Annotated in this window: 53 protein-coding genes and 1 tRNA gene (2 of these 54 cut by a window edge); 19 read left to right on the forward strand and 35 right to left on the reverse strand. The window is 70.2% G+C overall.

Annotation, left to right across the window (positions count from 1 at the left end):
• The 4 genes from WMF28_RS33450 to WMF28_RS33465 form a co-directional block, all read left to right on the forward strand.
• Positions 1 to 3, forward strand: partial view of a protein kinase domain-containing protein gene (locus WMF28_RS33450; protein ID WP_437597528.1) — the final stretch only. 1,383 nt of this gene lie to the left of the window's left edge; only the last 3 of its 1,386 coding nucleotides appear in the window; the start codon falls outside the window, past its left edge; the stop codon is at positions 1 to 3.
• Positions 4 to 1,009: 1,006 nt separating this feature from the next.
• Positions 1,010 to 1,112, forward strand: a tRNA-OTHER gene (locus WMF28_RS33455).
• 330 nt (positions 1,113 to 1,442) lie between these two features.
• The gene (locus WMF28_RS33460) at positions 1,443 to 2,522 is read left to right on the forward strand and encodes an HNH endonuclease (protein WP_437597529.1); all 1,080 of its coding nucleotides are present in this window, start codon (positions 1,443 to 1,445) and stop codon (positions 2,520 to 2,522) included.
• A 158-nt stretch (positions 2,523 to 2,680) separates the two neighbouring features.
• Positions 2,681 to 3,457, forward strand: coding sequence for a hypothetical protein (locus tag WMF28_RS33465; RefSeq protein ID WP_437597530.1), 777 nt, complete (start codon positions 2,681 to 2,683; stop codon positions 3,455 to 3,457).
• A gap of 194 nt (positions 3,458 to 3,651) precedes the next feature.
• Here the strand turns inward: WMF28_RS33465 and WMF28_RS33470 are convergent, their stop codons facing one another.
• From WMF28_RS33470 to WMF28_RS33505, 8 genes are all read right to left on the reverse strand, one after another.
• Positions 3,652 to 3,912 carry a hypothetical protein gene (locus tag WMF28_RS33470; protein WP_437597531.1) on the reverse strand — a complete coding sequence of 87 codons (261 nt, stop codon included), beginning with the start codon at positions 3,910 to 3,912 and terminating at the stop codon, positions 3,652 to 3,654.
• Positions 3,913 to 4,335: 423 nt separating this feature from the next.
• Positions 4,336 to 4,803: a hypothetical protein gene (locus WMF28_RS33475; protein WP_437597533.1), complete on the reverse strand. Its 468-nt coding sequence runs from the start codon at positions 4,801 to 4,803 to the stop codon at positions 4,336 to 4,338.
• Positions 4,804 to 5,245: 442 nt separating this feature from the next.
• A complete protein-coding gene (tnpC, locus tag WMF28_RS33480; RefSeq protein ID WP_437596409.1) occupies positions 5,246 to 6,850 on the reverse strand; it encodes an IS66 family transposase in 1,605 nt (534 codons plus the stop codon).
• A gap of 120 nt (positions 6,851 to 6,970) precedes the next feature.
• Positions 6,971 to 7,342 (reverse strand): IS66 family insertion sequence element accessory protein TnpB, encoded by a 372-nt coding sequence (tnpB, locus tag WMF28_RS33485; protein WP_437596410.1) that lies wholly within the window; start codon positions 7,340 to 7,342, stop codon positions 6,971 to 6,973.
• Positions 7,339 to 7,680, reverse strand: coding sequence for an IS66 family insertion sequence element accessory protein TnpA (gene tnpA / locus WMF28_RS33490; RefSeq protein WP_437596411.1), 342 nt, complete (start codon positions 7,678 to 7,680; stop codon positions 7,339 to 7,341). Before tnpA ends, tnpB begins: the two co-directional genes overlap by 4 nt.
• On the reverse strand, positions 7,677 to 8,057 hold the full coding sequence (locus WMF28_RS33495; protein ID WP_437597534.1) for a hypothetical protein: 381 nt from the start codon (positions 8,055 to 8,057) through the stop codon (positions 7,677 to 7,679). Before WMF28_RS33495 ends, tnpA begins: the two co-directional genes overlap by 4 nt.
• Positions 8,054 to 8,329: a hypothetical protein gene (locus WMF28_RS33500; RefSeq protein WP_437597536.1), complete on the reverse strand. Its 276-nt coding sequence runs from the start codon at positions 8,327 to 8,329 to the stop codon at positions 8,054 to 8,056. Before WMF28_RS33500 ends, WMF28_RS33495 begins: the two co-directional genes overlap by 4 nt.
• Positions 8,330 to 8,695: 366 nt before the next feature.
• Entirely contained in the window at positions 8,696 to 9,367 is a 672-nt protein-coding gene (locus tag WMF28_RS33505) for a hypothetical protein (protein ID WP_437597537.1), read from the reverse strand.
• A gap of 162 nt (positions 9,368 to 9,529) precedes the next feature.
• Here WMF28_RS33505 and WMF28_RS33510 point away from each other — a divergent pair, with 162 nt between their 5' ends.
• A complete protein-coding gene (locus tag WMF28_RS33510; RefSeq protein WP_437597538.1) occupies positions 9,530 to 10,651 on the forward strand; it encodes a multiheme c-type cytochrome in 1,122 nt (373 codons plus the stop codon).
• Positions 10,652 to 10,669: 18 nt separating this feature from the next.
• Positions 10,670 to 12,280 (forward strand): hypothetical protein, encoded by a 1,611-nt coding sequence (locus tag WMF28_RS33515; protein WP_437597539.1) that lies wholly within the window; start codon positions 10,670 to 10,672, stop codon positions 12,278 to 12,280.
• A 491-nt stretch (positions 12,281 to 12,771) separates the two neighbouring features.
• Here WMF28_RS33515 and WMF28_RS33520 read toward each other — a convergent pair whose 3' ends face one another.
• Positions 12,772 to 13,584, reverse strand: coding sequence for a glycerophosphodiester phosphodiesterase family protein (locus tag WMF28_RS33520; protein WP_437597540.1), 813 nt, complete (start codon positions 13,582 to 13,584; stop codon positions 12,772 to 12,774).
• Positions 13,585 to 13,682: 98 nt separating this feature from the next.
• Between WMF28_RS33520 and WMF28_RS33525 the strand changes: the two genes are divergently transcribed.
• The gene (locus WMF28_RS33525) at positions 13,683 to 14,282 is read left to right on the forward strand and encodes a Crp/Fnr family transcriptional regulator (RefSeq protein ID WP_437597541.1); all 600 of its coding nucleotides are present in this window, start codon (positions 13,683 to 13,685) and stop codon (positions 14,280 to 14,282) included.
• Positions 14,283 to 14,833: 551 nt separating this feature from the next.
• A complete protein-coding gene (locus WMF28_RS33530) occupies positions 14,834 to 18,733 on the forward strand; it encodes a tetratricopeptide repeat protein (protein ID WP_437597542.1) in 3,900 nt (1,299 codons plus the stop codon).
• 419 nt (positions 18,734 to 19,152) lie between these two features.
• Here WMF28_RS33530 and WMF28_RS33535 read toward each other — a convergent pair whose 3' ends face one another.
• Positions 19,153 to 19,935: a DUF1287 domain-containing protein gene (locus WMF28_RS33535; RefSeq protein ID WP_437597543.1), complete on the reverse strand. Its 783-nt coding sequence runs from the start codon at positions 19,933 to 19,935 to the stop codon at positions 19,153 to 19,155.
• Positions 19,936 to 20,041: 106 nt separating this feature from the next.
• Here WMF28_RS33535 and WMF28_RS33540 point away from each other — a divergent pair, with 106 nt between their 5' ends.
• Complete coding sequence (locus WMF28_RS33540; protein WP_437597545.1) at positions 20,042 to 20,806, forward strand: zinc-dependent peptidase; 765 nt, start codon at positions 20,042 to 20,044, stop codon at positions 20,804 to 20,806.
• A gap of 85 nt (positions 20,807 to 20,891) precedes the next feature.
• Positions 20,892 to 21,632: a hypothetical protein gene (locus WMF28_RS33545; RefSeq protein WP_437597546.1), complete on the forward strand. Its 741-nt coding sequence runs from the start codon at positions 20,892 to 20,894 to the stop codon at positions 21,630 to 21,632.
• A 103-nt stretch (positions 21,633 to 21,735) separates the two neighbouring features.
• Here the strand turns inward: WMF28_RS33545 and WMF28_RS33550 are convergent, their stop codons facing one another.
• Complete coding sequence (locus WMF28_RS33550; RefSeq protein WP_437597547.1) at positions 21,736 to 22,539, reverse strand: SDR family NAD(P)-dependent oxidoreductase; 804 nt, start codon at positions 22,537 to 22,539, stop codon at positions 21,736 to 21,738.
• A 65-nt stretch (positions 22,540 to 22,604) separates the two neighbouring features.
• Between WMF28_RS33550 and WMF28_RS33555 the strand changes: the two genes are divergently transcribed.
• Positions 22,605 to 23,489 (forward strand): LysR family transcriptional regulator, encoded by an 885-nt coding sequence (locus WMF28_RS33555; RefSeq protein ID WP_437597548.1) that lies wholly within the window; start codon positions 22,605 to 22,607, stop codon positions 23,487 to 23,489.
• Between the two features lie 33 nt (positions 23,490 to 23,522).
• Here the strand turns inward: WMF28_RS33555 and WMF28_RS33560 are convergent, their stop codons facing one another.
• The 4 genes from WMF28_RS33560 to WMF28_RS33575 form a co-directional block, all read right to left on the reverse strand.
• The gene (locus tag WMF28_RS33560; protein ID WP_437597549.1) at positions 23,523 to 24,074 is read right to left on the reverse strand and encodes a DUF1993 domain-containing protein; all 552 of its coding nucleotides are present in this window, start codon (positions 24,072 to 24,074) and stop codon (positions 23,523 to 23,525) included.
• A gap of 233 nt (positions 24,075 to 24,307) precedes the next feature.
• Positions 24,308 to 25,315 (reverse strand): cupin-like domain-containing protein, encoded by a 1,008-nt coding sequence (locus WMF28_RS33565; RefSeq protein ID WP_437597550.1) that lies wholly within the window; start codon positions 25,313 to 25,315, stop codon positions 24,308 to 24,310.
• Between the two features lie 49 nt (positions 25,316 to 25,364).
• Positions 25,365 to 25,601: a hypothetical protein gene (locus tag WMF28_RS33570; RefSeq protein ID WP_437597551.1), complete on the reverse strand. Its 237-nt coding sequence runs from the start codon at positions 25,599 to 25,601 to the stop codon at positions 25,365 to 25,367.
• A gap of 372 nt (positions 25,602 to 25,973) precedes the next feature.
• Complete coding sequence (locus WMF28_RS33575; RefSeq protein ID WP_437597552.1) at positions 25,974 to 27,221, reverse strand: hypothetical protein; 1,248 nt, start codon at positions 27,219 to 27,221, stop codon at positions 25,974 to 25,976.
• 310 nt (positions 27,222 to 27,531) lie between these two features.
• On the opposite strand from WMF28_RS33575, the gene WMF28_RS33580 reads away from it, so the two are divergent.
• Positions 27,532 to 28,422, forward strand: a complete 891-nt coding sequence (locus WMF28_RS33580) for a hypothetical protein (RefSeq protein WP_437597553.1) — start codon at positions 27,532 to 27,534, stop codon at positions 28,420 to 28,422.
• Between the two features lie 56 nt (positions 28,423 to 28,478).
• Here the strand turns inward: WMF28_RS33580 and WMF28_RS33585 are convergent, their stop codons facing one another.
• Positions 28,479 to 29,099, reverse strand: a complete 621-nt coding sequence (locus tag WMF28_RS33585) for a TetR/AcrR family transcriptional regulator (protein ID WP_437597554.1) — start codon at positions 29,097 to 29,099, stop codon at positions 28,479 to 28,481.
• Between the two features lie 214 nt (positions 29,100 to 29,313).
• Here WMF28_RS33585 and WMF28_RS33590 point away from each other — a divergent pair, with 214 nt between their 5' ends.
• Together WMF28_RS33590 and WMF28_RS33595 are read left to right on the forward strand one after the other, a co-directional pair.
• A complete protein-coding gene (locus tag WMF28_RS33590) occupies positions 29,314 to 29,985 on the forward strand; it encodes a TVP38/TMEM64 family protein (RefSeq protein ID WP_437597555.1) in 672 nt (223 codons plus the stop codon).
• 403 nt (positions 29,986 to 30,388) lie between these two features.
• The gene (locus WMF28_RS33595; protein WP_437597557.1) at positions 30,389 to 32,482 is read left to right on the forward strand and encodes a substrate-binding domain-containing protein; all 2,094 of its coding nucleotides are present in this window, start codon (positions 30,389 to 30,391) and stop codon (positions 32,480 to 32,482) included.
• Between the two features lie 76 nt (positions 32,483 to 32,558).
• On the opposite strand, the gene WMF28_RS33600 is transcribed toward WMF28_RS33595, so the two are convergent.
• Both WMF28_RS33600 and WMF28_RS33605 read right to left on the reverse strand, forming a co-directional pair.
• Entirely contained in the window at positions 32,559 to 33,380 is an 822-nt protein-coding gene (locus tag WMF28_RS33600; protein ID WP_437597558.1) for a hypothetical protein, read from the reverse strand.
• 396 nt (positions 33,381 to 33,776) lie between these two features.
• Entirely contained in the window at positions 33,777 to 35,072 is a 1,296-nt protein-coding gene (locus WMF28_RS33605; RefSeq protein WP_437597559.1) for a serine hydrolase domain-containing protein, read from the reverse strand.
• A 320-nt stretch (positions 35,073 to 35,392) separates the two neighbouring features.
• On the opposite strand from WMF28_RS33605, the gene WMF28_RS33610 reads away from it, so the two are divergent.
• Positions 35,393 to 37,021: a sigma 54-interacting transcriptional regulator gene (locus WMF28_RS33610; protein WP_437597560.1), complete on the forward strand. Its 1,629-nt coding sequence runs from the start codon at positions 35,393 to 35,395 to the stop codon at positions 37,019 to 37,021.
• Between the two features lie 427 nt (positions 37,022 to 37,448).
• Here WMF28_RS33610 and WMF28_RS33615 read toward each other — a convergent pair whose 3' ends face one another.
• From WMF28_RS33615 to WMF28_RS33630, 4 genes are all read right to left on the reverse strand, one after another.
• Positions 37,449 to 37,613, reverse strand: coding sequence for a hypothetical protein (locus WMF28_RS33615; RefSeq protein WP_437597562.1), 165 nt, complete (start codon positions 37,611 to 37,613; stop codon positions 37,449 to 37,451).
• A gap of 138 nt (positions 37,614 to 37,751) precedes the next feature.
• On the reverse strand, positions 37,752 to 38,255 hold the full coding sequence (locus WMF28_RS33620; RefSeq protein ID WP_437597563.1) for a hypothetical protein: 504 nt from the start codon (positions 38,253 to 38,255) through the stop codon (positions 37,752 to 37,754).
• 290 nt (positions 38,256 to 38,545) lie between these two features.
• Positions 38,546 to 41,383, reverse strand: a complete 2,838-nt coding sequence (locus tag WMF28_RS33625) for a serine/threonine-protein kinase (protein ID WP_437597564.1) — start codon at positions 41,381 to 41,383, stop codon at positions 38,546 to 38,548.
• Between the two features lie 83 nt (positions 41,384 to 41,466).
• Positions 41,467 to 42,468, reverse strand: coding sequence for a DUF6268 family outer membrane beta-barrel protein (locus WMF28_RS33630; protein WP_437597566.1), 1,002 nt, complete (start codon positions 42,466 to 42,468; stop codon positions 41,467 to 41,469).
• 136 nt (positions 42,469 to 42,604) lie between these two features.
• Here WMF28_RS33630 and WMF28_RS33635 point away from each other — a divergent pair, with 136 nt between their 5' ends.
• A complete protein-coding gene (locus tag WMF28_RS33635; protein ID WP_437597568.1) occupies positions 42,605 to 43,249 on the forward strand; it encodes a TetR/AcrR family transcriptional regulator in 645 nt (214 codons plus the stop codon).
• On the opposite strand, the gene WMF28_RS33640 is transcribed toward WMF28_RS33635, so the two are convergent.
• The 3 genes from WMF28_RS33640 to WMF28_RS33650 form a co-directional block, all read right to left on the reverse strand.
• Positions 43,212 to 43,946 carry a ferritin-like domain-containing protein gene (locus WMF28_RS33640; protein ID WP_437597570.1) on the reverse strand — a complete coding sequence of 245 codons (735 nt, stop codon included), beginning with the start codon at positions 43,944 to 43,946 and terminating at the stop codon, positions 43,212 to 43,214. The genes WMF28_RS33635 and WMF28_RS33640 overlap by 38 nt on opposite strands.
• Positions 43,943 to 44,530: a hypothetical protein gene (locus tag WMF28_RS33645; protein ID WP_437597572.1), complete on the reverse strand. Its 588-nt coding sequence runs from the start codon at positions 44,528 to 44,530 to the stop codon at positions 43,943 to 43,945. Before WMF28_RS33645 ends, WMF28_RS33640 begins: the two co-directional genes overlap by 4 nt.
• A gap of 235 nt (positions 44,531 to 44,765) precedes the next feature.
• Positions 44,766 to 45,698, reverse strand: a complete 933-nt coding sequence (locus WMF28_RS33650; protein ID WP_437597573.1) for an AraC family transcriptional regulator — start codon at positions 45,696 to 45,698, stop codon at positions 44,766 to 44,768.
• A gap of 92 nt (positions 45,699 to 45,790) precedes the next feature.
• Between WMF28_RS33650 and WMF28_RS33655 the strand changes: the two genes are divergently transcribed.
• Positions 45,791 to 46,672, forward strand: a complete 882-nt coding sequence (locus WMF28_RS33655) for an NAD-dependent epimerase/dehydratase family protein (protein WP_437597574.1) — start codon at positions 45,791 to 45,793, stop codon at positions 46,670 to 46,672.
• A 37-nt stretch (positions 46,673 to 46,709) separates the two neighbouring features.
• On the opposite strand, the gene WMF28_RS33660 is transcribed toward WMF28_RS33655, so the two are convergent.
• The 10 genes from WMF28_RS33660 to WMF28_RS33705 all read right to left on the reverse strand — a co-directional run bounded on the left by WMF28_RS33660 (position 46,710) and on the right by WMF28_RS33705 (position 55,119).
• Positions 46,710 to 47,096: a VOC family protein gene (locus tag WMF28_RS33660; RefSeq protein WP_437597575.1), complete on the reverse strand. Its 387-nt coding sequence runs from the start codon at positions 47,094 to 47,096 to the stop codon at positions 46,710 to 46,712.
• Between the two features lie 53 nt (positions 47,097 to 47,149).
• On the reverse strand, positions 47,150 to 47,593 hold the full coding sequence (locus WMF28_RS33665; protein ID WP_437597577.1) for a helix-turn-helix transcriptional regulator: 444 nt from the start codon (positions 47,591 to 47,593) through the stop codon (positions 47,150 to 47,152).
• A 48-nt stretch (positions 47,594 to 47,641) separates the two neighbouring features.
• On the reverse strand, positions 47,642 to 47,839 hold the full coding sequence (locus WMF28_RS33670) for a ferredoxin (protein ID WP_437597578.1): 198 nt from the start codon (positions 47,837 to 47,839) through the stop codon (positions 47,642 to 47,644).
• Positions 47,766 to 48,533, reverse strand: a complete 768-nt coding sequence (locus WMF28_RS33675; protein ID WP_437597579.1) for a TetR/AcrR family transcriptional regulator — start codon at positions 48,531 to 48,533, stop codon at positions 47,766 to 47,768. Before WMF28_RS33675 ends, WMF28_RS33670 begins: the two co-directional genes overlap by 74 nt.
• Before the next feature lie 2 nt (positions 48,534 to 48,535).
• Positions 48,536 to 49,750, reverse strand: a complete 1,215-nt coding sequence (locus WMF28_RS33680; RefSeq protein WP_437597580.1) for a cytochrome P450 — start codon at positions 49,748 to 49,750, stop codon at positions 48,536 to 48,538.
• Positions 49,751 to 49,842: 92 nt separating this feature from the next.
• Complete coding sequence (locus WMF28_RS33685; RefSeq protein ID WP_437597582.1) at positions 49,843 to 50,730, reverse strand: putative glycoside hydrolase; 888 nt, start codon at positions 50,728 to 50,730, stop codon at positions 49,843 to 49,845.
• 80 nt (positions 50,731 to 50,810) lie between these two features.
• Positions 50,811 to 51,977 (reverse strand): ABC transporter permease, encoded by a 1,167-nt coding sequence (locus tag WMF28_RS33690; protein WP_437597584.1) that lies wholly within the window; start codon positions 51,975 to 51,977, stop codon positions 50,811 to 50,813.
• Positions 51,978 to 52,031: 54 nt separating this feature from the next.
• Entirely contained in the window at positions 52,032 to 53,198 is a 1,167-nt protein-coding gene (locus tag WMF28_RS33695; RefSeq protein ID WP_437597586.1) for an ABC transporter permease, read from the reverse strand.
• Positions 53,195 to 53,893: an ABC transporter ATP-binding protein gene (locus tag WMF28_RS33700; RefSeq protein ID WP_437597587.1), complete on the reverse strand. Its 699-nt coding sequence runs from the start codon at positions 53,891 to 53,893 to the stop codon at positions 53,195 to 53,197. The genes WMF28_RS33695 and WMF28_RS33700 overlap by 4 nt, the downstream gene beginning before the upstream one ends.
• Positions 53,890 to 55,119, reverse strand: coding sequence for an efflux RND transporter periplasmic adaptor subunit (locus WMF28_RS33705; RefSeq protein WP_437597588.1), 1,230 nt, complete (start codon positions 55,117 to 55,119; stop codon positions 53,890 to 53,892). The genes WMF28_RS33700 and WMF28_RS33705 overlap by 4 nt, the downstream gene beginning before the upstream one ends.
• A 221-nt stretch (positions 55,120 to 55,340) precedes the next feature.
• Between WMF28_RS33705 and WMF28_RS33710 the strand changes: the two genes are divergently transcribed.
• Both WMF28_RS33710 and WMF28_RS33715 read left to right on the forward strand, forming a co-directional pair.
• Entirely contained in the window at positions 55,341 to 55,655 is a 315-nt protein-coding gene (locus WMF28_RS33710) for a hypothetical protein (RefSeq protein WP_437597590.1), read from the forward strand.
• A gap of 248 nt (positions 55,656 to 55,903) precedes the next feature.
• A protein-coding gene (locus WMF28_RS33715; protein WP_437597591.1) for a transcriptional regulator crosses the window boundary here: on the forward strand, positions 55,904 to 55,995 show its 5' end (the start). It continues 145 nt past the right edge of the window; 92 of the gene's 237 nt are visible here — the first part of the coding sequence; its start codon is at positions 55,904 to 55,906; its stop codon lies beyond the right edge, outside the window.

The raw sequence follows: 55,995 nt of genomic DNA on the forward strand, positions 1-55,995 counted from the left end.
TGAGCAGCATGGCCATCACTCATCACCCGAGCGGCCACGTGCCACGCCTCGGAACAATGCGTGCCCCGCGGCTGGATTGCGCGCCCCGATTGCGATGGCTTTCGAACTTTGAATTGCTACTGACACACCCCTGCACTGCGCAGGGGCGCGCAGCAGAATTCAGCCTTGGTCGCACAAGAAAGAGCCTTCTCAGGTGGTTCTAATGACAGACGACTCGCCCCCCCAGAAAGTCTTCCGCCCCGAGTATCGCCCGCCTTCGTACCAGCTACTCAACCTGCTACTTGGACAAGCGGATGCGGGCATCGAGTGGCTTGAAGTTGGTTTCCGTCATCTCGCGGCAGAATCCAGCGCTGGCGGTAGTGAGCGTGTCCAAAGCCTCGCCGACACCTATGGCGTCAAGGTTAACACCTTTGATCCCGCGTCCCTGCGCAAACAGTGGGCACACTTGCAAATTGTCTCAGTGTGGCAGTACACAGAGCTATTCATGGACAGCTTTCGACGCGAGTTTCCGCGTCAATTCAGGAGCCGCAAGAGCAAGGAGAGCCCGGTTCATTACCTACTTGACATTCTCGGTGTCGCGGAGCGCAAAGCTGGTTCCATCGAGGTCGGAGTGCTGGAGTACTACCGGTTAGTGCGAAACCGGTTTCTTCACGAGCCGGATACAGAGGAGCCCAGGAAGATTTCATCGCGCCGTGACAGTCTTCGTGCTGCTCTCATCGGTTCTCTCTATCAACGCCTAAATGCTCCGAACGAAGTAGAGAACATCGGGTTCGACGACTTCATCCTCTTCACGCGCGCCCTCAAGAATTTTGCTCGCAACCTCTGTGCGCATGCGCAACCGACGGCAGAAGAAATATGTGTATTGGTGAAGGCAGACAAGAGCTTCCTTCGAAAGGTCCATTCGTGGCAGGAAAGCCCCAGGATTCACGCCATCGTTACCGGATACTTGCGCCAGCGCTTCGGACCTTTCGCAGCACCCACAAGCCATGCTACGCTCGTCTCCGTCCCTGACCTGCTAGCTCAACTGGTAGAGCTCCCCCTCCAGGAGCCGGCTGAAACCCAGCCGGTTGCTGAAGGGGGAGGACGAGGTTCGAGTCCTCGGCAGGTCTCCAAGAAAGGGCGTGGCTCGTGACGACACCGTGGGCCAAGGTCCGACGAGCGCGTACATTCGTGCCGAAGCGGCACCGGCTACCACCAAAGGAGGGCGGAACAAGGAATTCCCCCTCAAGATATTCGCTCAGATCATCCGGGGCCAAGGAGAGGGTTCATCCTCAAACCATCTTGCGAGGAGTGGCGGTTAACATGCGCTTGCACCCCGACGAGCGACGGAGGGGCACCTGCGGCGCCCCTCCGTCGCTCACGGGTGAAGCGCGCGTTAGCAGGACGATGACGCAGTCGCAGACCGGTCGAAGCGAACCTCATGACAGGTCAAGGAAGTCCTTATGAACGTGAACGAAGTTGCGTCTATCCTGGGCGTTTCTAAGGAACAGGCGATTCTCGCGATCGAGGAAGGTGTCGAGACTCCTCGAACGCGAACGCGCGTTCGTCTCCCCGCGGTCGAGCTCCCTCACGGATTCGATATCGCCCAAGAGCACCTTGAGGCTTTCATTGCGACCTTTGAACAAGAAGAGCCCGGCCGTCACCCGCCCATCGGGGTCAGGCGCGCACTTTTGCTGGAATCAGGCTACAAGTGTGCTGTATGTCTTGATAGTGCCCCATTGGAGTTTCACCACATCCTTGAGTGGGCGAAGCTCCAGCACCACGATCCCGAGCACATGCTCACCGTTTGTGCAAACTGCCACAGCAAGATCACCCGCTACAGCTCGCCTGACGTGGTCGCACAGAAGCAGATAAAGGGGAAGCTTCGGGCACGACGTGAGGGCGAGGCGTCCCTTATTGTCGTGCAGTCGACCCCCGCAACGTCGACGCCGCTTAATGCGACATCCAAGGATCCCGAGCCAAGGACCGACACCGCTGCGTGGTCGGACTTCTCGTTCGACGACGCTCCTGAGCCGGAGCTGGTTCAAGCCGTCGCCATTACGCCAAACGCGGCTTCCCCTCAGTTTGAACCACTTATGCGCCAGATCTTCTCTCGTGAGATAACTTATTCTGGCCCGAACTCGGAAGAGCTTGAATGGCTCGGTGCCCTCCTCTTCGCCAAGATTCCACGAGTCGATGTATCCGAACATTGCATCACGCTTCTGAGGGTCGTGCGCACCATAACCCAGATACAGCACATACTTTATCCCGAAGCCCACGGGACGGACTGGATAGACGTCGACCGCCTGAAGGAAGCCACAGCGAATGTTCTTGCAGAGGGGGACGCTGACCTCAGCAGGCTGAGCGACTTCACCGACTCAGCAATTTCTGCTGTGAGAAGTCGAATGTTTCTCCAGTTCAGGGATGTCGATCGATGGCATCCTGGGATGGCGAGCGGATCGGGGTGGGTTGAAGAAGCCGCATTGTCGTTGATTGGAAGCAAGATACTGAAGAAGACAGACCCTCCGGAATCGAAGACGTGAAGCGTGAAGAACGAGCCTGCTAACGTGCAGTTGCATTCGATGGACGCCATCGCAGCGCACGGCGCTCTCCGGTCGCCGTGCTTGCTCAGGACGCCAACGGTTGCACTGCACGTTAGACCGCTCTGTATGTGCCGGCCTGATGCATGGGTGGAGCGGGTATGACTAGCACGTCACGCGCGACCGGAACGCCTGAAGAGCACGCTGTCTTCGCTGAATTTTGCGACGCTACGGATCTTGTGCAAAGTGACTTCCGCTTCCTCGATGCACCAGATTTTGTACGCCCGGACATGTCCCTGGGAGTTGAACTTGTCTCGTATCATCGCGATCTTCACGAGAGTTCCTCCCGCTCGAGTGGCTCGGCACGTCGCGCTCGAGAGGCGCGACTTGACCAGCTGCTGTCGCAGGCGAAGGACTGCATCAGCGCCCGAGGTCTGCCTCGCGTTGATGTGTACGTCTTTCCGGACCGCGGCGACTCCGGCCGCATTCCGCAGGGACTTGTTGGTGACCTGGTGGATCTTGTGGCGCGGGGGGCAGCCGAGACGCCAGCGGATAACCTTCCCGGATCCCTGCGCGATGTGCTCAGCCACGTCATGGTCGCGCCGACGCCAGATTACCAAACGGAATCCATCTGGCAAGCTGTCGTGGCCGACTACCTTGAGGTCGAAGAGTCCGCGGTCCAGGCAATTCTTGACGCCAAGGAGCTCCTACTGCCTGCGTATCGCGCTCGCGTCCGGAGTATTTGGCTTCTAGTCCATGGTTCTCGAAGACCTTCCGTCGGTCTGCCAGGACATGGTCGATGGTCAACCCACGGCCAGCTGACCAGGGCCGTTCTCGAGCATCCCTTCCGCAGCTCGTTTGATGGTGTTTACTATCTCGATCGAGACTTGGGTCGATGCGATCGTCTCCGGATCATCCGCAACACGCAGGCGGTCTAACTCCGGTTCGCAGCAGACGCGGCCCTCGCGTTTGCTCGGCCGGCGCAGCTGAACCTGGTAGCCAGCGCGATGCGCCGGAGCTCCGCGTGTGGCCGGCGTCGTGCGTGGGGCGCGTCAATTAGTTCGAGCAGGCGGACGGCCGAGATTGGGGTCGAGCAGGCGAGCCTTGTCCCGTGCCTGATGCGTGCTCGGCGTTACCTTCGAGTGAACCGACCCCGCTCGTGGGAGAGGACTGGCATCGGTGCGGGCTCGCCCCCGTCGCCGGACGCCGCGGGCACGGCGAGCAGCCGGCCGATCGCCTCGTGGACGACACCAGCCGCAACGTGATCCCCGAGGACGACGGCGCGGCTGAGGGCGCTGGCGAGCGAGGCGACCACGGCAGCGCGCGGCGACGGGTCGGTCGGCGCGAGCTCTCCGATCCCGAGGCTCGCGAGCTGGGCCCACGTTGGGTCCATGCCTTCCGAACGGGTGCGATCCGTCGTCACCCCCCTCCCAAATCCCGGGGGATCCAACAGATCGCGACGGTTCACCACCGCAAATTCGTCCTTGGGCGACGTCGCTGGTGCAGAGGAGTGGACGACGGAAGGTGCAACGATCTCAACAGTTTCATGGGACAGGGACGTCTGGGTCCTCATTCCGTTGTGGCCCAGCGCGGGCCCAACCGGCCGCCTTCGGATGCTTCAGCGTCCACCTCGGCGAGGGCGGCAGCGTCGCCCCGGGCCAGCGCCTGGCGGGGCGACCCGGAGGCGAGGGTAAGAGCGAAGCGCGGTTCTCCGGCACACTCACGTACAAGCTGCTGAGATGAGGCGCGCGACCCGGGCCGGGTCGCGACTCCCCAGGTAGCTGAGCCCAGGCAGTGTCAGTGTCGCGCGGCCGGCTCAGTCCAGCGGATCTCCGTCCTCGTCCATCGCGACGGCGAAGGGCCCCTCGTTCGGCCCGGCCGGCATCACCCACCGGCCGGCCACGGCGTCGGGCGGGACGCCGGCGAGCTCCGCGATGCGCTCCTGCCAGTGCTCGGACGCCTCGGTCGCGCAGCGAATCACGGTGGACGCCGTCTTTCCCGCCGCCGGCTCGGCCTCCAGCGCCACGGCGACCTCTGCCGCGAGCGCCGCGTCCGCCTCGACGATCACGGCGTCCGGATCGGACCGGCGGATCAGATCCGCGACGCGCGCGGCCTCCGACGAGCCGAGCACGTACGTCCCCACCTGCGCGCGCTGCGCTTCCACGAGCCGGCCCAGCGCGTCCTTGCCCCCCTCGCCCAGCGAGGCCAGATCGAGCGGCACCGCCCGCGTGCGGGCCGAGAGCCCCGCCTCGGCGAGCGCTTCGGCGACGGCGCGCTCGTCCACGATCTCGCCTCCAAGCACGGCGACATCGCCGAAGCGGTGCCGACGGACCACCTCCCTCGCGGCCAGCGAGGCGCCCTGTATGCGTCCTGTAGACCCCATCCTCGCGTGGTGCGCGCCGTCGCCGTAGATTCGCGACGCGATGCGAGAGCAAGAGCGGTCTGCGACGAAGGGTGGCTGGGCCCAGCAGCGAGCGGAGGAAACGGCGGTCGACGCCGAGGTCGCCGCCCGCGTGCACGTCGCCCGCAGGCGCGCGGCGGCGAAGCCGCGTGCCGCCGATGCCGCTGCCGGGCCCGAGTCGTCGACGAGGCGCCGGAAGCCATGCGTCGACCGCGCGAGCATCGAAGAGGCGGCACCAGCACCCCAAAGCCGGCGAGCGACGCGCCCGGCGGGCGGCAAGGCGGCGTCCATGCCCGCGGCAGTGGACGGCGACGCAGAGCAGCGATCAGCTGGGCGTCGCGGCTGGCGCCCGGGGCCACGGACTGGCCGCGAGCCGCTGCCGAGCGTCGGCGTTCTCGAGGGTCTGCTTCCAGGACTTGGGAGCGAGCTCGATGACCCGCTCGGGGGGCCAGGTTGGCAACAGGATCAACACGTCGCGCAAGTAGGCCCACGGCTCGATGCCGTGCAGCGCACAGGAGGCGATGAGCGACACGATGGTGGCGTTCCACTCGGCGCCGTCCTTGCTGCCCACGAAGAGCCAGTTCTTCCTGCCCACGGCTTCACGACGGAGCTCAAGCTCGCTCCGATTGTTATCCAAGCGAAGCCGCCCATCCTCGAGGAAGCGAGTGAGTGCGGTCCATTGGTTGAGCGCGTAGCCGATGGCCCCGGCGATGGGGCTCCGCGGCAGGACGAGCAGATCCTCTGTCTCAAGCCAGACGCGGAAGGCCACGAGCACGGGCTCGGCATCGATCCGGCGCTGCTCGGTTCGACGGCTCGGAGGCAGCTCCTTGGTCTCCTTGTCGATCGCGTAGAGCTTGCGAATGAAGCCGATGGCTACCGTCGCGCGGTCCCGGTCGGAGGTCATCGCTTCGAAGAACTTCCGCCGGCAATGGGCCCAGCAACCGACCTCGGTCACCTGCTCGGTGCGGTAGAGCTGCTCGTAGACATTCGAGGCGTCGGCCTGGACATAGCCCTTGTAGCCGCGAAGGAACGCCTTCGGGCCATCCTGGTTGTGATGGGGCGTGAATCGGAACAGGACGTGCTCTCGGTCCGCCACCAGGACCCAGAAGTGGCCCCGCCGGCACTTGTCCTTTGCTTGCACGAGCACGCCGGTGGCATCGATGGCGATGCAGTGCGCGTTCAGGGCATCGTTGGTCATCGCCCCGACGAGGATCGCGAGCTTATTGGCGCACGATTCGACCCAGCCGCACAGCGTCGAGCGCGAGAGGTGAAGGCCCCAGCGCTCGAAGATCTTCTCCAGCCGGTGGAGCGGCAAGTGATCCGCGTACTTGCTCACCAGCACGTGCGCGAGCAAACCCGGACCGGCGAGACAGCGCGGGATCGGGCTGTCGGGGACGTCGGCGATCGTGATGCCCTGCTCGGGCTCCCCTTTGACCGCGAACTTCGGCCTCACGATCTGCAGCCGCACGAAGCTCGCGGGCCGCCACTCCAGCGTCTCCGATATCTCCTCGCCGACGCGGACAAGCGCGGTCGCGCGCTCATCGTGCGCCTCCGGCGGCAACAGCTCGATCCGCTCGACAGGCAGATGCTCGGGCAGGCGTTGCCGTCCGTGCGGGCGGACCTGGCGCCCCTTGTCCCCGCCTCCGGAGGAGCCGTTCGGCGCCGCGCCATCGCGGCCGTCCGGCGAGCTGGTCGCGCCCGCGTCCGGCTGCGCACCGGCGCCCGCGAGCAGCTGCACGATCGCGTCGAAGGCGAGCTGCATCTGCCCGGGGTCGACGTGCTCGGCCTTCTGGCCGAAGATGTGCCGGCGAAGCCGCTCCAGCTCGATGCTGGCGAGCTCGTAGAGCTTGCGGTACTCGTCCCGCTCGTGGGCAGCGCGCGCGAGCTTGTCCTTGAGCTCACGAATCTGCTCCTCGATCGGCTTGCTCACGGCGCGGTAAGTACTCGTGAGCTCCTGCTTTTTGAAGGGGTTTGTTGAGAAAAATTACTGCCTCTCACGGGAATGCATCCATGGGTGCTACCCGCGAGAAGGCAGAGCTATCAGGTAGGATCAGGGGGCTGGAGGCGAGGCAGTCTCGGCGAGCCGGACCTCTCGCCGCAACTTCGAAGGCGAAAGCGCGATGCCTTCAAGGATCTTCGCGAGCTCGGCGGCGTCGATGAGGACGCTTGTGGCTCCCGGAGTGACGGCACGCGGGGCTCGGAATGCCCCGCGCTCAAGCCTTTTGTAAAGTAGACAGTACCCGCTGCGGTCCCACCAAAGGGCCTTGCAGCGGTCGGCTGCCCGGTTGAAGAAGAGAAACAGCGCTCCGGAGAGCGGGTCTTGTCGTAGCACCTCGCGCACAACGGCAGCGAGACCATCGAACGAGCGGCGCAAGTCGAGCGGCTCGGTGGCAACGTAGATCGAGACGCGGCCAGGGATCATCGCGCCCCCCCGAGCGCACGAACAACGCGCGCTAGCATCACCTCATCGAACGACGGCGGGACGCGGACGACCGCTCCGTCCGGCAAGACGATCTCCAGCGGTGCGCTCGAGGAGGGCGCCGTCGCCTCCGGGGAGGCTACCACCACCGGGAGGAATGAAGGCAGCTTCGCCGCGTCCGAGCGGTGCCGGTACTCGCTCCGCTTCATCCCCAGTCGGCGGCTCCAGGAGTAGAGCGTACCTGGGTTGACCCCCTCCTTCTCCGCGAACACGCGGGCTGAGTGCCCGCTCTTATGCCAGCGCGCCACTCGGTCGCGCCAGGTGCGTGTGCTCTCGTTCATCGACACCTCCGGCTCGGGGTTTTACGCAGCGCCGGTGCTCCAGGACAGCATGGTGGTCGCCGAACGGATACGGCGCCCTCATGGAGCGCGATCCCCGCCCGCGCGCACCCGATCCGCACGACCGGGAGCGCCGCGCGCGACGCCGCCGCGCTGGCCAGGAGCACCGCGGAGATGCCGTATCCCCGTACCAGGTCGAGGCACAGGAGCACGAGGCGGGCCGCCGACACCCGCGACAGCGTGGCGTAGGGGGCGTGGCGCGTGTCGGAGAGGTGGATGATCCGGTGCCCCTGCACGAGCGACGCGATCTGCGACGGAAGGCGCGCGGCGGCGCCGCGCTCGTCGAGAATAACGAGGGTTCGCTGGCTGGATGAGCTCATGATTGGCGGGGGGCGAAATTTAGCAGGTGGAGCAGACCGTTCGGAAGGCGGCCGATCGAGTAGGTGGCACGATTCACGCACGCGCGCTGGGCTGGCTGCCCTGACTTGGACTCCAGCCCTTCGAGCGTCTCCCTGGGCGTGTAGGAGCCCGAGTGCACCTGTCCCGGCGCGAGGGAGCGGAGGGCCGCGTCGTCGCGGGTCATGATGTCCCGCAGCGACCGCAGCGCCTGGTTGCGCGAACGGAAGACCCGCTCGTGGGGGAGGGCTGCCATCGGTGCGGGCTCGCCCCCGTCGCCGGACGCCGCGGGCACGACGAGCAGCCGGCCGATCGCCTCGTGGACGATACGAGCCGCGACGTGATCCTCGAGGGCGACGGCGCGGCTGAGGGCGCTGGCGAGCGAGGCGACTACGGCGGCGCGCGCCGGCCGACCCGTCGTCTCGGGCCGCCGTGGTCGCCTCGCTCTCCGAGACGCTTGCCAGGGCCGCGGCCTCTGCCGTCGAAGCTGGGTAGAAGGTTGTAGCTACCCCCGCCATCCCAACCTGGGTGGGCACGCTCAACCTGGGTCGGCACGCTCAACCTGGGTCGCTCAACCTGGGTCGGCGCGCTCAACCTGCGCGCTCAACCTGGGTCAGGTCACTCAGGGCCGGGCTCCACCGCAGTCGCCCGGGCAATTGCAGTCGTTCTCACCCGCGCCGCAGGCGCCGTCGCCGCACCTCGCGCAGAGGTGCGCGTCGGGCGCCGTGGTCACGCACGCACCGTCGACGCGCTCCATGCGCGCGATGGGCGTCAGATCCGGGCAGCAGGTCGTGAACGACTTGCCCGACGCCATCCCTCCCTCGCCCGAGCAGCGCGACGCAAGCGCCGCGCACGAGCCGTCGGCTTGCTGGACATACCCGGGCAAGCAGTCGCACTGCGGCCGCCGGGGGCGCAGCACCGGCACCGTGCCGGCCGGACCTCTCGGCCCGAGCTGAACGGCGGTCGCCGCCGAAGACCGCGCCGGCGCGGCGCCGTCCGGGCTCGCCGGCGGCGGGGGATTGGCCCCCTCCGGGCCCGTCGGCCCCGCGGGAGGCGTGGCGATCTTGCCGTCGGGCGTCTGGGACTCGACCGGGATCCAGTCGACGATCTGGCCGTCCGGCGTGACCGTGGTGGCCACGACGTGCTGGCGGGGAGGCCGCGGCGTTCCCCCCGGCGCGCAGGGGTTGTCCGCGCCCGGGCGAGGGGGCCCCGCCGGCTCGGGCTCCCCAGCGGCGCAGCCCGTGGCGAGGAGCAGCAGGGGGCACAGGACCAGAGCAAGCTCTTTCATGGACATGGAAACACGGTAGCCCGCGGGATCTTACGGCGCCGCGCCGCCTGCACCGACGGACACCGTGGCGGAGCGGCCGGCGCCGCGCGGGTGCCTCGGAGGTGACGCAGCGGCGGGGGTGTTGTAGCCGCAACGATCGCTGTGCCGCGCTGTGGACCTGGCCTTGGCTTGCTGATCGCGGGCGCCCTCGCGGGCGCGTGCGCTGCCGCGCCGGACGCGCCCGCGCGGCCGAGAGGCGAGGTCGAGGCGCCGGCTTTCAGCGCGCTGCCTGGGGCCGCGGGGGCGGCGCGGGTGCCCATGCCGAGGCCGGCGCGGGCGCGGCTCGGGGCGGCGGTGAGCGCGAACCGGGCCTGCGAGGGGTGCCACGAGGAGGTGGCGCGGGAGTGGCGCGCGTCGCTCCACCACCGGGCGAACACCGAGCCGGCCTACCGGCGGGCGTTCGCGATCGAGCCGATGCCGTTCTGCCGGGCTTGCCACGCCCCCGAGGCGAGGCCGGAGGAGCCAGAGCCGGAGGCGCTCGGGGCGCTCGGGGTGGGGTGCGTGACCTGCCACGTGACGAGCGACGGCGAGGGCGAGCTCGCGGGGCAGGCGGTGGCGCCGGTGCTCGCAGCGCCGTGGGCGGGGAGCGGGGCGCCGCCGGCGGCGCCGCACGCGGTGATCCGGGACGCGCGGTTCGGGGGCGCGGACGCGTGCGCGGCCTGCCACGAGTTCGCGTTCCCCACGGCGCGGGGGCGGTCGGCCGCGGAGCTGATGCAGTCGACCCTCACCGAGCACCGCGCGTCGCCGGCCGCGGACCAGCCCTGCGCGGCGTGCCACATGCCGCGCGGGCCGGGGGGGCGGCGCGGCCACGGGTTCGCAGGATCGCGGGACGAGGCGCTCGTGCGGAGCGCCGTGGCGGTGACGGCGCGGCGGCGCTCGGCGACGCGCGTGGCGGTGACGCTCGCGCCCGCGAACGCCGGGCACGCGTTCCCGACGGGGGATCTGTTCCGGAGGCTCGAGGTGTCGGCCGAGGCGCTCGGGCCCGACGAGCTGGTGCTGGGGCAGGACGAGCGCTACCTGACGCGGCACTTCGTCCTGCGGCCCGGGACGATCGGGCGGAAGCTCGTGGCCGACGATCGGGTGCACGCGGAGCCCGTGACGGTGGAGCTCGACGTCGGGGCCGCCGGCGAGGGACGGACGATCGCGTGGCAGGTGGCCTACCAGCGGGTGGCACACCCGAGCGGGGTGGACCTGCGCGAGGCGGAGATCGAGGGCGAGATCCGGGTGGCGTCGGGGAGGCTCGCGCCGTGAGCGGACGAAGGAGGAGCGATGATCGGGCGAAGGGCGTGGTGGGGGCTGGGCGGGCTCGTGATGGCGATGGCAGGGTGCGGACCGGCGCCGGCGCCGCGGGCAGCGGACGGGCCGCGCGCGGAGGCCGCAGCAGAGGGGCCAGGCGCGTCGGGTACGGCAGGCGCGGCAGGCGCGTCGAGCACCGTGGGCGCGGCGGGCGGGGTAAAGGCGGACGAGGCGACGACGCCGGCGCCGCCGCCGAGGTCGGCGTTCACGCCGGTGGCGCAGGTCCCGGCGGAGATCGATCTGCGGCTGCACGCGGTGGAGGGCGCGCTGCTCGTGTCGACCACCCATCTGATGACGCCCGAGGGGGAGCAGGTCGCCTCCGCCGTCGGCGTGCTGAAGGATGGGAAGATCGAGTTCCCGAAGCGGCTGCACGTGCCGGGGTGGTGGGTGGCCGTGATCGGCGTCCACGGGCGCTATCCTGACCAGCTCGACCTGATCGCGACGGGCACCACGGGCCGCACCGGCATCGCCGAGCACTACGTGCTGGGGGCGCAGGGCTGGGTGCAGCGGGTGAGCGACCAGGGGCTGTCGTTCACCGGGGTGGCGAGGATGGGCAGCTCGCTCGTGGGGCTGGCGGGGCCGACGATGATGGGGGTCCCGAAGTTCATCACGCTGCGCGGGCCCAGGGTGGGGCTGACGATCACGCCGGCGCCCAAGAAGAGGCCATGCCGCGGGTGGGAAGCGCCGCTGCCTTACCCGGAGACCGAGGTCCGCCCGCGGGCCTTCGGGGCGACGCGCGATGGGACCGCGCTGAGCTACGGGGAGGACTGCAGCGGCGAGGGCGCCCTGGAGGTATGGAAGCCGGGCGAAAAGCGCGCGACCCTCCTGCCGGTCCCGGCGCGGTTCGAGGGGCAGCTCCCCGACGATGCGCGCACGCTGATCCTGCCGGGCCCCGGCGCGGACGAGGCGTGGATCGTGGACGGGGTCGTGCTCCGCTACAAGGACGGGGAGCCGAGGCCGATCGACCCGCCGGCGAAGGGCGCGCACGTGCTCACGGCGTCGGCGGCGCCGGACGGGACGCTGTGGGTGATCGCGGACGGGGCGCTGTTCGCGCGCAAGGGCGAGGCCTGGGAGCAGGCGCCGCTGCCCGACGGGGTGAAGGCCCAGGACGTTGTCGTGGGGAGCGACGGGGCGGTGTGGGTGGCGGCCGGCGGGGCGATCCTGAAGCACGGCGGCGCCAGCGAGGCCGCGGGCGCGGCGCCGGGGCCCCTCCAGCTCCAGAAGGGGCCGCCGCCGAAACCCAAGGCGAACCGGCCCTTCCCCAGGCCCGGCGGGCCGACGTGCCCGCAGAACCTCGTTGTGCTCTACACGTTCAGCAAGACGGCGCCGGACGACTACGACTTCCCGCTGACGCGCAAGGCGCTCAAAGGACGCACGGAGTTCTCGCCGGCGCGCTTCGTCGTGACGCGCGACAGGGGGCAGCGCTTCTTCGCCGCGTTCGTGCCGAGCTGGGATCTCGCGAAGAAGCTGCAGGAACGGATCAAGACCGACGTGCAGGGCTCGACGCCGCAGATCGTGTGCGCCGAGCCGGAGGTGGTGCGGGATCTGAAGCTGGATCTGAAGACGGGAGAGGTCGCGAAGTGAAGACGGGGCGGCGGTGGGCGGGATCGTAGGTGACACCGCGGGCGACCTCGAGGCGCGCGAGCAACGATGGCGTTGGAGGACGCCATGGCGGGGGCGGGCCCGGCGAGAGGCGCTGGAGCAGGCGCGGGCGCTGAGGTCGGCCCGGGTGCGGACTTCGCCGCAGGCACGGGGGTCGGCACGAGCGCAGGCGCCGGCGCGAGGCGGGTCTCGCGGGGAGCGAGCTCTGGGATGCACCCGTGATCGCGGAGGTCCCCCCGGCGTCTGCGGCTCCGGGCGATGCGCGAAGTACGACGGCGCGCCGACCACGGCCATGCTCAGATCCGCGCCGCACGGGATCGCGATCATGTCCTGCGGCACGGCCTCCGCGAGCCGCACGCCCGCGTCGAAGCCCTCGGCGGGGGTGACCCGACCCGACCCAGGTTGGGGTGGGGTGGGGTGGCCTGGTGCGTAGCACCGGGTAGATACGCGACTGGACGCACTGCGGCGCGCGCTCAGCGCGGCCGATCCGCGTCCGCAGCCTGCGCCGCGACGAACGCCGCGGGGCACGGCGTGAAGACGCCGTCCACCCCGAGGTCGCGCAGGCGCGCCAGGTCCTCGACGTGCTCCACCACCCAGACCCACACCCGCTCTCCGCGCGCGTGCGCCCGCCGCAGCCCGCGCCGGCTCAGCACCGGCCGTGCGCCATGGAACTCCGGGATCATCAAGACGCCGCCGGTGCACGGCGCCAGCGCGTCGAGTCGCACGCGCTCCAGCAAGACGCGCAGCAGCACCTCGCGCGACGTGCCGGCGAACAACCAGCCTGGCTGCGCGCTCCGGATCGCGTCCACCACGCGCGGCGTCTCGCTCGCGATCACCACGCGCGACGCCGCGTCGTGGCGCGCCACGAGCGCCGCCACGTCCGCCGCAATCCGCGGCTGCGTCGCGTGGATGTCGAGCACGAACCGGTGCCGCGGGAAGCTGGCCAGCACGTCGTCGACCGTGGGGATGCGTACGCCGCGCTCGCGGTGCGGATGCTGCCCCCGCGCTTCGAACGCGAAACCCGCGTCGAGCCGGGCGAGCGCGGGATACGGCAGCTCGGCGACGCGCCCGCGCGCGCCCGTCGTGCGCCAGGTATCTTCGTCGTGGTGCGCGACGAGCACGCCGTCCGCCGTCCGCCGGACATCGAGCTCGATCACGACGTCGCCCGGGAGCGACGCGGCATGCTGGAACGCCTCGAGCGTGTTCTCGGGCCGCTCGGCGGCGCCACCGCGGTACGCGATGATCCGAAATCCATCCGAGAGCAGCGGGTGGCGGTGGCTCGACATGCGCGCACCGTAAGGCCCATCGCCTGGGGCGCGCATTCACTTCGGATAAGATCGTGCGCGCTTGTCGGGCTGGCCCTGCGCTGATAGCTACGTCGCCCGTGCAGGGCTCCTTCGCTGCGGTCCGCGAGTTTCTGGCTGGCTACGCACGCATCCCCGAAGAGGAGATCCGCCATTTTCTCGGCCTGACTCGGCTGGTGCGCTTCGAGCGCGGCGAGTTCATGACCCGCGCCGGGGAGCGGCCGCGCGAGTTCGGCCTGGTGCGGAGCGGCCTGATTCGAAAGTTTTACGTCACCTCGCGGGGGCGCGACGTGACGCGCGGCTTCGCCGCGGCCGGCGAGCTCGTGGGCGCGTATGCCGCCTTGCTCGGCCGCTGCGCGTCGCAGCTCAGCGTGCAGGCGCTCGAGGACTCGAGCGTGCTCGTCGCCGACTTCGAGGCCTTCGAACGCATGTACGACCGGCATCCGAGCTGGAACACGCTGGGGCGGCGCGTCGCCGAGGCCCTCTTCGTCGAGCGCGAGCAGCGCGCCGCGGAGCTGCTCACGCTCAGCGCCGAGCAGCGCTACGAAGCGCTGCTCGCCCGCAATTCCGCGCTCGTCGAACGCGTCCCACAGTACCAGATCGCGTCGTACCTGGGCATCACGCCCGTCTCCCTGAGCCGCATCCGCGCGCGGCGCGCGGCGCCGAAGCGCGTGACGTGATCCCGGGCGACCCGCCCTGGGCTACCGTTGTCGTTCCGCGGCGGGCGGCGAAACCGGCCGCCTGCGTGGCCACCCGACCTGGAGTCGCTGCGCGCTCGCCGCCAGGGACACGGAAACGAATCGCAGGGACACGATAAGGGCCGCAGGGGACACGATGAGGGCCGCAGGGGACACGGGACACAGGCGGCGCGCTACGCGCAGCAGCAGGGGCTCACGACGGCGACACTGGCGCTGTTCGTGCCATCGGACGACGACGGGGTGCTCGCCGCGCTGTCAGGGGACGAGGTGCTCTCGGGGCTGAAGGTGACGACGGTTGCGATCGGGTGGGACTGAGCGGAGGAGAAGCCGCGACCGGGCGGCGGGGCCGACCGGGCGAGCGAAGCTTGCACGCGCAACCCGGGTCGGGCGGCACGGAATATCACATTCGGCAAACGCCTCGTTGACCGAGCGTGGCCAAGCGTCGCAGAATGATCTCCATGCGTGGTGGAACTGCGAACGGCGAGCACATTGACGCACTAATCGTAACAGCTGTAAGGGAAGAATGCGATGCGGTGCGGGACGTCGACACCGGTGCTGTCGCGGGCAGCGCGTGGGAGGAGCGCGAGACTTCGACGGGTCTCGAGCTCTTCGTGCGCAGCTTCGGGGTGGAGAGTGGCGTCCTTCAGATCGCAGTGACGCGGGCCTTCGGCATGGGCAGGGAGCAAGCAGTGATGGCAGCAGCCCCGCTGCTCGAACGACACCCCACAATTCGTTGCCTCGCCATGTGCGGAGTCTGCGCCGGTCGCCGTGACGACGTCGCACTCGGCGACGTGATCATTGCCGATAGGACGTGGCCTTACGATGAGGGGAAACGCAAGGTCGTGATCGATGATCATGGAAATCGCATCGAGCGCTTCCTTGGAGACATGGACCTCTATCGAATTCATCCGCCCGAGTGGAAGCACCGGGCAGAGCGCTTCATACCTGATCCTGGAGCGCCCTGGCTCGCACGGCCGACTAGCTACGAGGACCAGGGTAACTGGCTCCTCGAACGGCTCGCCCGGGGCGAGAACCCCATCTTGCATCATGACCGGAAGACAAAGTGCCCCAATTACGAGTCGGTCGTGAAGCAACTCTGGAAGCTAAAGTGGCTCGCCGATGGGGAGCTGACGCTTACCGAGGCGGGGCAGAAGCACATCCGGCGCCTGATGACCCTTCAACCCGACGGGCTGCGCGATGCCGGCCCCTTCAAGGTTGTGGTCGGCCCGGTCGCATCAGGTGCCCCCGTGGTGGAGGATCCGACGATCTTCGAGCGACTCGTGACCGAATCGGCCATGCGCAAGGTCATCGGTCTGGAAATGGAGACATCCGCTATCCTCGCGCTCGCATACCTCAAGCAACTGCCTTTCGCCATCGTCATGAAGGGTGTGATGGACCACGCTGACGTCTTCAAGAGTGACAATATGAAGACGTTTGCCGCCCGTGCTTCAGCCGAGTGCCTGATCGCGTTTCTCCGCGAGAACCTTCCACCACACGCCGCGAAAGAACCTCTTGATAACCTCCTGGTCCCGGGTACGTCGGAGCCGCCCGAAGAGGCGAGCCCCGCCGCGCTGCTAAACGCTCGCCACGAGGTCGTGCCCTTCTTCGGCCGCACTGAACTGCTCCAGGAGATCCATTCCTGGTGCGATAATCCGGCCTCCGTGCGTGCACGCCTTTTCTACGGCCCCGGCGGCATGGGCAAGACAAGGCTCTTCATCGAGGCGTGCGCTCGGCTGCGACGCGAGGGGTGGCGAGCGGGCTTCGTTCCAGGAGATGTTGACAGGGGGCAGCTTGAAGCGCTCATAGCCACCGAACGTCCCACGCTCGCGGTCATCGACTATGCCGAGAGCCGCCCGGACCTGCGCGACCTCCTCGCACCTGCGGCGCATCTGCGTGCCGGAAAGGGTTGGGGTCGGCTGCGCTTGGTGCTCCTCGCGCGCAACAGCGGCGACTGGTGGACGTTCCTGCAGGGTTCTGATGCCCAGGTGGGAACGCTGCTCGGCGATCATGCACCGCGAGAGCTGTTACCCGTGGTTGCCAAGGGTCACGCGCGTGCGGTGGCCTTCCAGGAGGCGGCCGTGAGGTTCGCGCGCATCTTGGGGAAACCCGTTCCACTAGCGACGCCGTCGCTCGACGACCGGCGCTACGATCGGGTGCTCTACGTGCACATGGCAGCGCTCGCAACAGTGGAGGGATGGCAGTTCACCCCCGATACATTGATAGGCAGCATGCTCGATCATGAGCAGCGCTTCTGGAGTTCACGCTTCCCGCACGGTGAGTTCTTCGACGCGCAGCGGTTCACCGAGCGGATGCGACGCGCCGTGGCCGCGCTTACGTTACGCGGCGGAACGTCGAGCCGCGACGCGGCGGCGATGCTGGTGGGCCGGACAATGGGGGAGCGCGACGAGAGGATCATCAACCGGTATGTCCTGTTCCTGCACGCCCTCTACCCTGGGCAACGCGACGCCTCCGGCGGAAGAGTCTACCTAGGCGGGCTTGAGCCTGACCTGCTGGGCGAGGCCATGGTCCACCGGACCCTCTCGCTGGAGGACGGCAACGCGAGCACATACCTCGACCGCGTGTTCGATCGCGTTAACGAGGACGCGCTCCGGACTGCATTCTCCGTGCTTGGTCTCTTGTCGGAGAATCACCCTGAAGACGCGGATCCGTGGCTCGCGCACTTGCTAGGGCGCGACGTGGCGAGCCGGTCATTGCCAGCTTTCGCGGCAGCCAAGGCGATCGGGGAGCGCACAGCGCATGCGCGGCTCGGGACAGTGCTCGCGAGGGCGCTCGAGCGGGAGGGGACGGTCGAGCTCGCAGCGCAAATGCAGAAGGCAGGACTGCCAGAGCGCACGGTGTCCCTCCGCGAGGTGGTGCTGTGGGCTGAAAACAAGTTATTGGAGTACCCGCCGGAAGGATCTGATCTGGACATATTGGCCGAGCGAGCACGCTTGCTGAACAATCTGGGTGAGAGGCTGAGCGCGCTTGGACAGCGGGAAGCGGCGCTCACCTCCACCCTAGCGGCTGTCGCGCACTATCGCACGCTAGTGGAGCAGCGGCCCGATGCCTTCCTGCCCGTCCTAGCCATTAGCCTTAACAATCTAGGAAATCGGCAGAGCGAACTAGGGCAGCGCGAAGCGGCGCTCGCTTCCACCCAAGAGGCCGTCGGCATCCGCCGCAGGCTGGCCATACAACTGCCCGATGCCTTTCTGCCCGACTTAGCCGCTAGTCTTAATAACCTGGGCGGTAGGCAGAGCGATTTAGGGCAGCCGGAAGCGGCGCTCGCTTCCACCCAAGAGGCCGTCGACATCCGCCGCAGGCTGGCCAAGCAGCGGCCCGATGCCTTCCTGCCCGACCTCGCCGGTAGCCTTAGCAATCTCGGCATATTTCAGCGCGAGGTAGGACGGCGAGAAGCGGCGCTCGCCCTCACTCAAGAGGCTGTCGCCATCTGCCGGACGCTGGCCGAGCAGCAGCCCGATGCGTTCCTGCCCGACCTCGCCATGAGCCTCAACAACTTGGGCATCACGCAGAGTGAACTGGGACAGCGGGGAGCAGCGCTCGCTTCGATCCATGAAGCCGTCGATATTCGCCGCAAGTTGACCGAGCAGCGGCCCGATGCGTTCATGCCTGATCTCGCCATGAGCCTCAACAACCTTGGAAATCAGCAGTGCGAGTTGGGACAGCAGGAAGCGGCGCTTGCTTCCACCCAAGAATCCGTCAATATCAGACGCAGGTTGGTCAAGCATCACCCCGATGCGTTCATGCCTGACCTCGCCGGTAGCCTGAGCAGTTTGAGCGTGAGGCAGAGCGCGATGGGGCAGCGCAAAGCGGCGCTATACTCCATCCAGGAGGCTGTCGTCATCCACCGGGAGTTGGCCGAGCAGCGGCCCGACGCGTTCATGCCTGACCTCGCCATGGGCCTCACCAACTTGGGCAATCGGCAGAGCGCGGTGGGGCAGTGCGAAGCGGCGCTCGCTTCCACCCAGGAGGCTGTCGCCATCCACCGGAGGCTGGCCGAGCAGCAGCCCGATGCGTTCCTGCCCGACCTCGCCATGAGCCTCAACAACTTGGGCATCACGCAGAGTGAACTGGGACAGCGGGGAGCAGCGCTCGCTTCGATCCATGAAGCCGTCGATATTCGCCGCAAGTTGACCGAGCAGCGGCCCGATGCGTTCCTGCCGAACGTTGCCATAAGCCTCGACAACCTCGGCGGGCTGCAGAGCGAGCTGGAGCAGCACGAAGCGGCGTTATCGTCCGTCCAGGAAGCACTCGACGTGATCTGGCCCTTCTTTCTCGCCTTGCCTCCTGCCTTTGGGGGTGTCACCTCCAGCATTCTTCACAAGTTGAGCCAACTCCTGGAGATGCTTGACCAGCCGGCCTCACCCGAGTTGCTTAAGCGCATCGAGTTGTTTCAGAGCAAGTCCCCGAAGTGACTCTCGACGCCCCCCGGCGGAGCGTGACTTCTCGCTCCGATCAGGTTCAGTGGAGCGTCGAGAGCGGCACGGCTGACCGCTCCACCAGGACCGCCATCGGTTCGTCATCGAGATCGTGCGCCGCCAGGATGCGGCCTCCGGCGGCAGCCTCGACAGCGCGTCCAGGAGCGCCGCTCGTAGCTGCTCGGCGGTGCCTCCTGTTCGCTATTGCGTGTGCGCCTTGCGCGGCCGGCCGCGCTTGGTTTGATCAAGAGTTGCACGACGGAGGAGTGCGCCGGGTGCGACATCGAGCGCGCTTGCTACTGCCGTGGGCGTACACAAGCTGATTTTGTCTCAACTTCACTCTATTTTCTGAATGAAGTACAGATCCAGGTCGGCAGCCTCTCGGAAGCGCATCTTGGGTCACGTCGTGTCGCCCCTCACGGGCCGGAGCCGCTTCGAGCTTCCTCGGCCCCCTCCGGCGCCGCCGCCGGCTGAACCCTGAAGTGGCCGAGCACGGTCCAGGCGTCGAGCGCGTCGTCCTCGCTCGGCCTCGGGCCGATGTTGTGGAGGACGAGCGGGAGGCCGCGCGGGCCCTTGCGATCGCTGACGATGCCGACGTGATCCGGCGCGCACGCAGGGCACCGCTTGAGGGCCCAGACCACGATATCGCCAGGCTTCCATGTGCTCACCGCGGCCTCGTCGAACGTCCTCGGGAGCGGCGTGGCGTGGGCGCGCAGGTAGGTGAGCATCGGCCCGACGCGGCGATGATCGATGTTGCGATCGGGGCGCTCGACGGTCGTGTAGGCGGCGCGGCGCGCGAGGACGTCCTCGTGGATCATCTTCTGGAGATCGACGCCCGTGGCGCGGACGGCGCGGATGACGACATCGGTGCAGACGCCGCGATCGGGGGCCGGATCGCCGCCCGGGTAGCCGATGGCGACCCAGGCGGGATCGTAGGTGACGCCGCGGGCGACCTCGAGGCGCGCGCGGGCAACGATGGCGTTGGAGGACGCCGCGGCGGGGGCGGGCCCGGCGAGGGGCGCTGGAGCAGACGCAGGCGCGGAGGTCGGGCCGGGCGCGGACTTCGCCGCGGGCACGGGGGTCGGCACGGGCGCAGGCGCAGGGGCCGGCGCGACGCGGATCTCGCGGGGAGCGAGCTCTGGCGAGCTACAGGCCAGGAGGGGGACGGCGGCGACGAATGCCCAGAAGCGTGAGCTCATGACCCCTCCTCGGCCGAGGAGGACGATCTGTGACATGGCAGCGCGCGACGCGGCCCCCCGCTGCCGTCTTCCGGCAGGGCCGCGCGAGCGGGTAGGATGGGCGTCGATGCTGGCCTTTCTCAGGAGGCGGCGGCGCGCCGCCGTCCGCCGCGCGCCCTTTCCGCCTGCGTGGCGCGCGATCCTCGACCGGAACGTGCCCTGCTTCGGCCGCCTCCCGGCCGAGGACCAGGAGGAGCTCCTCGGGCATATCCAGGTCTTCCTGGCCGAGAAGCCGTTCGAGGGGTGCGGCGGCCTGGAGATCACCGACGAGATCCGGGTCACGGTGGCAGCGCAGGCGTGCCTCCTCCTCCTGCACCGCGAGACCGACTACTACCCCGAGCTCGAGGTCATCCTCGTCTACCCGAGCACCTACGTGGCCCGCGGCCGGGAGGTGCGGGACGGGGGCGTCGTCGTCGAGGGCGGCCGCGCGCGGCTCGGGGAGTCGTGGTCGCGCGGCGCGGTCGTGCTCGCGTGGGACGGCGTCCTCGCGGGCGCGGCGGACGTGAGCGACGGTCACAACCTCGTGCTCCACGAGTTCGCGCACCAGCTCGACCAGGAGGAAGGCCCCGCCGACGGCGCGCCCGAGCTGCCCGAGCGCTCGATGTACGCCGCGTGGGCGCGCATCCTCGGCCGCGAGTACGAGCGCCTCCTCCGCGACGAGGCGAGCCTCAAGCGCACGGTCATCGACCCGTACGGCGCGACGAACCCGGCCGAGTTCTTCGCCGTCGTCACAGAGGCCTTCTTCGAGAAGCCACGCAAGCTCAGGGCGAAGCACCCGGAGCTCTACGATCAGCTGAAGGCGTTCTATCGGCAGGACCCGGCCGGACGATAGCGCGCCGAGCGCCGCCGCCTTCACCACCCCGCGCGCGCGCCGAGCGCCCGTGCGCCGCCCGTCGTGGTATCTCCCTGCCCCCTCGATGGCTCGAAAGCGCAAATCCAAGTCCCGCAAGCGCAACGCGCCCCCCGCGCCTGCCCCGGCGTCCCCCGCGTCGCCTGCCTCCGCCGCGCCGCCCGCGAAGCGCGTGCGCTCCTTCCGCCTTCGCCTCAACCTCACCGCCCTCGAGCTCGCCTCCGGCCACGACGGCCTCCTCCGCGGCGCGCCCGAGCCTGTCCTCCTCGTCGCCGCATACCTCCTCTTCCCCCCTGACCCGGGCGCCCCGGCCCGCCTCACGGCCCCTCGCCCGCTCGGCCGCACCCTCGTCCGTTTCAGCGCGCCGCAGGGCCGCTTCCCCGTCGTGCTCACCCTCCGCGCTCCCATCTCGTTCAAGGCCCGCGCTCGCGCCCGCGAGGACGACCGTGTCCTCCTCCTCGCCCTCGCCGTCGAGGAGGACACAGGCAAGGAGGTCGAGCGGCTCTATGCCCACCTCGCCGACGCAAAGCACCTTCGCCTCTGGGACCTCGACGCCCCCGTCCCTTCCCCGTCGACCCTGGCCGAGCTCATCGCCGCGCCGTACCTGCGCGACCACGCGGCGCCCGTCCGCGTCGGCGTGCTCGACGACCGCGGAGATCTCCGCGACACGTGCCGCGCCGACGACTTCGTCGGCGCCTGCGCGGCCGTCGTCTCGACGGCGCGCCACGAGGACGCGCTCCGCTTCCACTTCGTCTCCGAAGGCGGCCGCAACGACTGGACCGCCGTGACCACCGTCAGCGTCGACTGAGGCCCTGCCGCCCGGCGCCGCGCGTCAGCGGAACACGCATCGACGCCGACAGCGCACCTGGACCGCCCAGCCGCGCGACCGGGGCGCCGGGGGAACCTCGAGGTCACGCCGCGCGACGAGCTGCGCCGGGGAGGTCGGGCGCCTGCGGCTTCAGCAGGCGGGCCAACGTCTTCACGGTGAACTCGCGGCTGAAGAAGCGAAGGAGAAACGTGGAGAAGTTGTTCCCTGCGCCGTGGAGGACCGAGGCGCGGCCGGCCACGAAGGCCGCGAGGCCGAGGCGCACAACGTCCTCGGGCCGCGCCCTCTTGCTGGTCCCCGGGACCTCGCCCGAGCGCTGGAAGAACGGCGTCTCGGTCGCGCCAGGGCACAAGGCGAGGACGCGCACGCCGCGCGGGCGGTACTCGGCCCAGAGCGCCTCGCTGAAGGAGAGGACGAACGCCTTCGTCGCCGCGTAGACCGCGAAGTACGGGATCGGCTGGAAGGCCGCCATCGACGCCACCTGGATGACGCCCCCCTGACGCCGCTCGACCATGGGCATGAAGAGATGCGTGAGCTCGACGAGCGCGCCGACGTTGAGATCGATCTGCTCGCGTTGCGTCGCCAGGGCGAGGCCGTCGAAGGCGCCGTGGACGCCGAAGCCGGCGTTGTTGACGAGGACATCGACGTCGAGCCCCTTGGCCCTGACGGCGTCGAAGACGCGCTGCGCGGCGCCCGGAGCGGTGAGATCCGCGGCGATGACATGCGCCTTGCCGAGCTCCGAGGCCAGCGCGGCGAGCTTCTCTTCGCCGCGAGCGACGAGGACCAGGGTCGCCCCGCGCCGCGACAGCTCGCGGGCGAACGCCTCGCCGATGCCCATCGAGGCGCCCGTGATGAGCACCGTCTTGCCCGTGAAATCAAAAGCATTCATGCCTGGAAGATGGCCTCCAGCGCGCTTGTCGACAACGGACATCAGTGGTAATCCGATTTCCACGGATGCAAAACGCCGGCCCTCCGCTCTGGGACGATCTCCGCGTGCTCCTCGCGCTGCACCGCCATCGCAGCTTCCTCGCCGCGGGCAGGGCGCTCGGGGTCTCGACCTCCACGGCGGCGCGGCGCATCGACGCGCTGGAAGCGGCGCTCGGACGGCCGCTGGTGCGCCGGGGCAACGGGGGGACGTCGGTCGAGCCCGACGCGCTCGATCTCGTGGCGCTCGCCGAGCAAATGGAGAGCGGGATACACGCGATCCGCCGTGACAAAGGGGAGGAGGCGCTCTCCGGGACCGTGCGTGTGTCGCTGAGCGATGAGATCGTGCGGCCCGTCACGCAGCTCCTCTGCGAGCTCCGGCGGCTGGTTCCGGCGCTGCAGCTCGAGATCCTCTCCGAGACGCGGCTCGTCGACCTCGCGCGGCGCGAGGCGGACATCGCGATGCGCTCGAGCAAATCGTCGTCTCCCGTGGTCGTCCATCGCGCGGTCGGACGGGCTTCGTTCGGGCTCTACGCCGCGCCGAGCTACGTCGAGCGGAGGCTGCGGGGCGGGCGGCTGAGGACGGCGGAGTTCGAGCGCCACGATTTCGTCGGTTACGAAGGGATGATGGGGCCGACGACGAAGATGACGTGGCTCGCGGCTCACGGGGCGAAGCGCTTCGTCCTGCGGTCGAACTCGCACCACGCGCTCCTCGAAGCGGCGCTGCAGGGCCAGGGGATCGCGCTCATGTCCGAGACCGCGGTGCGCTCGATGGGGCTCGTGCGGATCGAGGTCGACGCGGAGCTGCCGTCGCTGCCCATCTACATCGCCTACCATCGAGAGCTGCGGAAGGTGCCGCGCGTGCGCCTCGTGCTCGACACGCTTGACGCGGCGGTGCGCGACGCGCTTCGCTAGCCCGCCGTGGGCACGCCCGAGTGAGAGGCGCGGCTACTCCTGCGCCCCTCCGCCGCCTCTCTTGCGGATCGCGTTGCCGAGACCGGCCACGTAGTCCGCCTTGCCGAGATCGACCCCGTTGTGGCGAAGGATGTCGTACGCCGTGACCAGGTGAAAATAGAATTGCGGGATTGCCCAGTCCTTCAGGTAGGCAAATCCCTTGAGCTCCAGCACCAGGTCGTCGCGCAGCGGGACGGAGATCTCCCGGTCCTCCGCGCCCTCGAACGCGGCCGCCGGCGCCGCCTCGAGGCGAGCGATCGTCCTGGTGATCCGCTCCTTCAGCGCCTCCAGCGTCTCCTCGCCAGCGTCCAGACGCGGCGCCTCCTTGCCCATCAGGCGCGCCGCGCAGTCCTCGGCGCCGTGGCAGACGAATTGCACCTGCTTGAAGAGCGGGAACATGTCCGGCGCGAGGCGTCCGTTCACGAGCACGGCAGGGTCAAAGCCCTTCGCGCGCGCGTGCGCCTCCCCCTTGTCCAGGATGCCGAGCAGGTTGCGCAGCATCATCACCAACGAGTCGACCGCCATCGCGTGCATCGGAACCCTCATGAGACCCTCCGGGAGTGAGGGGCGCCTTCGCTCCTGCGAGCGAGCCGCCCTGAGCGGCGATGACTACCTCACAACCGTGCCCGCCGCGAGCCCGCCGCCCGAAAACGCGTGCGCAAAGCTGCTGAGGGGCGGGTAGGACGTCGAAGACCCGCTCGCCACCCCCTCGCCCGGTGCCCAGCCCTGCCCCGCGCGCCGGTCAGGGCCGCCTGAAGCGCGGTGCTCCGCATCGGGAGCTACACGACGCTGCCCGGCCGGTACCAGTCGAAGTTGTTGTGGAACGGAAAGCTGTTGATCCCCACGCTGATGCTGACATCCAGCGCGCGGACATGGTGCCACCAGCCGACCGGGATGAAGAGCGCCTCGCCCGGCGCGAGCACGGCGTCCTTCACGAGCACCGGGCTCATCGGGTCCTGCTCCGGGTCCCGGTCGGCGTACATCGCGCGCGCGCCTTCGAACAGCGACGTCTCGAACGGCGCGATCATGCGGTATCGCTTCCTGCCGTACACCTGCCCGAAGAGGATGTTCGACGTGTCGTAATGCAGCGGCGTGACGGTCCCGGCGGGGCCGAGCCACAGCGCCGAGCTGCCGAGGAGCCGCTGCGCGGCGCAGTACCCGTCCGGGAGCACCACGTCGTCCAGCAGCGAGCCCAGCCTCGTCCGCTCGAGCACACGGTTGTTGGCGACCATGTAGAAGTCGTTCGTCTCCGTGCGCGCGGCCTCGATGCGCGCGACGAAATCGCGCAGCGACGTGCTCTGCGTGTGCCGCGCCGCGTGCATGTCGTAGTCGGGATCGCTCTGGCGCCCCGTCGTGATATCGACAACGACGTCGCCGAACGCCTCGGCGAGATAGGCCGGAGTCCACCGGCCACAGGCGGGCCAGCGCGTCACCACGTCGGTCAGGATGACCGGGATGTTCCCGGCGACATAGACGTCGCGGAGCTCCGCGGCTGACACGCCCGAGCGCCGTGGGATCCCCGTCGGATCGAGGGCGTTCGACGCCATTCTCTGCTTCAGCCGCACCAGCATCTCCTGCTGCCGCGCCGACCGGGCAAAGGGCCGGGCAGCGAGGAAGATGGGCGAACGGACGATCGTCGAGAGCAGCTCCGTCGCCTGGGCGCGGGTCACGCCCGCTGCCTGGAGCTGCTCCGACACCACGCCTTCCGGCACGCCACGAAGCAGGTTCTCCGTGGCCCAGCGCCACCACTCGGGCGCAACTTCCAGCTCGCGATCACGTTCGCCCATCTTCCACCTCACGAGATCAACGGATGCACCGGCGCGCCCCTCGAACACCTCACTCGCACGGCGGGGGCATCGGCGGCGGCATCGGCGGGATGATCTCGCCCCCCTCCCCGTCCGGCATCGGCGGGATGATCTCGCCCTCGTCGCCGCACGGCGGCGGCATCGGCGGGATGATCTCGCCCTCATCGTCGAGAGGAGGATGCATCGGCGGGATGATCTCGCCCTCGTCGTCGAGAGGAGGATGCATCGGCGGGATGATCTCGCCCTCGTCGTCGAGAGGAGGATGCATCGGCGGGATCACCGTCGCGCCGCCACAGCACTCGTCAGGTTGAGGCTCGGTGGCGGGCTGATCACCCTGATTCCCATCCTCGACGCCGGGCGCACCACAGGCAACCACGAAGGCTGCAGCAGCCGCAGCGGCAGCGCGGGATACCCCCCGAACCAGGGCCGCCGTCCGAGGCGGGGGCGTGGGCCGCGGCGATAACAACGATGCATCGTCCGAAAGAAAGAACCGTGACATGAACACCTCCGCTTCTGCATCGTGCACGACATGTGCCATCCCATCGGCGCCTGAAATCCCTGAATCTCCTGTCGTTTATGGGTGTGACCCGAAGTCCCCGTCCCCCGTGGCCCAGAGTGGCTCACGCTTCGTGGCTCAGGCTCAGCGCAGGGCCCGCGCGAGCGCGGCGTCGTCGACCTCCTCCTCGGCGGCGTGCTCCAGCGCCGTGCGGAGCGCGTCGTCGGCCGTGGCGTCGGCGGCGACGCGGATGCGGTCCCGCGCCTCGGGGTAGCCGGCGATGCGCAGCAGGAGCGCCGCGCCGATCCGGCGATCCGGCGGGGAGTCGGCGTCGTCGAGGGTGTGGAGCACGTCCTCGGGGTTCAGGGTCGTGGCGCGGTAGTCGCCGGCCGCCATCAGCTTGCGGAGCTCGTCGCGCCACGCCGCGAGGTCGCGGCCGCGCCGCTCCAGCGCCGCGGCGCCGCGCGGCGCCGCGCTGCCGACCGCGGACGCGTGCGCCTCACGGATGCGCTGCGCGAGCGACTCGGTCAGGTCTTCCCCCGTCCTGAGCACGACCGCGGCCTCGCTGCGCCCGTGAGAGAGGAGGAGCCGATCGCCGCGCGTCTGGACCGCGGTGAGATCTGTGTAAGGCAGCCATACGCTCGCGAACGGCCGCTCGACGCGCACGCCGTCGCTGCCCACCACGACCCGGGTGCGCCGAGCGGCGCGGCGGAAGAGCCAGGTGGACGCCAGGGTGAGGACCAGCCACGCCACGACCAGCGGGGCGTGGCTGAAGAGCGGCCTGGAGATCGCCCCGAGCGTGACGAGCCAGAGGCCCATGAAGACCGGCATGCCCACGCAGCCGGCCACGAGCTCGCGGTTGACGCCGCCCAGCGAGACGGCGACGCGCCGCTCCGCGGGGCCGATCCCGAGCGCCGCGAGCAGGCGCGCGCCCTCCCGCTCCCGCGCGACCTGCACCTCGAGCACCCGCCCGGCGCGCAGGTGGAGATCGACCCGGACGCGCAGCGCGGACACGACAAGGCCCGAGCGGATCTCGGCGCGCGGGACCGAGCGCTCCACGGCGCCGGAGGTGAGGCGCAGCCCGTCCTCTCCGGCGACCACGCGCACCGGACGCTTCCGGCCGAAGGCGGTGGTGCTGAGCAAGGCGCTCACCAGGGCGAGGCAGAAGGCGATGGGCACGCCGAGCAGGATCGATACGAGCGCAGTGAGCGCGAATCGATCGAGGCTCGAATCGCCCAGCACCTGGGCGAGGACGACGGCGATCGTGCTGACGACGAAAGGCCCCGCGATCGGGAGCAGCGCGAGCCCCCCGATGACGCGGCCCAGGCCCTCGTAACGCCGCGCGACGCGCCGGCTCGTGAGCTCGAAGGAGGGCCGGGACGCGGGCGGCACCGACACGATCTCCGGATCAGCTCGACCTGGAGGGATCGCCGACGCCCGCGCGCGAGATCCAGCGCGCCGCCGGGCGGCGCCCGGCGCAGAGGGCTTGTCTCCACGCGGGCGCGCGCATCGCCGCCTCGTCCTCACGCCCGCAGCGACGCTGGCGCGGTCCACTCCTCCGGTTGTGCCTGACATGCGCGGGGTTCACTGGTAGAGTCGCACGCATCGCTTGGGCCATTCTGCGCCCTTTGTTGAGGAGATCTCCAGTATGTCCTTCTCGGGTCGTTCCTTTGCCTTCTTTGCTACGCTTACGCTTGCGTCCGTGGCCGCGTGCGGCGGCGAATCCGACTCCGGAAGCGGCGGCGCCGGCGGCTCCGGCGGTGACGCCGCGGGCCCCGGGAGCACGTCCTCCGGCGCCGGCGCGGCCGGCGGCGGCGTCACAAGCGGCGGCGTCACTACCAGCGGCGTCACAAGCGGCAGCGCCACAAGCGGCAGCGCCACAAGCGGCACCGGCAGCGCCACGACGGGGACCGGCGGCGGCGACGCAACCACCAGCACGTCGACCGGCAGCGCGGGTTCCGATGCGTGCAGCATTTTCTGCTCCGACTTCGAGGGGGGCTCGCTGCCTTCCGAGCTCCAGTTCTTCCCCGAGTACCTGCGCCCCAACACGGCCGACTACGTCAAGCTGGACAGCACGGCTCACAGCGGTGCGAGCTCGGTCAAGGTCTCGGGGACGGGCTTCAGCCAGATGCTCGGCGTCCCCGTGCCGACCACGTTCTGGGGCAGGGTCTACCTCAGGAGCGATACAGACATCCAGATGGGCCACAACACCTATGTCGCGGCGACGACCGCCGACGGCGATCCCAACAACGGCGAAGCCATCCGCATCGGCGAGCACCAGTGTCAGCTCGAGCTGAACCGCAAGTCCGACGACGCCGAGAAGCTCTCGAACGGCGGGATGTACTCGTGCACCGGCGGCGTGAAGCTCGTCGCGAACACCTGGTACTGCCTCGAGTTCTACTATGACGGGCCGGGCAGGGAGGTGCGCGTGTTCGTGGACGACAAGGAGGTCGACGCGATGCACGTCACGGACTGGGGGCCGTACGACTACAAGACCTTCAAGTTCGGATTCGAGAAGTACCACGGCGGGAACAAGACGATGTGGTACGACGATCTCGCGCTCGGGGCGGAGCGCGCCGGCTGCGGCCCGTGACGGTCGCGCCGCGGGGGTGACGCTGGCCGGGGGCGCGCGCTGCGGCGGCGCCCCCGTCAGCCGCCCGGCCGCGCGCTGGCCCCGGGAGCGCGCGAACAGCACATCACGCGCACGGCGATGGTCATGCCCTCGACGAAGGCCTCGCGCGTCCCGGCGCTGTGCTTCAGCCCGCGCGCCGAAGCGTGCAGCGTGGCCGCGAGCTGGCGCCCCGTGATCCCCAGAGGCCGGTAGACGGCCACGAGCCCGGCGGCGCGCAGGGCCCTGGCCACGGCCTCGATGAACTGCCCCTCGCGCTGCGCCATCATGGGGCCGACGAGCTCGTCCGAGACGGCCGACAGGTCGGCGGCGCCGGGACCGAGCGCGCCGACGAACCGGCCGACCCACGCGTCGAACGCGCCGACCAGCCGCCTCTCCAGGGGCAAGTCCGCGTCGCCGAGCGCGGCCGTCGCGGCCGCGAGCGCGGCGCCGAGGAAGTGCTCCACCGACGCGCGAAACAGCTCCTCCTTCGTGGCGAAGTGGAGGTAGAGCCCCTGCCGCGAGACGCCCGCGGCGCGCGCGATCTCGTCCATCGAGGCCTTCCGGAGGCCGAAGCGCAGGAACACCGTCAGCGCCGCGTCCATCAGCCTGCGGCGGCGCGCGTCCTCGGCGGGTCTGTCGGTGGAGCTCGCTCCGGTCACGGATGACGATTTTGACAACGAGAGGTCAACCTGTCAATGCTCGCTTCTTGACAGGTTGTACCGGGATCGTCACGCTCGTCGAGTGCGGCAGTCCGACCCCCCGGCCGATCGCGCTCCCGGGCCAGGCGGCGCCCCGCCTGCGGCCGTCGCCCCTGGCTCGCCGCCGCCCGACCTCGCCGCCCCCGGCGCCGGTCGCAGGGGGAAGATCGGCGCCGTGGCGGCGGTTGTCGCGCTCCTCGTCGTCGCGCAGCGCGCCGGCCTGTTCGAGACGTTCGGTGAGCCCGCGCGGATCAAGCTGGCGCTCGTGGAGCTCGGGCCGTGGGGGTACGTCGCGTTCGTGGCGGCGTATGCTGCGCTCCAGCCGTTCGGCGTACCGGGCACGGTGTTCATCCTGGCGGCGCCGCTCATCTGGCCGTGGCCGGTGGCGTTCGCGCTCTCCATGGCGGGCACCATGGCGGCGAGCGTCGTGGGCTTCTCGTTCGCGCGCTTCGTGGCGCGCGACTGGATATCGCGGCGGGTGCCGGCGCGCTTCCGCGCCTACGACGAGGCGCTGGGGAAGCGGGCCTTGTTCACGGTGTTCATGCTCCGCCTCGTCTTCTGGATGCCGCCCATGCTCCACGCCTTCTTCGGCGTCTCCAGGGTGCCCTTCTGGACCCATGTCTGGGGCTCGCTGGCCGGGTACATCCTGCCCCTGCTGGCGACCGCCTATTTCGGTCAGAAGGTCTTCGACTTCCTGCGCAACGCGCCCCCCGCGGTGTGGATCGGCATGGGCGCGACGACGGTCGTCCTCCTGGTGGTGCTCTTTCGGGTCGCCCGCCGCTCGCGGCAGGAGATCCGCCGGTCCACCCCGGCGCGCCCGAGCCGCCCTGCTGAAGCCCGCGACTGACGCAGCGAGAACCGCGTCGGCCAATGACCGATTTGCCGTGGCTCGAGGCGACCGGCCGACGTCATCCTCGGCGCGCGGTCGTCGCGCTTTCGCGTCCATGGGCTCGACGCCCATCGATGCGTAGCAGAAGAACACGCCCGGTTCATGGTATGGACGGACAAGGTAGCGCAGCCATGGGACGGGGGAACAGGGAGAGCCGGTGATGGTTCAGGGCAGCCGGGGCAGTGAAATCGAGTCGCCGGAGCCATCGGGCGGCCAACCTGGCCGCTCGGTCCAGGGAGCTCGCGTGGCCGGACGACAGGCCACAGGAGAAGAGCCCGGCCGCTCGGCGCGCGATGCGAGTCGCCTCGCGGAGCCACCCCTGCGCGGAGCAGGCGCCCGCGGGACGCCCGGCGCTCATACCGTGGGCGTCATCACCCCCTATCTCGACGGCTCGTTCTGGAACCCGGTCCTGAAGGGCATCCACGAGGCAGCGCAGCAGCACGGTTGTCGGACGCTGGTGATGCGCGGCACGCCCGCCGCGCTCCAGGCCCCCTCGCTCGCCAGAGAACAGGTCGATGGATGGATCGTCGTGATCGGCGTGGACGGCATCGAGCAGCTCGCCGCCGCGCGGGTCCCGCTCGTCGTCGTCGGCACCCATGTCCACCAGGGCAACTGCCCATCCGTGATTCCGGACAACCACAGCGGAATCCGGAGCGCGGTGCGCCATCTGATCGAGCACGGGCACCGGCGCATCGCGTTCGTTGGCTGCTTCCACGAGTCCGATGTGCGCGTGCGCTTCGAAGCCTACAGAGTGACGCTCGCCGAGGCGGGGATACCGTTCGATCCCGCGCTGGTCATCCGGAGCGACGACAACTGGTATACCGGCGGCGAGAACGCCGCTCCGCAGCTCCTCGCGCAGCGGCATGCGTGCACGGCGGCGGTCTTCGGGACCGACAAGAATGCGCTCGGGATGATACCCTTGCTGAAGGCGGCGGGCGTCCGTATCCCCGAGGAGCTGGCGATCGTCGGCTTCGACGATGTGCCGGAGGCGCAAGCCGTCGACCCGCCGCTGACCACCGTACGCCAGCGGTTCGAGATGATGGGGAGCGCCGCGTGCGATCTCGTCGTCTCGATGCTCGCCGGCGAGACCGCCCCGCCCGACCTCGTGCTCACGCCGAACACCTTGATCCAGCGGCTCTCGTGCGGATGCGACGTGATCCGGAGCTTGCTCGACGAGGACGCGGCGTCCGGGGACGGCGCCGGCAGCGACCTGGACCGACGGATGGTCGAGCTGCTCCTCGCGCCCGAGCGCCTCGCGCCCACCACGTCGCCCGCCGCCGTATGGCCAGGGGTCGCCGTGGTGCTCGAAGCGTATTCGGCGGCGCTCGAGGGCGCCGCGCCCCCGCCGGCGAAGGAGCTGGAGCGCGCTTACCTGCAGGCCGTCGGCATCGCGCCCGATATGGGCACCTCGATGGCGATCGTCCGCCTGCTCCGCCGGTTCCACGAGCGGCGCCGCGAGCGGCTGGGTGGAGACGCCGCGTCCGCGCAACGGGTCGAAGCGTTCCTGGACAGCGCGCACCTCTCGCTGGCTCGGGCTCGGCTCAACGTCGAGACAGACGCCGTGACGCAGCTCGGGAGGCTCGTGAGGTCCAACTATGACGTGGGCCTCGCGCTGCTCAGCGGCTCCCAGCAAGAATCCCTCTCGCTCTCATGGCTTGCGAAGACCGCCGCGATCTGGGGCTGCCTCGCGCTCCGGGAGGACGCGACGACGCTCGTCGTCGCCGGCGCCTACAGCCGCGATGGCGGCGCGACGCCGCCGATCGGCGGCCGCTATCGGCTGGAGGCGTTTCCTCCTGCGGATCGGCTGCCGCCCTCGGCCACGAGCGGTGCGCTCATGATGATCCTCCTGCCGATCCGCACCGCCCGACGCGACTGGGGGATCCTGGCGCTCATGGGGCCGACCCTCCGCGAGCTGGCCGGCGACGAGGGAACGCTCGGGGTCTGGGCGTCGCTGCTCGCCGCCGCCCTCGAGCGCAACGAGCTCGTCCAGTCGCTCTCGGCGAAGAACGCGGAGCTGCAGACCTCCTACGTGATGGAGCGCGCGCTCTCGGAGACGGTGCGTGATCTCGGCTGCCCGCTCATCCCGCTCCTGCCCGGCGTGCTGCTCGTGCCGCTGATCGGCGCGATCGACCGGAACCGCGCCGTCCAGGTGCTCACGGCCGTGGCCGAGGGGGTGGGCCGGCACGAGGCGCGCTTCGTGCTGCTCGAGCTCACCGGCGTGCCCGCCGTGGACGCCCAGGTCGCCCACGCGCTGGGCCAGACCAGCCGCGCGGTCGCCCTGCTCGGCGCGCGCGTCATCCTGGTCGGCCTGCGCCCCGAGATCGCCAGGAGCCTCGTGGACGTGGAGCTCGGCGATCTGTCCACCTACTCGTCCTTGGCGTCAGCCCTTCACGAGCTGACGACAGGGGGCCTCCGCCCAGCCGGCGCGAAGCGCGGCGCAACGCGCACCGCCTGATGGCCGGGGCGAGAGGAGGCGTGGACGTGCCTGGGGTCGGCGTCGCGCCGCGCCTGGCCGCGCGCCTCTCGGGTGATCACCTGTAGAAGCCGACGTCGTCGATGTAGACGTCAAAATCCTCGCCCTGCGCGAACCGGAACTCGATCACGTAGATCCCTGCGACGTCGAGGGCCTCGGCGGTGGGCTCGGCGCCCGAGCCGTCGCGCGTGAGCGCCTCGAAGGGGATCACGACCGGGGCCCACTCGGTGCCGAGGCGCGCTGTGTAAAACCAGTGATCGAAGCACTTCTTGGCCTCGTCCTCTCCCGATTCATCGCAGATCCCGCCCGCGGGCTCCGAGACCTTGTCCGAGATGTTGACCTTCATGGTGGTCACCGCGCCGGCGTCGCCGAGCTTGGCCCAGAACACGATACCTGTGTACGCGGACGCGTCGTAGGCGAACAGCCCCATATCCGGGCCGTTCAGCGCGAAGCCGACCCCGGCGCCCCACACCGTGAAGCCGGACCCGGACGTGTGCATCGCCATCGTGCTCTGGCCGCGCGGCGGCGTGAGCGCCTCCGGGATGAACCCGGCGGGCATCTCCTCCGTGTGGACCGGGGGAGTCTGCGTGCCCGTCCCATCATTGTAGCTGTACCAGTAGCCGACCCTGCCACCCGCCTCATCGACCGCGCCGTCGCCGTCTTCCATGTCGTCGATCCACTCGACGTCCGTGGGCACGACCCCCTCGCCCCCGCCCGCCCCCGCGCCGCCCGAGGCCGACGACAGACCGCCCGTCGCGCCCGACGCGCCGCCCGCTGCCTCCACCAGGTGGTAGCTGTCGTCCAGCCCCGCGAGCGCGGTGCACCCGCCGGCTGTGAGCGTCCACGCCGCCCAGAACCATGCTGCGCGCCTCTTCGCCATCTCTTCTCCTACCACCGCCGCGCGGGCGCGGTCCACGGCCGCGCGCGACCGCCGGCGGCGCGGCGCCAGGCGATCGGGCTGTGCGGAGGGAGCGCGGCGGAGGGTGGATGAGGGCGCCGTCCGTGAGAGCGCCGCAGCTGTGCCATCCAGGTCTACACGACAGCGGACTGCACGGGCCAGGCGCTCACCTTCCCGGCCAACGACATCCACGGCTTCACGGGCTTCGACGGTCGAAGCTTCCGCGCGATCGACTGACGGTCGACGTGTTCTCCTGATCGCCCTTCCGCGGCGAACCGTCATCATCATGGCGTCCGTCGCGCCGTCGTGTTGCACCGTGATTCATCGCGCGCAGCAGGGCGACGGCTACCGTGTCGCAAATCACCACATCGCAGGGGCTCACTCGTCGATGACCGCCTGGACGATCCCGTCGAAGAACTCCGCGTTCCCGACCGCGTCGAGCATCCCGTTCCACCCGATCTCGTCGAACGGGTTCGGCAAGCCGTGGTTGGTCAAGAGGATCCCGAACAGCTCGCGACGGCGGTCGATCCACATGAAGGTCCCCGTGCCGCCCGCCTTCCCGTAAGAGCCCCTCGATAGGCGCATCCCGCCGTTGGAGAAGCGGCGCGTCGCGAGCTCCCAGCCGTAGCCCTTGGGCGTCGACAGGAGGTTCGCCATCGGGGACACGTCGGTCTCCGCCGCCGTGACCTGGGGCGTCTGGTCGCTCACCATCGCCGCGGCGGCCTGGGGGCTCAGGATGCGGGCGCGGCCGTAGCGGCCACCGTTCAGGATCATCTGGCAGAAGACCGCCATGTCGATCGCCGTCGAGAAGACCCCGTCGCAGCCGACGATGCCGCCGAGCACGTAGTCCTGCTCGTCCTGCACCTCGCCGCGCACCATCCGGCCCCGGATCTCGGAGTAGCCCGTGGCCGCGGTCCGCGGGATCAGCGCCGCCGACGGGTTGAAGGTCGTGTCGCTCATGCCGAGCGGACCCCAGATACGCTCCTTCGCGAAGGTGTCGAGATCCACGCCGGCGGCGGCCTCGATCACCCGCCCGAGGAGGCGGTAGGTGAGATCGCTGTAGAGCACCTGCGTACCGGGCACGTACTCGAGCGGCGCCTCGGCCATGCTCCGCCAGATGTGCTCGTCGTCCGGATCGTCCTGGAACGGGACGTCCATCGGCAGGCCGGCCGCGTACCGGAGCATGTCCCGCACCCGGATGGCGCGCTTGCCGTTGGCCGCGAAGTCCGGCACGAAGTCGGCGACCCGATCGTTCAGCCGCAGGACGCCGTCCTGCACGAGGATCAGCGCCGACGTGGCCGTCGCCAGGACCTTCGTGATCGAGAGGAGGTCGAACAGCGTGTCGAGCGTGACCGGCTCGTTCTCGCCGCGGACCCGGGAGCCGAACGCCCGGTGCCCCACGATCTTCCCCTGCCGCGCGATCAGGGCGACCGCGCCCGGGAAGAGGCCGTCCTTCACCCGGCGATCGATGCGCTCGAAGACATCCTCGATGCGCTCCGAGCTCATGCCCACGCGCTCGGGACGCCCGGGGACGAGCTCGCCGTGGCTCGGCGCGTGCGTCGGCGCGTGCGTCGGCGCGTGCGCCTCGGCCACCCGGGTCGACAGGATCGACGGCGCGAACGCAGCCACCGCCGCCGTGTGGCCCAGCCCCTGAAGAAGACGCCTGCGATTCAAAGGTCCATGCTCAGTACACATGATCGCTCCTGATCCGTGAGGTGGCGAACCGCGATCCGCGGGAGGCAATCCGCGCGTGCGGAGGCCGCCTGGAGGCTCTCCGCGCGCTGTCGATCAGGTCGCCGTCGCCGCCCTCAGCGGTCGCCGAGCAGAGAGCAGGACGCGTGCCGGGCGGCGGACCCAGCAATTTGCGGCGCCGCCGCGCGTCCACTCCCGGCGGCCGGCGCGTCGATCGTGCATCCGCCTGCACGATCCGGACGAACTGCATGGATTTGCATGATTCATGCAAACCGGCGCGCGGCGCCGCGTAGGATGTGCTCGTGGACGAAGGCTTTCCCGGCAGCGATGCGCGGGGCTCCTGCACGCCCCTCCGGCTCGCGATCGTGGCGGGCAGCACGATCGCCTTCGCCCCCTTGCCGCCCCGCGGCTGCGTCGTCCTCGGCCGCGACGAGGGGTGCGATGTGCGCATCGACGATCGCTCGGTCTCGCGCCGGCACGCCGTCCTCGACGTCGGGCCCCCGCTCCGGATCGAGGATCTCGGGAGCGCCAACGGCACCTTCGTCGGCGAGCAGCAGCTCCCGACGCTGACGGCGCGGACCCACCGCCTGCGGCGCCTCTCGCGCGACAGCGCCGAGATCGGCATCGGCGAGCGCTTCAACCTCGGCGCGACGACGATCGTGGTCGGCCGCGCGCCCGCGGAAGCCGCCACGGAGCCCGACTGCTGCCACGTGCCCGCCGGCATCGTGGTGCGGGCGCCGGCGATGCTGGGGCTGTACGAGCAGGCCGCCCGCGCCGCGCGGAGCCTCATCAGCGTGCTCATTCTCGGCGAGACGGGGGTGGGCAAGGAGGTGCTCGCCCGGGCCCTCCACGCGCGCTCGCCGCGGGCCGGCGGCCCCTACGTCGAGCTGAACTGCGCCGCGCTGCCGCCGTCGCTCCTCGAGAGCGAGCTCTTCGGCCACGAGAAGAGCGCCTTCACGGGCGCCACCCAGGCGCGCCCGGGCCTCCTCGAGTCGGCCCACGGCGGCACGCTCTTCCTGGACGAGATCGGCGAGCTGCCGCTCGCCTTCCAGGCGAAGCTGCTCCGCGTCCTCGAGGACCGGAAGGTGCTCCGCATCGGAGGCCGCGTGCCCCGCCGGATCGACCTCCGCTTCGTGGCGGCGACAAACCGCGATATCGAGGCGGAGATCGCGCGCGGCGCCTTCCGGCAGGACCTCTACTTCCGGCTGAACGGCATCTCGCTCGTCGTCCCGCCGCTGCGCGAGCGGGTCTCCGAGATCGGCCCGCTCGCCGAGAGGTTCCTCGAGGAGGCGTGCCGGCAGCTGGAGCAGCGCAGCGCGCCCCGCATCTCGCCGGAGGCGCTGGCCGTCCTCGAGGCGTATTTCTGGCCGGGGAACGTGCGCGAGCTGCGCAACGTGATCGAGCGCGCGGCGGTCCTGTGCGCGGGGGACTCGGTCGAGCCCGTCGATCTGCCGCCGCACCTGGCGTATGGCCCCGCGCCGCCGCTGAGCGGACCGCCGCCGAGCGGACCCGCGCCGCCGTCGAGAGGCTCCATGCCGCCGCCGTCGTCGAGAGGCTCCACGCCGCCGCCGCCGTCGAGAGGCTCCACGCCGCCGCCGCCGTCGAGGCGCTCCACGCCGCCGCCGCCGTCGAGAGGCTCCACGCCGCCGCCGGCCGGTGACACCACCCCGGCGCGTTGGGGGCCGGAGGGCGAGACCGCCGAGGGCTCCGGGCCTCCGGCAGAGGCCGCCGCGCCGCCGCCGGGCGCCGACGCCATGGCGAGGCTCCGGCTCGAGATGAAGGCCGTCGACCGCCAGCGCGTCCTCGAGGCGCTCGAGCAGTCCGCGGGCAACCAGACGCGCGCCGCGAAGCTCCTCGGCATCTCGCTGCGCACGCTGATCAACCGCATCGACGCGTACGGCATCCCGCGGCCGCGGAAGCGGCCGCCCTGAGCGCTCAGGAGCGACCGGGCGCACGCTGCGCTTTGGGTACGAGTTGAAGTACCCCCGCTCGCTCGCCCGCCAGCCTGCTCAATCGTCGCATGCTGCCAGACCCAGTCCGAAGGGGGCTTCCCCCATCCAGTGGGTGCCGGAATCAGCTCCCCCATCGCTGGATTGATCTGCCGTTCTGCGGCGAGCGCATCATTGGCGAGCTGAAAAATCATTTCATCGCTGTTGCCTGCGATTGGTGTGGTGCTCGTCAATTCGGTCCGAAGAACGCGGCGGCTTCGACTCTTGCTCGATCTCGGATCTCTTGGACCGCCCTGGCAATTTCTCGATTGTTTGCGGCGAGTAGAGATGCGAACATCTCGCTCCTGTCGACCTAGCTCTGCTTGAATAAGGGGATGCGAGAGCACACGCAGTTCATTACCTGGTGTGTTCATGTCGACGCCCTCCTTGTTGATGATGAAGTTATCGAGCGCTTCGTACGCGACTCGCGCGCCCTGGTGGCGAGCCACGCGCGCGGGGCGCCGCCCAGCGCGAGCGGCTTGCCGCTGTCGCCGCTGCCGTACTCGATGACGACACCTCGCAGCGACAGCGCCATCGCGGCCTCCCTCGCGCACAGCAGCGCATGGATATCTCGCGCACGTCAACCGCCGCCCGGATACCTGCGTTCGGCGGAGATGCGGTCTCTCTGGGGTGGGGGCTTCGATCAGCTCATCGGCCTGCGCCCCTTGGCTCGTCAGCGCACTGGAGAGAGAGGAACGGCAAGAGCGCTCGACCGGGAGCCCCGAGGAGAGCAAGAATGCGCGGGCGGCGAGGGCGCCGTGCTGCCCAGGAAGCGGACGGCGCCCTCCAGGAAATGAGCAGCGCCGTCCAGGAACCGGACCGGGCCGTCCAGGAACCGGACCGGGCCGTCCAGGAACCGGACCGGGCCGTCCAGGAACCCAGACGCGCCGTCCAGGAACCCAGACGCGCCGTCCAGGAACCCAGACGCGCCGTCCAGGAACCCAGACGCGCCGTCCAGGAACCCAGACGCGCCGTCCAGGAACCCAGACGCGCCGTCCAGGAACCCAGACGCGCCGTCCAGGAACCGGACCGGGCCGTCCAGGAACCGGACCCGGCCGTCCAGGAACCCGGCCGGGCCGTCCAGGAATCCGGCGCGCCGTCTGCTGCATCCAGCCAACGCGCACGTCTTCACGGCGCCATCGGCGCGCGTCCCGGTCCCGTCGCTCGTCCACCACACGCCCGTGCTCCCCGCGGCATGGGCGGCGGCTCGGTCGGGATGCCCAGATGGGTCAAGATCGCCACGATGGCCTCGCGCTGCGCACGTTGACCGATATCGGCGATGATCCGCCGGCGCCCACCGCACGGACACGCGAGCACGTCCTTCAAATCGATCGGCCGGTCGTCCACGAGCTTCCTTCGCCGCAGCCACCGCATCATGCGCGTCTCGACGCGCCCAGCGACAGCCGCGATGTCGTCGCGCGAACGCGTACGGCACCCCGCGGCCGCGGAAGCGGCCGCCCTGAGCGCTCAGGAGCTGGACGAGAGGGCGGCGCCCCCCTGGCTCCGCGCACCGGCCGCCCCCTCCCGGATCCCGCGGAGCGCCGCCTCGACGTCCCGCTCGGCGCCGAGGGCGAGCCCCCGCTCCGCGAGCGCGCTCGCCGCCACCGAGTCGCTCCCGGCGAGCGCCTGCTCGGCCGCGTGCAGGTAGAACTCCACCGCGAGCCGCGACTCGCCGCCCCGCTCGAAGTGCTCGGCGAGCACCTTGGCGTCGTGCTCCCCCGCCTGCAGGAGCCACTCGGCCGCCAGCCTGTGGCCGAGCGCGCGATCGTGCTCCGGGAGCATCGCGTAGCACCCGTCCCGGATGAGCGCGTGCCGGAACGCGTACTCCTCCTGGTCCGAGAAGCGGCTCTGCTCGCGCCGCTCGAGGAGCTCGCGCTGGAGCATCCAGGGCAGCCAGTCCACCGCCAGGGTCGAGCCGCGGGCGTCGCCGAGCAGGGCGAGCGCCCCCTGCTTCCAGAACGTCTCGCCGAAGACGCTCGCCGCCCGCAGCAGCCGCCTCGCCTCCGGGGGGATGGCCTCGAGCCTCGCCTCGACCATGCCCAGGATCGTCTCCGGCAGCCTGTCCGCCCGCCCCTCCGCGACCGCCCGGATGAGCTCCTCCAGATAGAAGGCGTTGCCGCTCGCGCGCTCGACGAGGCGCGCGACCTCCGAGGGCGGGAACCCGTCGCCGAGCATCTGCCGCACGAGCTCCTCGGCGGCGCGGCGCGGCAGCGCGCCGAGCGTCATCTCGTGGATCTCGCTGCCCTCCCAGAGGACGGGGAAGGCCTTGCGCACCTCGACGCGCGCCAGGTAGAGCACCGCGAACGGCCGGTCGCGGAGCTCCCGCAGGACCCGCGCGATGAGCTTGAGCGACGCCGCGTCGCCCCACTGGATGTCCTCGAGCACGAGCAGGTACGGCCCCGCCGCGCACGCCGCCTCCATGAAATCGAGGTAGGCGAGCGGGATCTGGTCGGCCATCAGCGCCGGGCTCCGCCGCGCCTCCTGGAACCTCGGATCGGCCTCGCTCGGGAACGGCGTGCCGACGATCTCGCCGAGGAAGGCGGCGATCCGCGTCGTCTGGCCCGCCCCGAGCGCCGGGGCGCGCGCGACGAGCGAGAGGAGCCGCTCGCGCTGCGCCGGGGCGGGCTCGCCCCCGGTGATCCCGGCCGCGCCCCGGAGCGCCGAGCCGAGGAGCGAGAACGGCGACCCGGCGCTCAGCGAGTCGCCGCGGCCGACCGCGATGGTGAGCTCGGGGTGCCGCTCCCGCAGGACCTCGATGAGCTCGAAGCGCAGGCGGGATTTGCCGATCCCGGGCGGCCCGGTGATCACGATGGCGCGCGGCTCGGGCCCGCCGAAGCTGTCTTCCAGGAGCTCGCGCAGGTTCCGGAGCTCCCTGTCGCGGCCGACGTAGGGGCTCGGCTTTCCGATGAGCGTCCGCGCCGTCCGGCCGACCTCGCGCTCCTGCAGCAGGAAGAACGTGCCGGACCGCGCCGCCTCGATCTCGAAGCGCGCGTCGAGCAGCGCCCGGGTGACGTCGTCGATCCGCACGGGATCGGGCCTCTTTTCCGGGCGCGCCCACGCCTCGCGCTCGGCGAGGGCGAGCAGCGCGGCCGCGCGGTCCATGACCGGCCCGACCGGCAAGCTGCCTGTGTGCTCGGCGCGGCCGGTCGCGAGCACGACCGAGGCCTCCGGCAACACCTGGCCGAGCGTCAGCGCGCACCGCGCCGCGCGCGCGGCCTGCTCGACAGCGTCGCCCACGCCGGCGATCGACAGCACGATCGTCCCGTCGGCGAGCGCGTCCACCCGCGCCCCGAACGGCTGCGCGCTCGTGTGGAGCTTCCTCGTGAGGTCTCCCGGCATGGCGGCGACGACGAGGGTGCTGGCCGAGCCGTCGGAGGCGGCCGGGTGCAGCTCCTTCGCGGCCACCATCGAGAGCAGCCGGAGCTCGCCCGTGGTGATCGCCTCGTACAGCACAGACGGCGCGGCCAGGCCGCTGCTCGGATCGCGCTCGAGGGCCTCGAGCGCCTCGAGCACGGCCGAGCCGTCGCGCGGCCGCTGCTCCGGGTCCTTCGCGAGCATGCGGGCGACGAAGTCGTCGAGCTCCTGCGGCAGGTCGGGCCGGAGGTGCCGCACGCGCGGCGGGTCTTCCATGAGCAGCTTGGCGAGGAGGGCCATGACGTGCTGGCCCTGGAACGCCGGCCTGCCGGTGAGGCACTCGAAGACCACGGCGCCGAGCGAGAAGATGTCGGCCCGCGCGTCGAGGCGGTCGCGGTCGCCGGTGGCCTGCTCGGGGGCCATGTAGCCCGGGGTCCCCATCACCGAGCCGGTCCGCGTCAGCGCGCCGATTGTGCGCTTCATCCGGGCGATGCCGAAGTCGAGCACCTTGAGGCCGGCGACCTCGCCGCCGACGAGCAGGAGGTTGCCCGGCTTGACGTCGCGGTGGACGATGCCCCGCGCGTGCGCCGCCCCGAGCGCCTCGGCGGTCGCGCGGAGCAGGGCGAGGCTCTCCTCGAGGTCGAGCTTCTGGCGGGCGAGGCGCTGCGCGAGGCTCTCGCCATCGAGCCACTCCATGGCGAGGTAGGGCACCCCGTCGGGGGTGATGCCGTGGGCCACGTGCCGGACGATCCTCGGGTGATCGAGCTCGGCGAGGATCCGGGCCTCGTGCTCGAAGCGGTGCGCGGCGCTGCGGTCGGGCTGACCGAGGAGCTTCAGCGCGACGGGCGCCCCAGTGGCCCGGTCGACGGCGCGGTAGATCGTCCCCATCCCGCCGGAGGCCGCGACGCGCTCGATCTCGAAGCGGCTGTCGATGACCTCTCCCGGACGCATGAGGCGGAGGATGCACCGGCGTCGAGCCGCCATCAACGGTCCGGCGGCGGGGGCGCCTCGTGTGCGCCTCGCCCCCACGCGCCTCAGCTCCTCGGGATACGCCACGTCGCGCCGGCGCGGAAGAAGAGCACGTCCGGGATGCTCTGCCCGCCTCCGGGGATGCCGTCGTCATCGGCGTTCATCGGCTCGAAGCGACGGAACAGGCTGTGCCCTGCCTGGGCGGTCAGCCACACGGTCCCGGCGGCTCGCACGCCGAGGGTCACGCCCGCGGTCGCGACCGAATAGGCGATGTGATCGACGCACTGATCAGGCCGCGCCGACCGCTCATCCTGCTCGGTCGCCGGGTCGTCGGCCGGCTGGGCGGCGCAGGGCCACGCGCCCGCGACGCGCGCGTCGCGCACCGCGTAGGCGTTCCCTGCCACGTCCGCGCGCAGGCCGATCTCGACGCGATCCGAGAACAGGAGCTTCGCCGTCGCGAAGCCGGGAAGGAAGGCCTCGAAACGGAGGTACGGAGTCGGCGTCCAGTCGACATAGGCGGCTGGCAGCGGGAGGAACGTGCCGAAGCTGAACGACGCGAGCGCTCCGCCCCCGAGGACGAGCCGCTCCGAGAGCGTGTGGGTCACGAGCCCGAGCGCGCTGACGCGGGCGAGCCCGCCGTCGAAGCCCTCGAAGTCGCCCGCCAGCCCCGGCGCGACGCGCAGCGAGAGCGACCAGTCGCGGGGGAGGAGCTGGACGAACAGCACGGGGATATCGACGGAGTGGAAGGCCCGGAGCGGGTCGAAGCCGGGCAGGGCGTCGGCGTAGGAGACCGCCTCGACGTGGTACGCCGCCCCCGGGATCAGGAACGTCTTCTCTCCGAGGGAGATGGGCACGTTGGCGCTCACCTCGTACGACGTGACCTGCGCCCGCGCGGGGCGCGGATCCTCGAGCGCGACGCCCGGCATGTACTGCGCGCTCAGGTCCGCGAGGTCGGGGAGCTGGCCCCACGCCGCGCCCGGCGCGACGACCCAGAGGAGCGCCGCGAGGGCGAGGAGCCGCGAGGTCCGCGCGCTGCGTCGGGAGGGGGCCCCTCCTCGCCTCTCCACGGAGCGCGCGGCGGCACGATCGGCCCGCCGGATCGTCGGTGCACCTCCGGCGCCGCACGAAACATATGATTCAAACATTCGTTTTACTCGTTGACGTCTGCGAGCCGGGTCGTCAAGGTGCGTTTCAAACAATCGTATGAACGATCGAGACCGCCCCGCCCACGCGGACGATCCACGCCAGAGGCTCATCGTCGCCGCGATCGAGCAGATCGAGCAGCACGGCGTCGGGCAGGCGACGGTGCGGAAGATCGCGGCCGCGGCCGGCGTGAACATCGCCGCGGTGAACTACTATTTCCGTTCGAAGGAGGCGCTGCTCGCGGCGGCGCTCGAGGGGTCGATTCGCCACATGCTCGAGGACGGCGAGGAGTTCCTCGCCCGGATGCCCGGCGATCCGATGGGGGCGCTCAGCGGGTTGCTCGACTACTACCTCGAGGGCTGCGTGCGCTACCCGAACCTGGGCAAGGCCCACCTGCACGACGCGTTTCAAACCGACGACTACGGCGGTCCTTTCCCGACGCTCTTCGCGCCCGTGATCCTGCGCCTGCGCGATCTCGTCCGGGCGGCGGTGCCCGGGCTCGATGAGCGAGCGGCCGCGCATCGCGTGGTGGCCGCGCTCTCGGCGGTCTTCTTTCCGGCGTTCTTCGCGGGGCTCTACGAGGGGCTGAGCGCGCTCGGCACGCCGGCCGACCGCCTCGCCTACGTGCGAGAGCTGGCGCGGCAGACCCTGGCGCCCGCGGAGGGGGTCAGCAATCGAAGTAGCGGCGGAGCCCGGGGCGGATGACCTCCTCGACGGTCTCGTCGAGCAACACCCGCGCTTCCAGGCCGCTGCACAGCCCGAGCTGCTCGCCTTGCGGCGGGGCGTCGTGAGGCGGCAAGTGGGCGTGCTCATGCTGCACGAGGTGCCGGAACGCGACAGGGAAGTAGCGCTCGACCGCCTTCCGCTCTGCCGCGGAGAGATCCGGCGCGATCTGCTCGAGCAGGCGCCAGCCGAAGCGGGCGTGCCCTACCTCGTCGGCATAGATGCCCGTCAGCAGGTCGAGCAGCGGCCCGGGCGGCATCTCCAGCCGCTCGGCGCCGATCAGGGCCACGGCCACGGTCTCGCTCATGCAGCAGATGTGGATCACGTTGCGGAGCACGGCGGCGCGGGGGGGCGCGTCGCGGTGCAGGGGGAACTCCGGACGTTCCGGGACGCTCGCGGCCGCCGCCCCGCCGAGGGCCTCCACCACGGCGCCGCAGAGGATCCCGTGCCGGCGCTCCTCGGCGGCGAAGCCCCGGCACGCCTCGGCGAGCTCCGGCGGGAAGCTCGCCTCGGCGAGCTGACGCGCGAGCGCCTCGAACACGGCCGACGACGCGTGCTCGTTCACCATCCGCCCGCGCCAGGTGCCGATCGCGGCGGGGAACAGCGCTGCCGGATACCCGCTCACGTCGAAGGCCCGCGCGCGCGCCTCGCCGCGGAGATCGAGCGGTGAGGCGTTCATGCGACCTCCGACGCGGCGTCGGCCTCGAGCGCCGGCGGAACCGGGGGGCCCCAGGGCGTACAGAACGTGCGGCGCCAGAGCTCCTCCTCGGGCGCGACAACGTCGCCGACACAGCAGGCACCCCGGACGGGCTCGGCCTCTGCGAAGGAGATGGCGTCGGCGTCCACGCCCACGATCAACGCCGTGCAGCAGTTCACGAGGGAAGCGTCCTCCGCCAGGGCCGCCAGCTCCTGCTCGGAGAGACCCACCGTGGGGCCGGCGGGCATGCGCTCTGACGCGTAGCCCAGGCAGCACTCGAGCTCCGCGCGAGGGCGGGCCTCCGCGTCGTCGAGGCTCACCGGCTCGGCGCACGCGAGCTCGGGCGGCTCCGGCTGGGAGCCCTCGGAGCAGTCCGGGTCGCCTTCGGCGGGCGTGCAGCCAGCCGGGGGCTCGCCCGCTGTCGGAGCTGCCCCCCCGCCGCCGGCCGACGCGTCCTCTTCCTCTCCGGCCGGAGCCACGTCGTCCGGCGCTTCCGGCGCGAGCTGCTCGTCGGGCTCCAGGTCCGAGGACTGCCCGCCGGAGGTGACATGTCCGCCGCAACCCACCACAGCGCCATACGCCAGCGCTCCCAGCGCGACCCTCGCCGCTGCACGCAATGCCGCCCGTCTCGTCTCCTCACGCATACAGTTCGCCTCCAGTCGATGGGGTACACGCGGCGGAATGCACCCGCCGCGGTACGAGCCGCTCGCGCGGCCCACGTGGACCAGCGTATGCGCGCAGGACAGCGAAGAGAATCGGCATTTTCCTCGTAACATTGTATTGAGGATCAGAACAATGCCGTCACGAGATCCGCCGACGCGGTGAGCGGTAGGCGCCCGGCGGAACCCCGACTTCCCGGCGAAACGCGACGCTGAAGGCGGCCTGGTCTTGGTAGCCCACCGACGACGCCAGCTCGGCGATGGCGAGCTCGGGACGCTCTCGCAGCTTCTCCTTCGCCAGCTCTATGCGCCAGCGCATCAGGTGCCGGAGAGGACTCTCCCCCACCTGCTCACGAAAGGCGTGAGCGAAGCCCGAGCGGCTCATGCCTGCTTGCCGCGCGAGGGAGGCCACGGTCCACGTGCGCTCCGGGGCCTGGTAGAGCGCGTCCAGGGCGCGGGCAACGCGCTCGTCGGCGAGGGCGGCGCGAAAGGAGCCACGAGGCGCGGGCCGCTCGAGCTCCGCGCGGATCGCCTGCAGCAGGAGCAGCTCCGCAAAACGAGCGGCCATGACCGGCGCGCCCGGCCGCCGACTGTGCACCTCGTCGCGGATGCCGTCCAGGAGCCGGCCGAGGCCGGGCACCGGCTCGCCCGCGCCGCCGTCGAGGAGCACCACCGAGGGCAGCGCGCGGAGCAGCAGCGACCGTCCGGCGCCGGCGAGGCTCATGGCAGCGCAGAGCACCACCGTCCTCGGGCCGTCACCGCCCAGCCGGTGTTGCACCGTCTGTGCCCCCGGCGCAGGAGGCGAGAGCCAGCGTCCTTCGTCGGCGACCGGAGCCCCGGGTCGGTGCCGGAGGCAGTGGGGAGCGCCGTGCGGCAAGAGCAGCAGGTCTCCCCGATCCACATGAATCTCCCGGCCATCGAGCTCCAGCCACATCTCGCCTTCGAGGAGGTGGTGGAGCAAGACGAGCTCTCGCGGGCCGACGCGGGCCCCCCAGGGGGCGCCGAGCTCGAGTTGGCCGAAGAGGCTGGTCTCGATGCGCACGTGGCGGAGCAGCGAGGTGAGGACATCGGGCATTGGACGATCGCAAAAGGGAGGTGGACGCTATCACATGGAGGACCGGTCGGGCGTCCGCCAGGCTCCGACCACCAACCCACAAGGAGCCGGACATGGACATCTTCATCACCGGTGCGAGCGGATTCATCGGCGCGGCGGTCGCCCGCGCCCTGGTCACTCGCGGCCACCGCGTGCGCGGGCTCGCACGCAGCGACGCGTCGGAAGCGAGGGTGCGCGCCTGCGGAGCGGCGCCGGTCCGGGGCGATCTCTATCCGCTGGACGTGCTTGCGCGCGAGGCGGCGGCCGGCGACGGCGTGGTGCACACCGCGGCCACGACGGGAGAGGATCGCGCGGCCACGGACGCGGCGGCGGTCACCGCGATGCTCTCGGCCATGAGCGGCGGCGTCTTCATCACGACCACCGGGGCGCCGATGGCCCGGTCGTCACGGGTGCCCGTATCGGAGGACGAGACGGTCAACCCCGGTGGGCCGCTCGAGTGGCTTGTGGCGGCCGAGTCGCGCGTGCTCGGCGCGAAGGGCGCCCGGGGTGTGGTCGTGCGGCCGCCCATGGTCTACGGCGACGGCGCAGGTCCGGTGGCGCGCCTTGTGCAAACCGCCCGCGCAGCGGGGGTGGCGCGCTACATCGACGACGGCGCAAACCGCTGGTCGACCGTCCACGTGCGGGATCTGGCGGTGGCCTACGCGATGCTGCTGGAGTCGGACGCGACGGGCGTGTTCCACGCCGCCGACGCGTCGCCTGTGCCCATGGCGACCCTCTTCTCGGCGATCGGCGAGGTCGCCGAGGTGCCCGTGCGCTCGTGGAGCCTCGCCGAGGCCCAGGCCGCGCACGGGCCCCTGGCGAGCTTCCTGGCCATGGATGCCGCGCTCGATGCGACAAGGTTGCGCGGCCTCGGCTGGACGCCGAGGGTTGGAGAGGCGCTCGGAGGGATCTGTGGGGCGCTGCGCAACCCCTCGCAGGGATACGGACCCCCATGAACCGCGCTCCAGGGAAGCGGCGCCTGGGCGCTGGCCACTAGAGCGGCTGGTAGAGCTGGATCAGGTTCCCGCAGGTGTCCGAGAGCACAGCCACCATGACCGGGCCCATCGGGGTGGGCTCCTGGGTGAACGCGACCTGGTGCTCCTTCAGGCGCGCGAACTCGGCCCGGAGGTCCGTCACCTCGAACGCGGTGAGCGGGATGCCCTGCGCGAACATCGCCTGCTGGAACGTCTTCGCCGCCGGGTTGGCGTTCGGCTCCAGCACGAGCTCGACGTCGTCGGGCCCCTCCGGCGAGACCACGGTGATCCACCGGTACTCGCCGACGGGAAGGTCGTGCTTCTTCTTGAAGCCGAGCACCTCCGTGTAGAACTTCAGCGCTCGGTCCTGGTCCTCGACCATGATGCTGTTGAGCTTGATCTTCATCGTTCGCCTCGCTGAGCGGATGGGTCTGGCCGACTCTGCCAGGACCGCCCGGCTCACGCTTCTCGAAAACTGCGAAAGGCGTCCGGCGGCAGCCGTCCCATCAGGCTGAGACACCCCGGGACGAGCTCCCACGGGAGGGTGCCCGGCACCTGGACCATCGCGCGCAGCCGCCGCCCGTAGACCGAAGGCGGCACACCGATCCGCTGCGCGAACAGAGCGCTGAAGCTGCCGAGGCTGGAGAATCCCACCTCCATGCACACGTCGGTCACCGAGTGCCGTCCGGCCGCGAGGAGCTGCTTGGCCAGCTCGAGGCGCTGCCGGATGCGATACTGGTGCGGTGTCACGCCGAACACCGCCTCGAACTGCCGGATGAAGTGATAAGGAGAGATCGCCGCCTCCCGCGCCACGTCCTCGATCGACAGCTTCGCGTCGTGCACCTCGGAGAGCAGGTCGCGCGCCCGGCAGAGGCTCCTCAGTGCGTCGTGTCCCAGCAGCATCGCCCACGCCCACGATAGGCTGCAGCAGCGGCGGACACAAGCGCCCCTTCAGCCGCCCTCATCCACCCTTATCGCGGCGCCGGGGCACACGCTCGCCGCCTCGCGGACGGCCGTGTGGAGCGCCTTCGGGGGCGCCTCGTCGAGCAGGACCACGATGCCGTCGTCCTGCTGCTCAAACACCTTCGGTGCGAGCATCACGCACTGGCCTGCCCCGCAGCATTTCGCAGGGTCCACGATCACGCGCATTGGAGTCCTCCCTTCCCTGGTTTGTCGCTCCGGCTCCGTGTGTCACGTCATGAGGGGTGAAGGGGGCCCGCCACAGCCCGACCAGGGCGTCCACCAGCCCGACGGCGGCGGCGTCCCACGTCGCCCGGGGCGTGGCGGTGCCCGCTTGCAGCGCGCGCTCGCGCTCGGCGCACACGTGCACGATGAGCTGCCGGCTCATGTCGCCGCGCTCCTCTCGCACTTCCTCGGGGAGAACCGGCATGAGCCGCGTCAGCCCCTCGAGGGTCTCCTGCATCGACGCCGAGGCGACCGTCTCGTCGATCACGATCCGGCGGAAGGCCGGGTCGGTCGTCGCCTGGGCGATGAAACGCGCATACCAGCTCGGGCTGCCCAGCGAGGCGAGGTGATCGGTGAGCGGCCGCACCAGACAGCCGATCCAGTCGCGCAGCTCGGACGAGCCCTCGAGGGCCGCCAGCATCTCTGCGCGCCGTCCCTCGATGGATGAGGCATGCCGGCGCACGACGGCGAGCACGAGATCGGCCTTGGCGCCGAAGTGGTAGCCGACCGCGAAGTTGTTCGCCTGTCCTGCCGCCTCGCTCACCTGACGGTTCGAGACCGCCGCCACCCCCTGCTCGGCGAAGAGCCGCTCGGCGGTGGTGACGATGAGCTCGCGTGTCTCGTTCCCGTGCGCTTGCCTGACCCTCGCGCCGGCCATGGTCACCAGCGTACCGGCACGCGCGTGAGGCCGCCGACGAGGAGCCCTTCGCGGCGGGCCAACGCCTCGGTCGGGACGGCGAGATCGAGCGTGGGGAGCCGGCGCAGGAGCACGCTCAGCACGGTCTGCAGCTCGGTGCGCGCGAGCGCCTGCCCCACGCACGAATGCGGCCCCGCGCCGAAGGCGAGGTGCGTGTTCGGGGAGCGGGCCAGATCCATGTCACCGGCGCGCTCGAACGATTGCTCGTCGCGGTTCGCCGCGCCCATGCTGCAGACGACCGTCGTGCCGCGCGGCAGCGTCTGGCCCCCGAGCTCGACGTCCTCCGTGATGAACCGCGGCAGCCCGAAGCCGGCATTGGCGTCGAAGCGCAGCGCCTCCTCCACGGCCGTGCGAACGAGCGACGGATCCGCGAGCAGCTGCTCCCAGCGCCGCCGGTCCGAGAGCAGCATCGCCATCATCTTTCCGATCATGTTCGCGGTGGTCTCGTGTCCGGCCACCAGGATGCCCTGCGCCGTGAGCACGAGCTCCTGCTCGGAGAGCTTCTGCCCCTCGTCCACGGCCGCGATGAGCTCGCTCAGCAGGTCGTCCCCTGGGCTCGCCCGCTTCTCGGTGAGGTGCGCCGTGAGGTACCCCGTGAACTCGGCCTGCGCCTCGTCGATCTCCTTCTGGGAATACTGCGTCATGCTGAGCATCGTACTGGACCAGTAGGCGAGCTTGTCGCGGTCGACCCCGGGGACCCCGAGCAGCTCGCAGATCACCCATACCGGCAAGGGGAAGCCGAGGGAGCTCATGAGATCGGCCGGGCAGCCCTGGCGCGTCATGTCGTCCACGAGCTGCTCGGCCATCGCCTCGATCCGCCGCTGCATGGCCGAGATGTGCTTGACGGTGAACGACCTCATGACCATGCGCCGCCACATCGGGTGCCGGTCACCGGCGGTCAGCGCCGCCGCCGTCTCGTTCTCGAAGACGCCGCCCGACTCGTTGGCCGTGGTCCTGGCCGCGCCTTCCGCGGAGAGGTTGCGGGTGAACCGCGGGTCCGAGAGCACCTGCCGGACGTCGCCGTGGCGGGTGAGCAGCACCGCCCCGTCACCGCTCGGCAGGCGGACGTGGGCGACTGGACACCCCTGGCGCAACCGCGCCCACTCCTCGGGGGGCTCCAGCGCTCCAGAGGCGCGGAACGGATAGTCCATGACCTGCTCGGGGACGTCGGCGCTCATCAAGACCTCCTCGCGGCGATTTAAGTCGATCGACTTATGAAGTCAAGCGACTCAAATCTGGCGCGGCCCGACCCGGGTTGGCCGGCGCCGCCTTAACCCGGGTCGGGTTGCGCCGGAAGGAACGCGCTCTCCTCGTAGTCGCTGCGGGGGTTCCACGCCGCGTAGCCGGCACAGCCGGCGTCGTCGATCGCCCGGATCTGCTCCCGGATGTGCCACGGGGTGTACTTGTAACGCCGCATCGGACGCGAGCTGTCCAGATCGAAGGCCTGCACCCAGCTGCGCAGCAGCGCGATCCGCCCCGGCAGATCGGCGACCCGGCGCCAGCCGGCGGAGAGCGACGCGTGGAGGGTCTCGTACGGGTGATGGGCAGGGTTCGCGAGCCCGAAGCTGCCGGGGCCCCAGTGCGATGGGTACGGCATCGGCATCACGTAATCGAAGAGCTCCACCGCATCCTCGAGCCGCTGTCCGATGCCGTCCTGCGGCCCGAGGAGCGTGATCCCGAACAGGTCCGCCGAGATCGGGCGGGACGCCGCGTCGCCGACCTCCGCGCGAAGGAACTCGAAGAACGCCCGTATCGTCGGCGTCCTCTCGTGGATCGGAGTCCGCGAGCGCGGCTCGCGCGCCGCGCCGTAGCGCACGTAATCGTAGTTCACCTCGTCGAAGCCCGCGTCGAACGCCCGGAGCGAGATCTCCGCGATCTCTCGCCATCGCTCCTCCGAGCCGGGATCGTACCAGCCCCGTGGACCGCCCTTGAACGCGACGAGCCGGGCGATGAGGTAAATGCCGGCGTGGCGAAGGGCCTCCAGCCGGGCCCTCGTGGCCTCATCGCTCTCCAGGAGGAGCGCTCCTCCGTTCGACCGGATATCGATGACCAGGGAGTTCAGCTCCGTCCGCTGGACCAGGGAGGAGAGCCGCTCCATCCGGTCCGCGTTCCTCCCCGCCGCGAAGTTCACGTAAATCGCCTTGATGACCGTGGGCATGCCGTTCCCCCCGGGCGAACATAGAGCACGCCGCCGGCCACCCCCAGGTGCACGACCCCGACGCCCGGGTCACGCCCGAGCTATCCCCGCATCGCCTGGATCGGGCTGATCCGCGCCGCGCGTAAGGCCGGGAAAAAGCCGCCGAGCACGCCCATCGCCACGGCGACAAGCACCGACGCGATCAGGATCCCCGGCGTCGGCTCGAACGTGAACACGATCTCGGAGAAGCTCGCGAAATTGATGGTCGAGAAGCGCACGAACCGCATCCCGAGCGCGGCGAGCACGCCGAGCGCCCCGCCCACCATCGCGAGGAGGATCGACTCGATCAGGAACGACGTGAGGATGCTCATCCGGGAGAAGCCGAGCGCCCGCAGCGTGCCTATCTCGCGCTGCCGGTTGGCGATCGACGCGTGCATCGTGATCATCGCGCCGATCATCGCGCCGATCGAGAAGAACACCGCGATGAGCACGCCGATCCCCTTGATGAACATGCTCGTCCCCTCGGACTGTTTCTCGTAATAGTCGCTCTCGCGCATCACCTCGAGCCCGAGGCTCCGGTTCTGCTCGATCGACGCCTCGAACGCGTCGAACTTGCTGTCCGAGACGAGCCGCGCGCGCACCGACGACACGCCCCCTTCCCGGCCGAACGCCGAGCGCGCCGTGTGCAGATCGGCCCAGACCTCGGAGTCCGACGAGGAGCCGCCGTCGGAGAACACGCCGACCACCTTCACCGGCCGGTTCTTGCGGAGCTCGAACGACTCGCCCATCGACAGACCCCTGAAGCGGCCGTGGATCGCCTGCCCCACGATCACCTCGTCCGTGCCCGGCTGCGCCGGCCGGCCCTGGATGATCTTCACGTGCGAGCGGAACGCGAGCACGTCATCGGTCACGCCGCGCACCTGGACGTTCGAGACGCCCTCCGTGCCGAGCTTGTCGAGGAGGATGACCGCCACGACCTCCCCCACCCCGTCCGGCTTGCCGTCCTGCCGCTTCGCCACCTCGGCGCTCGCGAGGATCAAGCCGACTTGCTGCTCCTCGACGCTGCTCGCCATCTCGACGTCCGATCCCTTCCGGATCACGAGCGCGACGTCGCTCTGCGCGGTGCGCCCGAGGGTGCGCTCCACGCTGTTCGCGAGCATCAACACCGAGGCGAACACGAACACCACGAGGCCGAGCCCCGCCGCCGTCGCGACGGTCGTCGTCTTGCGCACCACCAGATTTCGAACGTTGTAGGCGACGGGGATCATGAGCGCTCTCTCCCGCTTTCAGGGGGTCGTGGACAGGCTGCGACGTCGGTTCGCTCAGGCCACGCGCCGGAGCGCGTCGGTGACCGAGAGCTTCGAGGCGTTGTACGCCGGGAGGAGCGACGCGATCAGCGACAGCCCCATCGAGAGCAGCACCGCCATCACCATCGTCGAGGGCTCGATCCGGAAGTAAGGGAACATGCCGCCCATGTTCTCCTCCAGCCACCGGCCCATCCCGAGCTCGATGATCGGATAGGCGATCGCGAGCCCGGCGAGCCCCGCGAGCAGCCCGACGGTCGCCGCCTCCCCGATGATGAAGATCCTCACGTGCTTCGGCTCGAACCCGAGCGCGCGCAGCACGCCGTACTCCCGCGACCGCTCCCGGACGCCCATCGCGATGGTGTTGCCGAGGATCATCATCATGATGAGAAGGATGATGATGGACACGGCGTTGAGCGCCGTCAGCACGGCCGACATCATCGCCATGAACGACAGGTTCATCGCCCGCTCGCTCATCGTCGCCGTCTGGATGTCCTTCTCGTCGAAGATCTTGTCGATCGCCGCGCTGATCTCCGCGCTCCGCGAGGGGTCGTCGATCCGGGCGGCCATCCAGCCGATCTGGTCGCGGTCCCGCTCGGGGATCGACTCGTTCAGGTAGTCGTAATGGAAGATGAACTGCGACCTGTCGATCGACTTGCGCGACGCCGTGTAGATCCCCGAGACGTTGAACTGCCACGGACCGGGGTAGATCGACCCCTCCAGCGTCACCGTGTCGCCCACCTTCGCGCCGAGCCGCGTCGCGAGGACGTCGCCCACGATGGCGCCCTTGCGATCTCCCTGCCACCGCTCCATGTCCCCGGGCGGGACGACCATCTCGTCGTAGACCTTGAAGAAGGTCGCCGATTCGACCGCCATCGAGGCGAAGAAGTTGTTGGCGTCGCGCGGGTCCTTGCCGCCGAACCAGCTCGTGAACGTCCCCTCTGTCACGCCGGGGACCTCGCGGAGCGTGGCCATGTACCGCTTCGGCAAGGGCAGGATGAACGAGATCTTGTGCCTCGTCGCGATCCGGTCCTTCGCGGCGTAGTCGGCGGCGACGTTCCACGCCGACAACACCGTCCGGAGGAGCACGAACGCGAGCACCGCCACCGCCGCGCCGATCACGGTCAGCAGCGTCCTGAACTTGTTCCGGAGGACGTTCCTGGCGGCGACGGAGACGAGGTTCATGACAGGTTCCCCTTGTCGAGCCGGCGCGTCACCGTCGCGCGCTCGGCCGCCTGAGGATCGTGCGTGACCATCAGGATGGTCTTCCTGAACTCCTTGTTGAGCTTCTCCAGGAGCATCAGGATCTCATCGGCGCTCTTGCGATCGAGATCGCCGGTCGGCTCGTCCGCCACGATGATCGTCGGGTCGTTCACGATCGCCCGCGCGATCGCCACCCGCTGCTCCTGGCCGCCGGAGAGCTGCCGCGGATAATGGCCCATCCGCTCCTCGAGCCCGACCACGCGCAGCGCCGTCTGCGCGCGCTTCCGCCGCTCCGAGGCCGAGAGGCTCGTGAGCAGGAGCGGCAGCTCGACGTTCTCGGCGGCGGTGAGGACGGGCATCAGGTTGTAGGCCTGGAAGATGAAGCCCATGGTCTTCGACCGGAAGCGCGCCAGCTCGCCGTCGCTCATCCGCGTGAGCTCCTGCCCCGCCACGCGCGCGGTGCCGCGCGTGGGGCGATCGAGCCCGGCGATGAGGTTCAGGAGCGTCGACTTGCCCGAGCCCGAGGGCCCCATCAGCGCCTCGTACGACCCCTCCGGGATATCGAGCGTGATGTCGTCGAGCACCACGATCGGCTCCTTGTCGCGGAAATAGGTCTTGCCGACCCCCTGCAGCTCGACAATGGCCTTCGGCTTTCCATCGCGATACCCGTCGGTCATTCGCTCCCCTTTCCCTTCTCCTTGATCTTCTGGCCGTCCTCGAGGTCGGCCGGCGGCTTGACCACGAGGCGCGTCCCCGGGGCCGGGCCGTCGAGCAGCTCCAGCCCGCCCGGCGCCGGCCCGCCCACCTTGATCGGCACCATCTTCGCCTGGCCCTGGTCGACGACGAACACCACCTTGGCGCCGGCCCGCTCGATCACCGCGGCCTCCGGGACGACCCGCTTCGGCGGCTCCTTCATCGCTTCTTCGGACAGCGCCTCGGCGAGGAAGCTCACCCGCGCGCTCATCTCCGGCAGCGCCTCCTTCGCCTCCCCGACGAACTTCACCTTGACCGGGATGGTCGCCTTGGCGCGGTTCACCCGCTTGCCGATCTCGACCGTCGTGCACCGGTGGCGCTTCGAGGGATAGGCGTCGAGGACGACCTCGCACGGCTTGCCGGGCTCGATGAGGTAAAGGCGCGTCTCCGGGACATCGGTCTCGACGACGAGCGACGTGAAATCGGCGATCTCGACGAGGTGCGGCAGCTCGAGGCCGACGACCTCCCCGATCTCCGGCGGCTTCGACATGATCGTGCCGTTGATCGGCGCGACGATCTTCCTGTCGGCCAGCGTGATCCGGAGGCTCTCGACGTCGGCCGCGGCGGCCTTGACCTCGGCCTCGGCCGCCGCGGCCGACTGCGTGAGGGAGTGCGCGCGCGCGGTCAGGTCCTCCATCGAGGCGCGGCCGGTCACCTGGCGCTCGACCAGCGCCCGCTCCCGCGCGACCTGCTGCTCCACCTCGACGATGCTCGCCCGGGAGGCGACGGCGCGCGCCCGCGCGGCGGCGACCTTGGCCTGGGCCGCGGCGACGAGGCTCTTCTGGTCGGCGTCGTCGAGGTCCACGAGCGGGTCGCCCGCCTTCACCACGTCGCCTTCCTTCACGAACACCCGGGCGATGCGGCCCGGGAGCTTGGCCCCGACCCGGGACACGACCTGCGGGACCACATACCCGGTCGACGTCACCGAGATCGACGCCTGCGCGGGCGAGACCAGCGCGATCTCGGTGGTGGCGACCTCGGTCTTGAAGATCGCGCTCTGCACCCTCGGCGCGACGAGCACGGCGGCGCCGGCGACCGCCGCGAGCGCGAGCACGGCGATGAGGGCGGTGCGGAGCGGGCTCCGCCGATCGGGATCGACGTCCCGCTGGATCCGGAGCGAGGCGAGATCCGAGCTGAGCTGGTCGGACACGGCGCCTCCTTAACACGCTTCGGGCGTGGCGTTCATATTCTAGCGTGAATTCCTGACGCGCGGCGCCAGCCGCCCCTGAAACGCGCCGGTACGGCCGCGCCGCGCCTGAAGCGGCGCTTGCCGCACGCCCAGTGCCGGCGCCGTGGCAATCTGCCCGTCCAGACTACAATGCACCTCGCGGGCGGCGTGCCCGCGCCTCAGAAGAGCGTCAGGAGGTGTTCGTGGCCACGGAAGCCGATGATCCGGGCCCGCTCCAGCGGATGATCCGGGTCGATCAGCTCCCGGCCAGGACCGTTTCCGATGCCAGGGGCAAGCTCAGCTACCCGGCCAGGACCGTTTCCGATGCCAGGGGCAAGCTCAGCTACCCGGCCAGGACCGTTTCCGATGCCAGGGGCAAGCTCAGCTATCCGGCCAGGACCGTTTCCGGTGCCAGGGGCAAGCTCAGTTATCCGGCCACGACCGTTTCCGGTGCCAGGGGCAAGCTCAGCTACCCGGCCAGGACCGTTTCCGGTGCCAGGGGCAAGCTCAGCTGGTAATGGTCAAGGTGCCAGTCTGTTGGTCAAAGTGAGCATTTCGCGATAGCGGACCTCGGATCGGGCTCGTAGGTTCGGCCGTAAGCAAGTGCAGCCCGCGGGTGTCTCACCACCCCGGGCTGCGTGGCCGAACCCCGCGCTAACGAGGTCCGACAGTGCAACTGTACCTGATCCACCCCGACGGTGGGCAAGGCGAAGGTGCGCCCGCGCCCCGCCGTCCCCGTTCCACGTCCTTGACCGAGGTGGAGGCGATGCGCCTCCGTGCCGCCCTGCGCAATCTGCGCGGGCTGTTTGGCAGCTGGGCATGCCTGGCTGCCGTGATGGCCGTCCCGAAGACGACGAT

The sequence above is a fragment of the Sorangium sp. So ce590 genome, assembly GCF_051521365.1.
GTDB lineage: Bacteria > Myxococcota_A > Polyangia > Polyangiales > Polyangiaceae > Sorangium.

Excerpts from the sequence above, each read along its gene's own strand:
- WMF28_RS33690 (WP_437597584.1), bottom strand. The coding sequence starts at position 51,977 with ATGATCCCCGTCGCCTACAACGTTCGAAATCTGGTGGTGCGCAAGACG.
- WMF28_RS33515 (WP_437597539.1), top strand. The coding sequence starts at position 10,670 with ATGATCGGGCGAAGGGCGTGGTGGGGGCTGGGCGGGCTCGTGATGGCG.
- WMF28_RS33615 (WP_437597562.1), bottom strand. The coding sequence starts at position 37,613 with ATGGCGCTGTCGCTGCGAGGTGTCGTCATCGAGTACGGCAGCGGCGAC.
- WMF28_RS33545 (WP_437597546.1), top strand. The coding sequence starts at position 20,892 with ATGGCTCGAAAGCGCAAATCCAAGTCCCGCAAGCGCAACGCGCCCCCC.
- tnpA (WP_437596411.1), bottom strand. The coding sequence starts at position 7,680 with ATGAACGAGAGCACACGCACCTGGCGCGACCGAGTGGCGCGCTGGCAT.
- WMF28_RS33675 (WP_437597579.1), bottom strand. The coding sequence starts at position 48,533 with ATGGCCGGCGCGAGGGTCAGGCAAGCGCACGGGAACGAGACACGCGAG.
- WMF28_RS33465 (WP_437597530.1), top strand. The coding sequence starts at position 2,681 with ATGACTAGCACGTCACGCGCGACCGGAACGCCTGAAGAGCACGCTGTC.
- WMF28_RS33505 (WP_437597537.1), bottom strand. The coding sequence starts at position 9,367 with ATGTCCATGAAAGAGCTTGCTCTGGTCCTGTGCCCCCTGCTGCTCCTC.
- WMF28_RS33635 (WP_437597568.1), top strand. The coding sequence starts at position 42,605 with ATGAACGATCGAGACCGCCCCGCCCACGCGGACGATCCACGCCAGAGG.
- WMF28_RS33550 (WP_437597547.1), bottom strand. The coding sequence starts at position 22,539 with ATGAATGCTTTTGATTTCACGGGCAAGACGGTGCTCATCACGGGCGCC.
- WMF28_RS33650 (WP_437597573.1), bottom strand. The coding sequence starts at position 45,698 with ATGCCCGATGTCCTCACCTCGCTGCTCCGCCACGTGCGCATCGAGACC.
- WMF28_RS33560 (WP_437597549.1), bottom strand. The coding sequence starts at position 24,074 with ATGAGGGTTCCGATGCACGCGATGGCGGTCGACTCGTTGGTGATGATG.
- WMF28_RS33665 (WP_437597577.1), bottom strand. The coding sequence starts at position 47,593 with ATGCTGCTGGGACACGACGCACTGAGGAGCCTCTGCCGGGCGCGCGAC.
- WMF28_RS33685 (WP_437597582.1), bottom strand. The coding sequence starts at position 50,730 with ATGCCCACGGTCATCAAGGCGATTTACGTGAACTTCGCGGCGGGGAGG.
- WMF28_RS33555 (WP_437597548.1), top strand. The coding sequence starts at position 22,605 with ATGCAAAACGCCGGCCCTCCGCTCTGGGACGATCTCCGCGTGCTCCTC.
- WMF28_RS33660 (WP_437597575.1), bottom strand. The coding sequence starts at position 47,096 with ATGAAGATCAAGCTCAACAGCATCATGGTCGAGGACCAGGACCGAGCG.
- WMF28_RS33495 (WP_437597534.1), bottom strand. The coding sequence starts at position 8,057 with ATGAGCTCATCCAGCCAGCGAACCCTCGTTATTCTCGACGAGCGCGGC.
- WMF28_RS33655 (WP_437597574.1), top strand. The coding sequence starts at position 45,791 with ATGGACATCTTCATCACCGGTGCGAGCGGATTCATCGGCGCGGCGGTC.
- WMF28_RS33640 (WP_437597570.1), bottom strand. The coding sequence starts at position 43,946 with ATGAACGCCTCACCGCTCGATCTCCGCGGCGAGGCGCGCGCGCGGGCC.
- WMF28_RS33470 (WP_437597531.1), bottom strand. The coding sequence starts at position 3,912 with ATGGACCCAACGTGGGCCCAGCTCGCGAGCCTCGGGATCGGAGAGCTC.
- WMF28_RS33460 (WP_437597529.1), top strand. The coding sequence starts at position 1,443 with ATGAACGTGAACGAAGTTGCGTCTATCCTGGGCGTTTCTAAGGAACAG.
- WMF28_RS33625 (WP_437597564.1), bottom strand. The coding sequence starts at position 41,383 with ATGCGTCCGGGAGAGGTCATCGACAGCCGCTTCGAGATCGAGCGCGTC.
- WMF28_RS33570 (WP_437597551.1), bottom strand. The coding sequence starts at position 25,601 with ATGCATCCTCCTCTCGACGACGAGGGCGAGATCATCCCGCCGATGCAT.
- WMF28_RS33680 (WP_437597580.1), bottom strand. The coding sequence starts at position 49,750 with ATGAGCGCCGACGTCCCCGAGCAGGTCATGGACTATCCGTTCCGCGCC.
- WMF28_RS33540 (WP_437597545.1), top strand. The coding sequence starts at position 20,042 with ATGCTGGCCTTTCTCAGGAGGCGGCGGCGCGCCGCCGTCCGCCGCGCG.
- tnpB (WP_437596410.1), bottom strand. The coding sequence starts at position 7,342 with ATGATCCCTGGCCGCGTCTCGATCTACGTTGCCACCGAGCCGCTCGAC.
- WMF28_RS33700 (WP_437597587.1), bottom strand. The coding sequence starts at position 53,893 with ATGACCGACGGGTATCGCGATGGAAAGCCGAAGGCCATTGTCGAGCTG.
- WMF28_RS33600 (WP_437597558.1), bottom strand. The coding sequence starts at position 33,380 with ATGGCGAAGAGGCGCGCAGCATGGTTCTGGGCGGCGTGGACGCTCACA.
- WMF28_RS33695 (WP_437597586.1), bottom strand. The coding sequence starts at position 53,198 with ATGAACCTCGTCTCCGTCGCCGCCAGGAACGTCCTCCGGAACAAGTTC.
- WMF28_RS33670 (WP_437597578.1), bottom strand. The coding sequence starts at position 47,839 with ATGCGCGTGATCGTGGACCCTGCGAAATGCTGCGGGGCAGGCCAGTGC.
- WMF28_RS33565 (WP_437597550.1), bottom strand. The coding sequence starts at position 25,315 with ATGGGCGAACGTGATCGCGAGCTGGAAGTTGCGCCCGAGTGGTGGCGC.
- WMF28_RS33535 (WP_437597543.1), bottom strand. The coding sequence starts at position 19,935 with ATGAGCTCACGCTTCTGGGCATTCGTCGCCGCCGTCCCCCTCCTGGCC.
- WMF28_RS33500 (WP_437597536.1), bottom strand. The coding sequence starts at position 8,329 with ATGGCAGCCCTCCCCCACGAGCGGGTCTTCCGTTCGCGCAACCAGGCG.
- WMF28_RS33520 (WP_437597540.1), bottom strand. The coding sequence starts at position 13,584 with ATGTCGAGCCACCGCCACCCGCTGCTCTCGGATGGATTTCGGATCATC.